Genomic DNA, 57,671 nt, shown 5'->3' on the forward strand with positions numbered 1-57,671 from the left:
ACTAGCTATAATGTACCATATTTAGAAATAAAAGGCTTACAAAAAGCGCCAAAATAATAATTAAATATATTTTGCACAATCTATTTGACAAGGCAGCTCTTAGGATGTAGAATATCCATATTGATAAATGTTAGCGTTTCCAAAAAAATAATCAAAAGAAAGAAAGTGAGTTATTTGGAAAAATATATTTTAGCTATCGACGAAGGAACAACAAGTACCAGAGCCATTATATTTGATCATAAGGGTCAAAAAGTATCAGATGCACAGCGCGAATTTCCACAATATTTTCCTCAACCTGGTTGGGTTGAACATAACGCGAACGAGATATGGAATGCAGTCTTATCTACAATCGCAAATACATTTATTGATTCCGGGATTAAACCTAAACAAATAGCAGGAGTTGGGATTACAAACCAACGTGAAACAACGGTTATTTGGGACAAAAAAACGGGATTACCTATTTATAACGCAATCGTTTGGCAATCACGACAAACGGCCGATATTGCGGAACAATTAAAGCAAGAGGGTTACGGCGATTTAATTCACGAAAAGACAGGATTGTTGATTGATGCTTATTTCTCAGCAACTAAGATTCGTTGGATTTTAGATCACGTTGATGGTGCTCAAGAAAGAGCCGAAAAAGGTGAATTACTTTTTGGGACTATCGATACATGGTTAACTTGGAAGTTATCAGGCGATGAAACACATGTAACTGATTATTCTAATGCTAGTCGTACGATGTTATTTAACATTCATGATTTAAAATGGGATGAAGAAATCTTAAAAATTATGAATATTCCAGCAATTATGTTGCCAGAAGTTAAATCAAACTCTGAAGTTTATGGACATACAAAAGATTATCATTTTTATGGTAGTGAAGTTCCTATTTCAGGAATGGCAGGCGATCAACAAGCTGCATTGTTTGGTCAAATGGCTTTTGAACCAGGGATGGTTAAAAATACCTACGGAACGGGTTCATTTATCGTCATGAATACAGGGACAGAACCAAAATTATCTAAGAATAACTTATTGACAACAATCGGTTATGGGATTAATGGCAAAGTTTATTACGCCTTAGAAGGAAGTATTTTCGTTGCCGGATCAGCAATTCAATGGTTAAGAGATGGGATGCGTTTGGTGGAACATGCACCAGATACAGAACAGGCAGCTAAGGACTCAACAAATGATAATGAAGTTTATGTTGTTCCGGCATTTACCGGATTAGGGGCACCTTATTGGGATCCCGATGCACGAGGTTCCGTCTTTGGAATCACTCGTGGAACAACGCGTGAAGATTTCATTAAAGCAACGTTGCAATCATTAGCTTACCAAACCAGGGATGTTGTGAGAACAATGGAATTAGATACAGGTATTAAAATTCCGTTGTTAAAGGTTGATGGTGGTGCGGCTAAAAATGATTATCTGATGAATTTCCAAGCAGATATTATTAATACGCCAATTGAACGTGCACATGATCTTGAAACAACTGCTTTGGGTGCAGCATTCTTAGCTGGACTAGCTGTTGGTTACTGGAAAGATCTAGATGAACTCAAAGCTGAGTACACTGAAGGTGACGTCTTTAAACCAACGATGCCAAAAGAAGAAAGCGAAGATTTATATGCTGGTTGGCAACAAGCGGTTGAAGCAACAAGAGTTTTCAAACACAAACCAATGAAGAAAAACAATAAATAAGGGGGATACGACTATGTCATTTTCAGCAACGTCAAGAAAACAAGATATTGAACGATTAAAGAATGAAGAATTAGATTTATTAACAATTGGTGGTGGTATCACCGGTGCCGGAGTTGCGATTCAAGCAAGCGCAATGGGATTGAAAAACGGTTTAATTGAAATGCAAGATTTTGCTGAAGGAACATCATCACGCTCAACAAAATTAGTTCATGGTGGTATTCGTTATTTGAAGACATTTGATGTTGGAGTTGTTGCAGATACTGTTCAAGAACGTGCAGTCGTTCAACATATCGCACCACATATTCCACGTCCACAATCAATGTTGCTACCTATTTATGATGAACCCGGTGCAACTTTTGATATGTTCTCAGTTAAAGTTGCCATGAATTTATACGATCAATTAGCAGGCGTTGTTGATCCTCAATGGGTTAACTACACGATTTCTAAAGCAGAAGTATTACAACGCGAACCCCAATTGAAATCAGATAAATTAATGGGTGGTGGTGTCTACCTTGATTTTAAAAACAATGACTCACGTTTAGTTATTGAAAATATCAAAAAAGCACATGAAGATGGCGGATTAATGGTTAGCCGCATTAAAGCTTTAGATTTATTACATGAGAACGGTAAAATTACTGGTGTTCACGTATTAGATTTATTAACTAACGAAGAATTTGATATCCATGCTAAATATGTTATCAATACAACAGGTCCATGGTCTGACTTTATCCGTAAAATGGATACAGATGAAGACTTTGTCCCACAAATGCGTCCTACAAAAGGGGTTCATTTAGTTGTTGATTCTAAGACATTGAATGTACCACAACCAACGTATTTTGATTCTGGTAAACAAGATGGTCGTATGATCTTCGTTGTGCCAAGAGAAGATAAAACATACTTTGGAACAACAGATACTGATTTCCATGGTGATTTTGAACATCCTCGTGTAGAACAAGAAGATGCTGATTACTTACTTGATATTATTAACGAACGCTACCCAAGTGCTAACGTTAAAATTAATGATATTGAATCAAGTTGGGCTGGATTACGTCCATTAATTTCATCAAATGGAAGTTCAGATTACAATGGTGGAAACTCAGGTAAAATTAGTGAAAAGAGTTTCAACGACGTGATTGACGTTATCAAACGTTACGAAAAAGAAGAAGTCACTAAAACTGATGTTGAAGATATCTTGAATGATTTGGAAAGTACACTTTCTGAAGATAAAGTGAGTGCTTCACAAGTTTCTCGTGGAAGTTCATTAACTGTTTCAAAAGATGGTTTATTAACATTAGCTGGTGGTAAAATTACGGATTACCGTAAGATGGCTGCTGGTGCAATGGCCGCAATTACGAAGCTATTGAAAGATAATTATAGCCAAGAATTCAATCCAATTGATTCAAAGAACTTACCTGTTTCAGGTGGGGATATTGATCCTAATAACGTTGAAGCAACGATTAGTTTCTTTGCAAAACAAGGAATGGATAATGGTTTAACTGAAGAAGAAGCAACATTGTTTGCTAACTTATTCGGATCAAATGCAGCTCGTGTATTCAGCCAAATGTCACATGTTAAGGCATCAGAAGGATTATCTTTAGGTGAAATGGCAAGTCTTCATTACTCAATGGAAGAAGAAATGACATTAACACCAACGGATTACTTGATGCGTCGTACAAACCACATTCTTTTCCATCGTGATACATTAGACGCTGTTAAAGTTGGCGTAATTAATGAAATGGCAAACTTCTACAGCTGGACTAAAGAAGAAAAAGCAAAACAATCTGCAGATTTAGACGCAACAATTGCAGAATCAGACATGAGTTACTTAAAATAATCATTTAAGGTAGGGGTGAGTATGATGACAACAGATCTTACAACGCAACTTTTGGGTGAGTTTTTAGGCACAATGATTTTAGTCTTATTAGGTAATGGGGTTGTTGCTGGCGTTTCGTTACGTAAGTCAAAAGCTGAAGGTGCCGGTTGGATTGCCATTACATTAGGTTGGGGTATTGCCGTAACCTTAGGTGTTTACGCGACGGCCTTCATGGGACCAGGACACTTGAATCCGGCTGTGACTTTAGCAATGGCAATGGTTGGTAAAATTGCTTGGGCTTCTGTGTTACCTTATATGGTTGCACAAGTTGCCGGTGGTATTGTCGGTGCCTTTCTTGTGTGGGTTCAATACATGCCACATTGGAAAGAAACACAAGATTCCGCTGCAATTCTTGGATCATTTTCAACGGGTCCAGCAATTAGAAGTTATTTCAATAATTTTATCAGTGAATTAATTGGAACATTCGTCTTAGTTTACAGTTTATTAGCATTTACTAAAGGTAACTTTACGGATGGGTTAACACCAGTCGTTGTCGGTATCTTAATTGTTGGTATTGGTCTTTCACTTGGAGGATCAACAGGATACGCAATTAATCCGGCTCGTGATTTAGGCCCCCGTATTGCACATGCTATTTTACCAATCGCGAACAAAGGTGGTTCTGATTGGGCTTATAGTTGGGTACCAATCTTTGGACCATTTGCCGGTGCAATGGTAGCCGCATGGTTATTCATGGCTGTGGCATAGATTGATTGAGCACTTATTACTGATTAAATTAAAATAATTAATACCTTTTAAAAGTTGAGATTTTAGCTAACTTTTAAAAGGTATTTTTTTGTTGATAAGAAAAGGATACTTTCCATTTGAAAATAAACTGAAAACCGATTGAATATTGATAAATTATGCGTTATAATAATTTTTCAATCGTAAATATACGAATAGATTAAGCATAATAAAGGATGTGTAACAGTGACTGTATCTTACTTAAGACTGGCAACGCCAGAAGACTTACCAGCAATTACAGGAATTATTGAGGAAGCAAAGGCTTACCTTAAGGAACAAGGGATTGACCAATGGCAAGGTGCCTACCCGGCGGCGAACCATTTGGAACAAGATATTAAAGATGAATTAACTTATGTTTTAATGGTTGGAGATGAAATTGCAGGAACTGCTGCACTTTGGTTGGGAATCGATCCTATGTATCTTCATATTGAAGGCGGGGAATGGATTAATGGCCCAGAAGCTCGTTATTCGGCCATTCATCGTGTTGCCGTATCTTCAAAATTTAGAGGCCAACGTTTATCAGAAAAAATGATTTCTGGGCTTCTAACAATTGCTAGATCATTGGGTTATAAAGATGTTCGCGTGGATACGCATCCCGAGAATAAAGGGATGCAACATGTTATCACGTCAAATGGGTTTGATTATAAAGGTATCATTCACATGGAAGATGGCGACAATTCAGAACGATATGCTTACCAAATTATTTTAAAATAAGATGTTCAAGACGATAAATAAATTTGTCGTCTTTTTCTTTGCAAAAAAATCGACAAATTTAATTTTGATAGGGTATACTAAGACCAATCAATATGAAGGAGGGATTTTTTGATTTCAACAGCAACGACTTTAGCAGGTTCTAATTTTGATAATTGTATGATGAACGCATCAGGCGTTTATTGTATGGATAGTGATGAATTACTTGCCGTCGAAAATTCTAAGGCAGCAACTTTTGTAACAAAGAGTGGCACGCTTCAACCGCGTAAGGGTAATCCAGAACCTCGTTATTTTGAGACTGAGTTTGGTAGTATTAACTCAATGGGTTTACCAAATAATGGCGTTGATTACTATTTAGATTTTGTCTCTCAAGATCAGATAAACCATCCTGGTAAAACGTACTTTTTATCAATTACGGGGTTTAATCTGGCAGAAGATCTCGAGTTACTTCAAAAAGTAACTGATTCAGATTTCGCAGGGGTTGTTGAATTAAATTTATCTTGTCCTAATGTTCCGGGGAAACCACAAACCGGATACGATTTTGAAACAGTTGACGCTATTTTAAAAGCGGTTTTTGACGTTTATCATAAACCACTGGGTGTTAAGTTACCGCCATATTTTGATATTATTCATTTTGATCAAATGGCAGAAATTTTAAATAAGTATCCTTTATCATATGTGAATAGTATCAACAGTATTGGTAATGGATTGTATATTAATGATGATACAGAAACAGTTGTTATCAAGCCTAAACAAGGTTTCGGTGGCATCGGTGGCGAATACGTGAAACCAACTGCCTTAGCTAATGTGCATGCGTTCTATCAACGGTTGAATAAAGATATTCAAATTATCGGAACTGGTGGTATTCAAACTGGTAAAGATATCTTTGAACACATTCTTTGTGGCGCAAGCATGGTTCAAGTTGGTACAGCCTTAATGGTTGAAGGCCCAGTTATTTTTGAACGACTGACTGCTGAGCTTGAAGCAATTATGGCGGAAAAAGGTTACAGTAGTATTGAGGATTTTAGAGGGAAATTAAATTATTTATAATGCAGGTTAGACTGTATATTAGTCGAATAAAGGAGATTAGAAATTAAAAGGTATGTAGAAATTAGACTAGAAATCTAAATTTTACATGTCTTTTTTTAACTCAATAAAATGGGGAATTAAAAATGGTAAAATATTTGAAATTTTGAGAGTGATTTAACGTATATTATGAGATATATTTTAGCAAACCGATGATAAAAAATTATTTAATTGTGATTATACTAAAAAAAGGTGTTAGTTATTTTATAAATACAGTCCGATTAGTGTAATTAGATAAGAGAGTGAATGAGGCAGATTGACATTCGTCAAAAATTAAAAATGAAAGCGTTGACAAAAAAAGAAACCGAATATATAATAAGGTAATGGTTAGTTTGATAAATTAACTAACTGGTTGCATTTTTAAATGGTAATAAATTAGGAAGATTTAGTACTGGCACAAAAGTTTGAATATGGGATGTGAATTAAAAGATTAATTTACGTCTTTACGTGATATTAATTTAATTAAGAAAGGAGTGCAGGTATGTTTTTTGAAGAGAAAGGTAAACTTGTAAGGCGGTACGATGAAGAAACTGTTTGGATTGCACCCTGGGGAGAAAATAGTTTGAGGATACTATCTTCACCTGAAGGCGAATATCCTGATGAAGAGGGGGCGCTCACAGAAGATATAAAAGATTTATCTTCTTCCGTAGTTATTAATATTCGTGAAGACGAGGCGGAAATTAAGAATGGAAACATATCAGCATATGTTGATAACAGAAACAAAATTATTTTTAAAAATCAAGAAGGTAAAATACTTCTCGAAGAATATATACGACAAAGAGCAGTTAAGCATGATACTGGAAGTGAAGATGCTAATTTCGAAATAATGAAAGCGTTTAATTCGACGCTTAAATTAAAATCAAGGGAGTTTGTATCACAAATTGGAGGCGATTATTCTTTAACAACGAGATTTGTTTCTGATCCAAATGAAAAAATATTTGGTATGGGACAATATCAACACGATTTTTTAAATCTAAAAAATACTGTACTTGAATTAGCACATCGTAATTCTCAACTAAGTGTTCCATTTTACATCTCGAGTTTAGGATATGGATTTCTTTGGAATAATCCGGGCATTGGCAAAGTTTCGTTTGCTAAAAATATTACAGAATGGTATTTACAATCCACTACGCACTTAGATTATTGGATTACAGCTGGGGAGACACCGGCCCAAATTGAGGAGAGCTACGCCAATGTCACGGGAAAAGTTCCCACAATGCCAGATAATTTATTGGGTTTGTGGCAAAGTAAACTAAGATATCAAACACAAGACGAATTGATGGGTGTTGCTAGAGAATATGATAGTAGGGGTATTCAACTATCTTCCATAGCGGTTGATTATTTTCATTGGCCTGAGCAGGGTGAATATAAATTCGATGATCGATATTGGCCTGATCCAAAGGCAATGGTCGATGAACTAAAAAAAATGGGTATTGAACTAAATGTTTCAATATGGCCAACTGTATCAACTGGGACAGAGAGATACCAGGAGTATTTGGAAAAAGGTTACCTGGTAAAGGTTAATCGTGGGGTTAGAACTACAATGCAAACGCAAGGAAATACCGTTTTTATGGACGCGACAAATGAAGAAGCACAAAAATATGTATGGGGTTTAATTAAAAAAAATTATGTTGATTATGGTATTAAAAATTTTTGGATAGATGTTGCGGAACCGGGATATGCAGTTTACGATTTTGATAATTATCGTTATAAAAAGGGAACCAATTTGCAAATAGGAAATCTATATCCGGTTGGGTACTTAAAAATGGTATACGATGGGTTAGCGGCGGAAGGACAAGGGTCCGTAGTAAGTTTAGTTAGGGGCGCTTGGGCGGGGGCACAAAAATACGGAGCGTTAGTGTGGTCTGGTGATATTGACTCCAGTTTTGAAGCATTTAGAAACCAAGTAAATACGGGATTAAATATGGGGATTGCTGGAATTCCATGGTGGACAACTGATATAGGGGGATTCCATGGTGGTAACCCTAGCGACATGGAATTTAGAGAATTAATGGTTAGATGGTTCCAATACGCAACATTTTCTCCCATTTTAAGGTTGCATGGAGATAGACAGCCACATACTAAGGCATTGGGAGTTGATGGTGGGGGTAAAATGATTAGTGGTGGACCAAATGAAATTTGGTCGTACGGACAAGAGAATGAAAAAATATTTATGAAATATTTTTTCATTCGAGAAAAATTAAAATCATACATTAGTAATTTGATGAAACAAGCGCATGAAAAAGGGACCCCACTGATGAAACCTTTATTTTATGACTTTTATAAGGATAGTCTTTCGTGGGATGTAGATAACACATATATGTTTGGAGATGACTTATTAGTGGCTCCAATAATGGAGTATAAACAAAGAGAACGATTAGTGTATCTTCCTGAAGGTAGTCAATGGATTAGCACATTAAACGGTGAAACGTACAATGGTGGAAAAAGTTATAATATTTCTGCAAAATTAGATGAAATACCCGTATTTGTTAAGCACAATAAAAATAAAGATTATCAAAATAATTTAATTAATATATTCAGGGAGGAAGGAAATGTATAAAATTGTTATAGTAAGCCACGGTACCCTGGCAGAAGCTTTTTTTGAAACATTAAAATTATTTTCGCCTGAAATTAGTGGCGTTTATACCGTAGAACTTGATAATAAAGGAATTAATATCTTTGAAAAAAGAATAGATATATTGATTGAAAAAATCAAAAATGATAACGTTTTAATTTTTACGGATTTATTCTATGGTACGCCATTCAATGTATTATCAAAAAAAATTAATAGTTTTAAAGGTGATAAAGAAATTGTAGCAGGCGTTAATTTGCCGGCTTTAATGGAGGCAATGTTGCAAAGGAACCAAATGACCATTTCGGAAATTATTCCGTTGATAAAACAGGCAAATAAAGCAATTTTATTAACTGAAAAATTAACTAATGAAGTAAATGATGATGATGAGTAATGATAAAAAGGGGGAAAAATAATGGAAGTGCAAATTTGGCAAATGGTATTAGTAATTCTATATGGATTTTTTATAAATTATGAAAAAAATAGTACTATGTTTAGTACTTATCAACCGGTTACGGCGGGGTTGGTGGTAGGATTGATAATGGGGGACATGACTACTGGTTTATTCATCGGAGGGACTTTACAATTGATGTCCCTTGGGATAAGTAATTTTGGAGGGGCATCTATTCCGGATTACCAGACTGCAAGTATCGTTGCAACATTTATTACAATTACAACTGGACAGGCTGCAAGTTTGGGAATTACGATTGGAATTCCGGTTGCATTATTAATGGTTCAATTTGATGTTCTCAGACAAGCGGCAGGTATTTATTTAGTGCATAGAGCCGAAAAATCGGCCGAAAATGGTGATTACAAGAAAATTTCTTCAATGCAAATGATTGGTGTTGTTTTAACTGTGGCTACAACAGGTATTCCAGTCTTATTGGCAGTTGTATTTGGGCCTAAGTTGGTTAATGCAATATTAGCATATACTCCTGAATGGCTTACAGGAGGACTAACGGTTGCGGGGGGGTTACTTCCGGCCGTCGGTATTGGGTTGTTATTACGTTACCTACCAGCAAAAGAATATATAAGTTATCTAATAGTTGGATTCGTATTGGTATCATACCTTAAGATTCCATTACTTGGCGTGGCATTATTAGGTGCCGCAGTTGCTCTAATTAACTTTAAAAATGGATCTAAAACGGTTTCGAACCAAGTAGAGGGAGGTATGGATGAAGATGAGTAAAAATGATAAAGTCGTAAGTAAAAAAATTAGATATAGCGTTTTATGGAGATGGATATTTACTAACAGTGTCTCATCGAATTATGAAAAAATGCAGGCTTTAGCATATTGTTATGCTATGCTTCCATTTTTAAAGGTTGTTTATAAAGATAATCCCGAGGCATTGAAGGCGTCTGTAAAAAATCATTTACAATTCTTCAATACAAATCCATGGATTGCGCCTTATATATTGGGGGTAAACGTGGCTATGGAGGAAAAGAGACAGGGCGCGGAAGCTAATGAGGCAATTGCTTCTATTAAAACTGGATTGATGGGGCCAGCGGCCGGCGTGGGTGATAGTTTATTTGTAGTAATTCCATGGACTATATTTGGAGCAATTGCCGCAAATATGGCCATTGATGGAAGTCCAGTTGGAGTTTTTCTCTGGATTGCAGTAAGTATAGGAGTGAAATTATTAAGTTTTCCATTATTTAAATCTGGTTACGTATCCGGGACAAAATTAATAGAAAATTTAGATAAAAGTTTAAAAACCTTAACGGAAAGTACCGCAATTTTAGGATTAACCGTAATAGGGGCTTTAATTCCTTCGGTGGTTAAAGCAAATGTTGCGTTTAAATTTAAACAGGGTAATTTCTCGATGACCGGACAAGAAGTACTTAATCAAATTATGCCGGGGTTGATTCCGGCGGCCGTAGTATTTGGTGTATACTTTGCCTTGAAAAAAAATGTTAAACCGGTTACCTTGATTCTTATCGTGATGGTATTGTCAATTATTTTATATGTTTTGAATATTTTAAAATAGGAGGTTATTGGAATGGAAGGTATTAAACATATCCGAATAGATGATCGATTAATTCATGGTCAAGTTGCCACGATGTGGACAAATAAATTAGGCGTCTCAAGAATTATGGTAATTAACGATGAGGTATCAAAAAATGATATACAAAAATCGGTACTAAGAATGGCTGCTCCTTCAAATGTCAGTACGTCTTTAATTTCGAAAGATACTGCATTTAAAAATATACAAAGTGGAAAATACAAAGGACAAAGTGTTCTGATTATTGTAAAATCTCCGTTAGATTTATTAGAACTTTCCAATAGAGGAATGGATATTGGGGCGATTAACGTAGGTAATATGTCTGCTAAAGATAATACGAGAGTTATTCGTCCAAGTATTAGTGTGACGCCGGAAGAAGAAGAAGCGCTAATAGAACTAATCAATAGGAAAATTGAAGTGACGGCTATTATGACACCTGATGACTCAAAGATATTGTTGAAAGATTATTTATAAATTTAAAAATGCGTACGCTGATAGCGTAGTTTTTAAAATTAATGTGGTTGTTCATACATCGGTGTTGTCTTAAATAGTATTTCTGAACGTATATCAAAAGGGTATTGTCATAAAGTGACAATACCCTTTTGATATACGTTACTCGCGTTTACGGGAGACTAAAACCAAGATGTCTTAGATATTCAATACTCAAACTAGTGTGGATTGATTCCGGTTATTACTATATTTTTCATTTTAATTTAAAATAAAAAAATTTTGTATTAATTTATCGTAATACGTTAAGATGGCGGAAACATAGCTAAAAGTACTTTGTAAAAACTTTAATAAGTGAATAAATAATTTTCTCTCAATTATTAAGGGAGAGAATTACTTTAGGGTCAGGTATCTTCCATGAATGAGAGTAGTTATTTAATATGCATTGTCTTGAGCTGGTGAATTACATTGACGTTGTGTTAAGGTAGTATTACCAAAAGCGGTATTCTTTTTAAGATAAATTAGATTATATTTGTACCTTATGTAAATATTAGTTGCGGAATTTGGTATGAGTAAACATTGATATGTTTTTGAGTCATCACTATACTAGTGAGATAAATATGATTGTTCAGGATATTAATAATACGTGAGGAAGTAATTAAAGTGGAAAAAGTGACATTGCGAGGGGATAATTCAAAATTAGTTTTACAGCAAATTTTTAATAATGAAAATATTTCTAGGGCGCAAATATCAAAAAACTTAAATTTAAATAAGGCAACCGTATCAAGTATTTTTAATGAATTGGAAGAACAAAAAATCGTTGAGAAACATGGCGAAGGTGACAGTACTAAAATAGGTGGCCGGAAACCAATAATGTTAAATATAAATCAGGATTATGGATACACGATTGCGCTTGATATGGGTTACGATTATCTGGATGTCATGTTAAATCATTTTAATGGAAAAATGATTTCTTATAATCGTTACCAATTAAAGGTTAACGATTTGACGAATGTTTTAAGTATTATTAATGAAAAAATTAACTTTTCTGATAAGAAAGAAACGTTGCATGGACTTTTGGGTATTGGAATCTCAGTTCATGGGGTTGTTGATAATAATTATGAAATTACTTATTTACCATTTTTGGATTTGCAAGGTATGTCAGTCATTGAAGAACTTAAAAAAATGGTAGATGTTCCAATTAGTATAGAAAACGAAGCCAATTTAGCGGCCATTTTTGAACGTGATTTTGGTGACAAGGTGATCAGTAATTTAATTACAATCAGTATTCATAAAGGAATTGGTGCGGGATTAATTATTGATAATGAGCTTTACCGAGGGTGGAGTGGTGAGGCGGGAGAAATCGGAAGAATGTTAATACATTCTGAAAATGAAATTGCGGGAAGTACATATCGGATTGAAGATGTGTGCTCGCAAGATGCAATTATCAATAAGCTGAAAATTGAGTTGAAAAAAGAAATTGAATTGGATGACGTACAGAAATTGTATTACCAAAATAACGTCATTGTGAAAAAGGAAATTGATTATTTTGTGCATTTAATAACAGAGGTCGTACACAACGTTAATGTTGAATTTAATCCGGAGATTATTTATTTGAATTCACCATTAATTGAAAAGATACCGATAATTATTGATCAAATTAATGCTGAATTAAAAGTAGTTTCGAGTAAAAAAGTAACAGTTAAATTATCAAGTAATGTTGAATTATCAACGTTACTTGGAGCCATGTCTGCTATTACACACCGAGTGCTAGATATGGGGAAAATAAAAATTAAGTTTTAATTGAATTAAGATAATTTTAAAAAGGTAGGGCCAACAGGGCACCTACCTTTTTTGACGAGAAAAATAAAGTTATCAAGAAAGCGCTTGCTAAATAAATAGGCACGTATTATAATAAGTTTGTAAACAAAACTAACTAACTAAAAGGGGAAATATATTATGTCATTATTCGAACAAGAAAAATTAACTTACGTAGGAAATACGAAAGACTTACAGGCAGGTAATGGATTTCATTACTATAATGCCGACGAAATTGTTAATGGTAAAAAAATGAGCGAATGGCTCAAATTCTCAGTTGCTTTCTGGCATACAATGGACCAACGCCTAACTGATCCATTTGGAGATGGGACTGCTCAACGTCCTTGGGATACAATTGAAGACCCAATGAAACAGGCTATTGCTAAAGTTGATTATCTATTTGAATTTCTTGATAAAATGGGTGTTGAATACTTCGCTTTCCATGATCGTGATTTAGCACCAGAAGGGGATACATTACGTGAAACAAATGCCAACCTTGATAAAGTAATTGACCATATCGTTAAAAAAATGGAAGAGACTGGAAAGAAAGTCCTATGGAATACATCAAGTCTTTTTACAAATTCACGTTTTGTTGCTGGTGGCGCAACTGCACCATTTGCTGATATTTTTGCTTACTCGGCAGCACAAATTAAACATTCATTGGAAATTGCTAAACGTGTTAATTCTCAATCGTATGTATTCTGGGGTGGCCGTGAAGGTTATGACTCATTATTGAATACTGATATGAAATTGGAACAAGATCATATTGCTAAATTCTTTAGATTAGCTAAGGACTACGCAAATGAAATTGGCTATACTGGCCAATTCTTACTTGAACCTAAACCAATGGAACCCTCAACACATCAATATGATACTGATGCTGCAACAACTATTGCATTCTTAAAAACATATGGTTTAGAGAATGACTTCAAACTTAACCTTGAAGGAAACCATGCTTACTTAGCCGGTCACACTTACGAACATGAAGTTCGTGTTGCTCGCGATGCTAACTTATTGGGTTCATTAGATGCTAACATGGGTGATAAATTAGTTGGTTGGGATATTGATGAATTTCCAAATGATATTTACGAAGCAACATTAGTGATGTATGAAATGTTGAAAAATGGTGGTTTACCAACAGGTGGATTGAACTTTGATGCTAAACCTCGTCGTCAATCATTTGAAATGCAAGATTTATTCTTATCACACATGGTTGGTATGGATACTTATGCTGCCGGTTTACGGGTTGCTACTAAATTAATTGAAGATCGTGTATTCGATAAAGTTTTAGATGATCGTTACAGTTCATTTAAATCAGGAATTGGTGCAGATTTTGAAGCAGGAAAAGTAAGTTTCAAAGAATTTGAAGATTACATTATCGATAAACCACAAGCAGAACTTATTGCTTCAACAAAATCAGGTCATTTGGAACAATTAAAATCAACATTAAATAATTACATTTATTCAGTTTTAGGTAAATAGCGAAAAAGATAAAAGAGCAGTGGAGTGAATTCCGATGCTCTTTTATTTTCTAAAATGGTTAAAATAAAATTTAGAAAGAAGCGAATGAAATGGGAGTTGTATTAGGAGTTGATTTAGGGACGAGTGCCGTTAAAGTATCAGTTGTAGACCGAAAAGGAACGATTATTGCCCAGGAAGGATACGATTATCCTTTATCACAGCTTAAACCGGGATATAGTGAACAAAATCCTGAAGATTGGGTTACGGCAACTACGGTCGCAATTGCGCGTTTGATTTTAAATGATCACATTAAACCCGAAGATATCGAAGGGATTAGTTACTCCGGTCAAATGCATGGACTTGTCTTATTGGACGAAAATAATCAAGTTCTGCGTCCCGCAATTCTATGGAACGATACGCGAACAACTGCGCAACGTAAGGAAATTCTTGATGTGATGGGACAAGAATTTATTGATATTACTCGGAATGTTCCATTAGAAGGATTCACATTGCCTAAACTATTGTGGGTTAAAGAAAATGAACCTAAAATTTATGCAAAAGTAAAGACATTCCTGCTACCAAAGGATTACCTGCGTTATCGGATGACTGGCAATTTGGCAATGGAGTATTCAGATGCGGCGGGTACGGTCATGTTAGATGAAGCCAATAAAACTTGGAGCAAGGAGGTTGCTGAAAAATTTGATCTGCCATTGTCTATTTTCCCCGGCTTAATTGAATCAATTGAACTAGCAGGTAATATTAGTGATTCTTATTCGGCATTTTCAGGATTGACCACTGATACTAAAGTTTTTGGTGGCGCAGCGGATAATGCGGCTGGCGCAATTGGCGCAGGAATTTTATACCCTAACATGGTTATGTCATCAATTGGGACCTCGGGGGTTGTGTTGAAATATGAAGATTCGGCCGATGTGAATTATAATGGTAAATTGCACTTTTTCAATCATGCCATCCCAAATAAATATTACACAATGGGCGTGACATTAGCAGCCGGATACAGCCTATCTTGGTTCAAGAAAACCTTTGCCGAAGACGCAGATTTTTCAACGTTTGTTTTAGATGCAGATAAATCGACGGTTGGGGCTAATGGATTGTTATTTACGCCTTATATCGTTGGAGAACGAACACCGCATCCAGATAGTGATATTCGTGGAAGCTTCATCGGAATTGATGGAACTCATACAAAAAATGATTTTACGAGAGCCGTTTTGGAAGGTATCGTTTTCTCGTTTGAAGATATTATGACAATTTTTGATGCACAGGGAAACGATTTTGATACCGTTGTTTCAATTGGTGGTGGGGCTAAAAGTCCCGTATGGCTACAGATTCAGGCAGATATTTTTAATAAAAAAGTGGTTTCATTGGTTAACGAGCAAGGGCCAGGTATGGGCGCCGCAATGATTGCTGCAACAGGTGCCGGTTGGTTTGACAGCTTACAGGATACGGCTAAAGAATTCGTGAGTTATGGTAAAGAATACTTACCCAATCCTGAGAATGTTAAAAAATATCAAGAATTATATCAACTTTATACAAAAGTTTACCAACAAACGGCTGAAATTAGCCATGGATTAATGAATTATAGACGAAATGATATTTAGGGTTAAATAAAATGAGACGATTTACTGGTGCGCTGGTAAATCGTCTCATTTTTATAAATCAACAGCACAATAATGATTATTATTTAAGTTCAAATAATAACTTGTGAAATGGATTACTGCCACAAAAATATGTTCATCATAAATATCCACATTTATGATTGTAAACGCTTGCTAGAAGCTAGATACAATGCTATGCTTTAGGTGCGTTAAATCGGGTACAATATAAAGGGGCGGTTAATATGGCAGAATACATTGCAAGTGATTTAGAAAAAGATATCACAATTATTAATACTTTTGATTTGGAAACAGATGCGGAAAAGGTTATCCCAAAGGGTGGATTTGGTTATATTTCTAGCGGAGCTGGAGATTTATATACTTTAGAAGAAAATATTAGATCATTTAATCATAAATTAATTAAACCACGAGTGTTACAAGAAATTGACAATCCGGATACAAAAACAAGTATTTTTGGTGATGAAATCACGTCACCTATTATTATGGCACCGGTTGCTGCCCATGGACTAGCTCACGTTAAAGGCGAAATTGATAGCGCAAAAGGTGTCTCAGATTATGGGTCAATATATACAGCAAGCTCATTTGCGACAAAATCATTTAAAGAAATGTCTGATCAAGCAAATGGACAACCACAATGGTTCCAATTCTATATGAGTAAAGATGACGGTATTAACCGTAATATTATGGATGAAGCAAAGGCTAATGGCGTAAAAGCAATTGTTTTAACTGCCGATGCAACTGTTGGTGGTAACCGTGAAACGGATAAACGTAATGGGTTTACTTTCCCATTAGGAATGCCAATTGTTCAGGCCTACCAGAGTGGTGTTGGTCAAACAATGGATGCCGTTTATAAATCAGCGAAACAACGTCTAAGTCCAAAAGATATTGAATTCTTAGCAGAATATTCAGGATTACCTGTCTTTGTTAAAGGTGTTCAAGATGGCGAAGATGCCAGTGTTGCAATTAATTCTGGTGCCGGCGGTATTTGGGTATCAAATCATGGTGGCCGTCAGATTGATGGTGGAATTGCTGCTTTTGATGCATTACAAGGTGTTGCAGAGACTGTTAATAAACGTGTCCCAGTAGTTTTTGATAGTGGCGTTCGACGTGGTGCCCACGTTTATAAAGCTTTAGCAAGCGGTGCAGATTTGGTTGCAATTGGTCGTCCAGTTGTTTACGGATTAGCACTTGGTGGACATCAAGGTGTTCAAAATGTCTTTAATTATTTCCAACATGAATTAGAATTAACAATGCAATTAACGGGTACACATAATATTGATGAAATTAAACGGACCAAATTAGTTGATAATCCTTACGGAAACTAATATATTATAAATTAATAAAATTATTTTTTAGAAAACGTAAAAATGAATTGAGGATAGTATTTTGAATAAAGCGAGAATCGAGGCGTTCACGGATGCCGTAATTGCTATTTTACTGACAATTATGGTGCTGGAATTTACCGTGCCTGAAACCCCTGAATTAAGCGAGTTAATTAAAATTATTCCATATTTCTTCTCATATGCGACTAGTTTCTTGTTTATGGGAGTTGGTTGGTTTAGTCATCATTTTATGTTCAGTTTAACAAAACGTGTAACGAAAAAAATCTATTGGCTGAATAATTTTTGGATTTTTTCAATGTCATTCATACCGGTTTCGACCGCTTGGACTGGACGATTTATGTTTGATAAAGTACCAGAATATGCCTACTTTGCAGTTTGTTGTTTTTGGAGCTTTACCTGGATTTTATTGGCACGCGAAATAAAAGCTGTTAATGAAGAAAAACATCCAGAAGTTAGCCACAAAATTGATCGTATGATTACTTATGTTATTTTGACTAGTTGGTATTATCCAGTATTGATTGGGTTCGTACTTGTAAGTATTTACTACTTCCCACCTACGGCGATGATCGCACAACTAATTATGTTAAGTGTCATGGCCATTAATACAAGAAAAGATGGCGATAAAGTTTTTAATGAAAAATAGAGCTGTTAACTGGTGAAGCAAACCGGTTAACAGTTTTTATTTTTGTAAAAACATTAAAACACGAACGTTTATTTTGTTAATATAAATAAAGTGCGCTTTTACTATTGATTTTTAATTTAAATCGCGTAATATAATGCGTATAATACAAAAAAGAAAACACGGGGAGATTATATCGCATGGATGACGCAGAGAAAAAGGTAGGATTTTTTGAACGATTTTTTCATATTAATGAATTAGGGTCAACCGTTAAGCGTGAATCGATGGCAGGATTAACAACATTTGTATCAATGGCCTATATTTTATTTGTTAATCCGCAGGTATTGGGAGCGGCAGGTATGGATAAAGGTGCAGTCTTTACGGCAACAGCGATATCTGCTGCATTTGGTTGTTTCTTGATGGCGTTCTTAGCAAATTATCCAATCGCAATCGCGCCTGGTTTGGGTGATAATGCGTTCTTTACTTATTCAGTTGTTATTGGAATGGGTATTCCATGGCAAACAGCAATGGCTGGTGTTGTAATTTCATCAATTATTTTTATGATTATTACTCTGTTTAAAATTCGTGAAATTGTGATAGATGCAATCCCACATGACTTGAAATTAGCGATGGCCGCAGGTATTGGCTTATTCATCGCCTTTGTTGGATTGCAAGAGGGTGGATTAATTGTTGGAGACAAATCAACCTTAGTTGCGATTGGTTCATTGACTGTCCCAACAACTTGGTTGACTGTTTTCGGACTTGTTGTGATTGTTGTTTTGATGGCAAAAAAAGTTCCCGGTTCAATTTTCATCGGAATGATTGCGACAACTGTCCTAGGTCTTGTTATGGGCCTCATTAAATTACCAACACAGATTGTATCTTCTGTTCCAAGTATGGCACCAACATTTGGGGTGGGAGTTGAAAATTTACATAAAATAGATTCACTTCAACTCTGGTCAGTTGTTCTAATTTTCTTAATGGTTGCCTTTTTTGATACAGCAGGAACATTAATTGGATTAGCAACTCAAGCCGGATTTATGAAAGACAACAAGATGCCAAGAGTTGGTCAGGCATTATTGGCGGATTCAGCTTCAATGATGGCCGGATCTGTCTTAGGAACCACACCAACTGCTGCTTATGTTGAATCATCTGCCGGAATCGCCGTTGGTGGGCGAACTGGATTAACGTCATTAGTTGTTGGTGCAATGTTCGTACTGAGCTTATTCTTCTCGCCCCTTTTAACGGTTGTGACCTCACAAGTTACAGCGCCCGTTTTAATTGTCGTGGGTATCTTAATGGCACAATCATTAAAAGGAATCGATTGGAGTCGTTTTGAAGTAGCTGTACCAGCATTCTTAATGGTTGTGGGGATGCCTTTAACTTATAATATTTCGTACGGTATTGCCTTTGGGTTCATCTTATATCCTGTCACAATGATTGCAGCGGGTCGTAGAAAAGAAGTTGGGCCAGTAATGTATGTACTACTCTTTGTTTTCTTATTCTTGCTTTATGTCTTAAATATTCTTCAATAATAAAAATGATAGGTGGAAAACTAAATGACACAAACGTTAGCACAATTAAAAGATTATATAAATGCCGGAGCCGCAAAGATTCCAGCAGATTTAGTCATTGAGAATGGAACGTTAATTAATGTTATGACAACCGAGTTCTATCAGGCAGATATTGCCATTTATAAAGAAAAGATTGTTGCTGTTGGAAATATTGAAGCTTATATCGGTGATGAAACAAAACACATAGATGCAACCGGGAAATATATAGCACCAGGATTAATTGATGGGCATATTCACGTTGAGTGCAGCAAAATGAGTATGACTAGTTTTGCTAATGCGGTTGTCCCGTTTGGAACGACTAGTGTAATTTCAGGATTAGATGAAACAGTCGCGGTCGCTGGGCTAGAAGGTGTACAAGAAGTATTTAAAGAAATAGAAGGATTGCCGCTCAATCTATTTTGGGGTGCACCTTATAAAACACCGTATACGATTCCGCAATCAACGATTGCTTTCAACATCGATGCGGATGTTCAAGAAACGATTCAAAAGTGGACAGAATGCTACGGTGTTTGGGAAACAGTCAGAGAAGCGATTGAAACGCAAGACGAGGATACCTTAAAAACGTTGATTCACGCGCAAAATAATCACTTACCAATCTTTGGTTGTGCACCAATGGCAACCGGCATTAAATTGAATGAATATCTGGCAAGTGGTATTCGATTGGATCATGAGAGTTACGGGCATGAAGAACTTGTTGAAAAAGCTAGAAATGGGATGAACGTTTTAATCAGAGAGTCATCTGTCACGCATTTCTTAGCAGAAAATATTCGCGCCGTTACTGAGGTTAATCCGGCAATAGCACGTCACGTTAGTTTTTGTACAGATGACGTGACAGCAACAGATATTTTGGAAAAAGGTCATCTTGATTATCTCGTTAAATTAGCGATTCAAGCTGGTGTTGAACCAATTACAGCGATTCAAATGGCAACAATTAATAGTGCCGAAGCTTATCGAATTGATGATCAAGTGGGTTCCGTATCACCGGGAAGGTTAGCCGATATATTAATTATTGATCAACCAGGTTCATTTAATGTTGAATTAGTAATTAGTCGCGGTCAGGTTGTTGCTGAGAATAAAGAAATATTGAAACCACTAGTTGCGCCAGTTAGAAGTGATTTATTCAAAGGGAAGTTAAAGCACGAACTAACGTCTGCGGATGATTTTGAATATAAGGTGACTGAAAAGGCAGGAATGGCAACTATTCAAACAATTAATAGTCAGGGAGCCTTCGTTCGAAAAAGAAAAGACGTTGATTTAACTATCAAAGCAGGAGTTGTACAACCTAGTCCGGAAAAAGATGTTGCCTTAGTTTCCGTATTGGAGCGATTTGGTAAGAATGGTAACCAGTCACTTGGATTCACATCTGGGTGGGGACTTAAAAAAGGTGCGATGGCGTCATCTTCTGCACCTGATGATAATAATATTGTTGTTATGGGCGTTAATGCGAATGATATGTCGATTGCCACAAATAAGTTAATTGAAGCGGGCGGCGGACAAATCGTCGTGATCGATGGCGAAGTCATTTCATTTTTGGCTTTACCAGTTGGTGGAATTATGAGTGATTTGGCACCAAGAGAAATTGAAGCGGGTGAAATTGCTTTAAGAAAAGGAACTGATTTAATGGGTAGTGAGTTACCTGACCCAATGTTTTATATGTCCTTTTTACCAATTACAGCGATTCCGGATTTAGCCATTACTGATTTAGGAATGGTAGATTGTGTTGCACTGAAAATTGTTGACCCAATTATTCAGATTATGCCTCTTAAAAGATAGGAGATACAATGAAAAAGGAACGCTTAAAGAAGTTAATTGATGTCGCCGCAGGAAGACTTCCCGCTGATTTAATCCTAACAAATGGTAAGATTATTGATGTTTATAATGCGCGTTTAATGGATGGGGATGTAGCCATTGTTGATGGCGTCATTGCGGGTATTGGCGGCCACTACAATGGTAAAACAGTTGTTGATATTCGTGGAGAATTTATTTCCCCAGGATTTATTGATCCACATATTCACGTAGAATCAGCTTATGTTTCTCCTGAAGAGTTTGGGCGATTGATGGTGCCTCATGGGACAACAACGGTAATGGCAGATCCACATGAAATTGTTAATGTCGCTGGATTAACGGGATTAGATTATATGATTAATGCAGCTAAAGAAACCGCGTTAGACATTCAATATATGTTGCCTTCATGCGTTCCGGCAACGAAAATGGAAAATTCTGGAGCCGTTATCTCGGCCGGAGATATGATTGAGCCACTGACAAGTGGAGAAACAAAAGGATTAGCTGAATTTATGGACTTTCCTGGCGTAATCAATGCGGAAAGTGACATTCTCGATAAATTACTCGTTGCTACAAATTTAAATAAACGCATTGATGGTCACAGCCCACAAGTTTATGGGAAAGATTTAAATGCATATATTGCCGCGGGCATTCAAAATGACCATGAATGTTCAACACTTGAAGAAATGCAAGATCGTTTAAGCCGAGGGATGTATGTATTTTTACGCGAAGGTTCAGTGACACATAATTTAAGAACCTTATTAAAAGGTGTGACGTCTAATAATTCTAGAAGAACGGTTTTATGTGGGGATGATGTTCAAGCGAAGACAATTATTGAAAAGGGTCATCTGGATAATAGTTTGAAGATTTGTGTTGAAGAAGGTGTAGACCCCTTAGTTGCAATTCAAATGGCAACACTTAATACTGCCGAGTGCTGTGAACTTAAAGATAGAGGTGCAATAGCACCCGGACTTAGGGCTGATTTAGCTATTATTAGTGATTTAACTGAGATGACAGTTTCGAGCGTCTACATTGCCGGTGAAAAAGTTGCTGAAGACGGTTCTTATTTATTGGAAACCAAGAGTTATCCTATCAACAGTGTTCAGTCCTCAGTTCACTTGGCTAATTTCAATCAAGATAAATTAGTTCTACCATTAACAAGCAATCGAGTACATGCAATTGAAGTTATTCCTAATGAAGCAATAACATTAGATAGAGAAATCGATGTTAGCCGTGACGCCACGGGCAACTTTGTTTACGATTCAAGTATTCCCGTTGCCAAGATTTCGGTAATTGAACGTCACCATGAAACAGGGAATATTTTTACCGGCGTGCTGAAAGATTATGGAATTAAAGAAGGCGCCATTGCAATTTCGATTGCTCATGATTCACATAATTTAATTACGGCTGGAACTAATGATCAAGATATGGCTTTAGCTGTTACTGCATTAAAAGATATTCAAGGTGGGATGGTCTTAACGAAAAATAATCAGGTCTTAATATCAATTCCATTACCAATTGGCGGGCTAATGAGTGATCAATCCGGAGAATGGGTAACGGCACAACTTGAAAAATTTAACGAAGTAGCCTATAAAGAACTGGGAATTAATCGTAATGTTGATCCCGTAATGACTTTAAGCTTTATGTCATTGGCCGTAATTCCGGAACTTAAAATTACCGATATGGGATTAGTTAATGTCAGTCGATTTGAATTTGAAGATGTTAGCGTGTAAGACCGTTAAATCAGTCATAATCGTTCACATCCGGTCAAAAATAAGTGTTAATTATTTTTATTTAAAAAATGAAAGTTTTATCTGATGATTAAATGTGCTAAACTATATCTGTATTAAAAAATGCAATGCAAACGTATTGTAATTTATCTAGGAGGACTTCAAATGTCATTAGTAAATGGTAAAAGTATGTTAGACGCTGCACGTGCAGGTAACTATGCTGTTGGTGCTTTTAACACAAATAACTTGGAATGGACTCGCGGTATTCTTGCTGCTGCCCAAGAAAAAGGTGTTCCGGTTTTAATCCAAACATCAATGGGTGCTGCAAAATATATGGGTGGATACGAATTATGTTTACACCTTGTTCAAGATACTGTTAAATCAATGGGTATCACTGTTCCCGTTGTTATGCATTTAGATCATGGTAACTATGAAGCAGCTAAAGAATGTATCGAAGTTGGATACAACTCAGTTATGTTTGATGGCCATGACTTACCATTTGCAGAAAACTTAGAAAAAACAAAAGAAATCGTTGCTTTAGCTCATGCTAAAGGTATCTCAGTTGAAGCAGAAGTTGGTTCAATTGGTGGAGAAGAAGATGGTATCGTCGGAGCTGGTGAATTAGCTGATGTTGAAGAAGCTAAAACACTTGCTGCTACTGGTATTGATTACTTGGCTTGTGGAATTGGTAACATTCATGGCCAATACCCAGCTAACTGGACTGGTTTGAACCTTGACCGTTTATCAGAATTAGCTGCTGTAATCGAAACACCACTTGTATTACATGGTGGTTCAGGTATTCCTAAAGACCAAATCCAAAAAGCTGTTAAAATGGGTATCTCAAAAGTTAACGTTAACACTGAATGTCAATTAGTATTTGCTGCTGCAACTCGTAAATATATTGAAGAAGGAAAAGACCAAGAAGGTAAAGGTTTTGACCCTCGTAAATTATTCGCACCAGGTACAAAAGCAATTACTGAACTTGTTGAAGATCGTATTGAATGGTTCGGTACAGAAGCAGCTAAATAATTTATTTAGTTCTGCTAAAAAAGAGTTTTCAAAATCATTTTGATTTTGAGAGCTCTTTTTTTGTGCAATTAATTATATTAGCAAGATAATAAGAAAAAGACGATTTAATTGGCCGTTTGTAACCGTTTGCAATATAATGAAAGAGTACATAATACGGATAAAGAAAGGGATATTATGAAAAAAATAATTAATGATCCTAAAAATGTTGTAAACGAAATGGTTAGCGGATTGGTTAGAGCTTACCCACAATATTTACAAAAAATTGAAGGCACGGAAGCAATGGTTAGAAGTAATGAAGCTTCTATGGTTGATAAAGTGGGGATAATTAGTGGTGGCGGAAGTGGACACGAACCTGCTCATGCTGGTTTTGTTGGTCCCGGTATGTTGTCGGGCGCCGTTGCCGGACAGGTATTTACTTCGCCTACGCCGGACCAGATTTATGAAGCAATCAAAGCAGCTAATCATGGAAAAGGTGTCTTTTGTGTTGTGAAAAACTATTCTGGGGATATTATGAACTTTGATATGGCTAAGGAATTGGCCGAGATAGATGATATCGAAGTAAAGATGGTTGTTGTTGACGATGATATTGCGGTGGAAGATAGTCTATATACGCAAGGTAAACGTGGTGTTGCAGGAACGATTTTCATGCATAAAATAGTTGGTGCCGCAGCAGACCAAGGTGCAACATTAGCAGAAATCGATGCGCTTGCTCAAAAAGTAATGCCTAATATTAAGACAATTGCAGTTGCGTTGAGTGGTGCAACTGTTCCAGAAGTTGGCAAACCAGGTTTTGAACTTGCTGATGATGAAATCGAGTATGGTGTAGGAATTCATGGTGAACCTGGTTATCGTCGTGAAAAATTAAAACCATCTAAAGAACTGGTACAAGAACTATTGAGCAAGTTAAAAGATGCATTTGGTATGAAACCTAATGACAAGTATGCTGTTTTGGTAAATGGTATGGGAGCAACACCATTAATGGAACAGTACGTTTTTATGAATGATACACTCGATCAATTAACTGATGAAAAGGTTGAAGTTGCATTTACTAAGGTAGGTAACTATATGACATCACTAGAAATGGCCGGGATATCCTTAACACTATTCAAAATTGAAGATGACGAATGGTTATCATATTTAAATTACACAGTAGACACAATCGCATGGTAAGAAAGAGGTCATAAAATGTTAACAATTGAAAATACAACAAAATGGTTCCAACTATTTTCAGATGAAATTATCGCAAACAAAGATTATTTGAGTGAACTAGATACGCCAATCGGCGATGGTGACCACGGGAATAACATGGCACGAGGTGCCGAAGCAATTCAAGAATTGTTAAAAAACCAACAGTTTGATACATTATCAGATTTATTTAAAAATGTGGCGATGGCATTTATTAAATCTGTTGGTGGTGCTTCTGGTCCACTTTACGGAACGGCTTTTATTGAAATGGCTAAAGCAAGTAAGGAGACGAGCAATCCGGCTGAATTGATTGCAACTGGGTTAGACGGCATCAAACGGCGTGGTGCTTCAGATGTTGGTGCTAAAACAATGATTGATGTTTGGACGCCAGCCCTTGAAGTGATTAAATTAAACCAATTAACCGTTGAGAAGATTAACGCGGATGTTGAAGCAACCAAGGCACTTGTTGCAACAAAAGGTCGTGCTTCATATCTTGGAGAACGGTCTATTGGGCATATTGATCCAGGCTCAATGTCGAGTGGCTATCTATTTGAGACATTATTGGAAACGGGGGCACTCGAATGACATACGGTATTGTAATTGTATCGCATGTTCCTGAAATTGCTGCCGGCGTTAAGCGATTGTTAGATCAAGTGGCTGCTGATGTGTCAATTACGGTTGCCGGTGGAACAGATGATAACGAAGTTGGGACATCGTTTAATAAAATCCAAACCGCCTTTGATAACAATGAAGCCGATGAACTGTTGGCTTTTTATGATTTAGGCAGTGCAAAAATGAATTTAAATATGGTAATGGAATTTTCAGATAAAATAGTCCATTTATATGACACAGCGCTAGTTGAAAGTGCCTACACTGCGGCGTCTTTGGTAGCAGCGGATGTTAAGTTAGCATCTATTGAAAAGCAATTAGACGAGTTGAAAATTAAATAAGAGATAAAAAATAACGTCAATCAATTAAGATTGACGTTATTTGAGTTGGTCTTATAGAGCTAAAGCGATGGCAATGAATGCTAACAATGCGGGTAGTCCTTGAACTAAAATGATTTTTTTAGCAGCAGTTAAACTACCAAAAACGGCGGCAATAAAAACAAATCCGGTGAAAAGTAATAACATTGATTTGAGTGCGGCACCAGATAGTATTAGGAGCACAACCATTAAACCAACACCAATAAAGCCATTATATAATCCCTGATTAGCCATTAATGATTTGGCCTCTTTTTGGTTTAGAAACTCTGGTTTTAGTTCAAAAGCATTTTGAGCAGTTGAGGTAGTTGAGAAAAACATCTCAAGAATCATAATAAATAGATGCTCAAATGCGACAATCCAAGATAAAATAAGTGCAATTAACATAATAATCTCCCCTTAATAAGTTGTGAACATAGTATAACGTAACAACAATCAGAGTACAATTAATCGATATAATCGCTTACAATGAGAATATTTTAATATTCAAAAAAAAGACTTATGACGGCGAGTGATTTTGTGTAATATGATCTCTATTAATACTATTAAGGAGAGTTAATTATGCCAACGAATGCAAAAGAGGGAATTATTTTTACAACATTAATGTGCTCAATGATGGTTTTTGTGATGAGCGCATACAATTTATTATTAGTCGGAAAATTAGGAGTGGCAACATTATTATTAGGTTTTATTCCAGGATTCATTGTCGCTTTCATTTTAGATGTGTTAGTTGTCGGTAAAATTGCGATGGCAATTGCCGATAAGTTACCCCTAAATCATGACAAAATGTGGCAAATGATTCTTGCTATTTCGGGGATGATGATTTGCGGAATGGTCGGCTTTATGTCACTTTATGGATTACTCATTGAAGGTGGGATGCCAGCTCATTTCTGGTCTGCATATTTTGCTACTATCGGACGTAATATTATTGTTGCGGTCCCTCTACAATTGATTATTGTAGGACCAATTTCGAGAAAAATATTGAGCATGATTCATGCTAGAGATGAAGCAAAAAAGTTAGCTTAAATGGAAATATTTGGGGAATTCACCAGTAAAAGGGTAAATTCTTTTTTTATTAAAGGGTTGTATTGGAATGAAATTGTTAGAAAGCGTTATAATGTAACTGTTCATTGAAAAGAACCTTGACTGTAACTTCAAAATACAAAGGAGATTATAATTATGAAAGATTTTCAATTTAAAAATACAACTGATATCCGTTTTGGTTCAAACCGTATTGAAACGGAATTACATGACGCAGTTGCGCAATTTGGCCCTAATGTGCTATTAACATATGGTGGTGGGTCAATTAAACGTTCAGGTTTATATGATTCTGTAAAGAAAATTTTAAGTGATTTAAATATCGTTGAATTGGCTGGCATCGAACCTAATCCTAAAATTAGTTCAGTTCGTGAAGGTCAAAAATTAGTTAAAGAAAATAAGATTGATGTTGTTTTAGCCGTTGGTGGTGGATCAGTTGTCGATGCCTCTAAAGTAATTGCTTCATCGGCATTTTACGAGGGCGATCCTTGGGACTTAGTACTCGATTCAACAAAACGATTTAAAATGAAGCAACTACCACTTGTCGATATCTTAACATTATCAGCTACTGGGACAGAAATGAATGCCGGATCGGTTATTTCAAATCCGGAAACAAATGACAAACTAGGTACTTATGGTCCTAATACGCCTGCTGTTTCATTCTTAGACCCAGCTCTAACAATGAGCGTTTCGAAATGGCAAACTGCTGCCGGATCAATTGATATATTCTCTCATTTAACAGAACAATATTTTGATAAAGAAAAAAATAATGATGTCTCAGATGGTATGATTGAAGGCATTATGCGTACCGTTATTAAGTGGGCACCAATTGCCGTTGCGGAACCTGATAACTATGACGCACGCGCTAACTTAATGTGGTCATCAACGATGGCATTAAATGGTGTTGTACGATTAGGCTATCAAGATGGCTGGACGTCACATCCAATTGAACATGAATTGTCAGCCTATTATGATATTACACATGGTGTTGGATTGGGAATAATAACACCTCGATGGATGAAATTTGTTTTATCCGCTGAAACAGTCGCTAAATTTGCAAAATTTGGTCGAAATGTTTGGCATATTCAAAACGATAACGACCAAGTAGTTGCTGATATTGCTATTCAAGCAGTTTATGATTGGGTTAAATCGTTAGGCGTACCAACAACATTACCAGGTGTTGATATTAATGATGATACTAACTTTAAGGTAATGGCTGAATCAGCTGTTAAAGTTGGCCAATTAGATAGTGCCGTTTACGTTGATATGTCGGTTAACGATGTAGTTGATTTATACAAGGCAACAATGACAACAGACGGATTCGAATAAAAGATTCATATTCCACTTTAGCATCCAAAATCTTGGATGCTTTTTTGTTTGGTAAGGTTTAAATTTGTTTTCCGGAATAAACTTCAGTATGCTAAATAGTAAGGGTATACAAATCGATAATGAGAAGAGGTATTTATGATAAATAAGATAAAACCGCATTTAATACAATTTTTATTCATGTTGATGGGGCTAGAAATTATTGCAATAAGCATTAATTTCTTCTTTGCACCACAAAAAGTTGCAGTTGGTGGCGCAACGGGTATTGCCATTCTTTTAGAAACGGCTTTTAACTGGAATGTTTCTATTGTGTTATTGAGTATTAATATTGCGTTACTGATTTTAGCTTATTTTATGTTGGATCGTTCAACGACTAAAAAAATAATGATGGGAAGTTTTATTTTACCGTTGTTTTTAGCCATCACACCTCAAATAAATGTGGTTGAGGATAGATTGTTGGCCGTAATTGTTGGTGGTGCAGTTTTTGCGGTAGGGATTTCAATTCTCTACCGAATTGATGCATCTAGTGGCGGGACAACCGTTCCCCCAATGATATTAAAAAAATATTTTAACATCAAGCCGGCGTCCAGTTTATTGGTAATTGACGCAATTGTGTGTATTTTCAATATATTTGTTTCGGGTACAGAAGCTTTTATTTTAGCTATTTTTTCTTTAGTTATTACTTACTTTATTATGAACTATATTGAAACGGGACTAGACCGAAAAAAAGTCTTATATGTGATGAGTACCGAAGTAGGATTGAATAAATTGAAAGAAGACATTAATGCCAACGTAGATAGAGGATTCACAATTTTTGATGCTAAAGGTGGGTACTCGGGTGAAGATAAGGAAATGTTGATGATTATCGTTGAAAATCAAAACTATCAACAAATGCTGAATAAAGTGCATGAGATTGACCCGAATGCATTTATCATTGTATATAATATTGCAGAAGTTCATGGTGCTAACTTATCCGGAATTGAATAGGAGTTTTTAATATGTATTTAATGAATTGGGTTAATGGTACAGAACGATATTGGCTGGGAATGACTAGCCAGGGGTTAAGTTTTGTCGGGTCGCCAAATGGCATAAAGAGTGAGATTAATGAATTCTATCCAGAAATCGAGTTTGAAGAAAATGATCGTTATTTTCAATCTGTAATTGACGAATTACGGGCTTATTTTGCCGGCGATTTACAAGTATTCACGGGACCTATCGATTTTAATTCGAGTGGAACTAAACTACAGAACGAAGTCTGGAAACAGCTCCAATTGATTCCATATGGGGAAACAAAAACATATGCTGAATTAGCAGTAGCAGTCGGGAAACCAAAAGCTATTCGGGCGGTGGCAACAGCGATTGGACGCAATCCAGTTTTAATAGTCGTCCCCTGTCATCGCGTTTTGAGAAAAGATGGTAGTTTGGGCGGATATCGTGGTGGTATTCAGATAAAAGAACGATTGTTGAAGATAGAACATAAATAAAAACCACCATTATCAAGAACGATAATGGTGGAAAAAAGTAGGGATAATTAACTTCGGGGGAGAAGTTGGTTATCTTATTTAATTTGTTCGGGGAAACAAATTAAAAGTTATCAATTAAGGTATGAATAGATAATAACAAGTAGTTGTGAAGAAAATATGACGTTAAAAAGAAAAAATACCACTACTTATTAAGTAGTGGTATGAAAATACTAATCTATTCGAGACTCTGGGGGGAGTAGGTTAGATCTAAATGAAACATTTAAACTAAAATGACCGTATTTTATAGTAGAATTAAGTTAAACATAAATTAGCTTTATGCCTATATTTACAGTATACATGTTTATGTTTGAAAATATACTGATGTGACAACTTTGTTAGTTTATAATTTATTTTGCAAGATGAGACAGATGAAAAGGCAGTTTGGAGGGGTTAAAATTGAATTTTTTAGAAAAAGTAAAAACGAATAAAGTGACTTTAGTTGAATGGAATACGCCTAACACACTTGAGACAACTAAATTTTTTGAAGGAGCAAAGACGCTCAGTGACTTGAAAATCGATAAGCTCTCGATTGCGGATAATCCGTTAGGGATGGCACGAATATCCAATTTACTTCTTGGTTATCAACTCAGTGAGCGAGGAATTCCAGCGATTATTCATTTGACGACAAGAGATTACAACTTAGTTGGATTAGAGTCGCAATTAATGGGATTAAGTTCCGTGGGTTTAAATGATTTGATGGTTGTTAGGGGGGATCCGGCACGTACCGAGGGTGCTTCAAATGTTTACGACAAGACTGCTAAACAATTAATTTCTGCCATTAAAAAAATGAATTCAGGCACGTCTCTTTCCGGAAGACAGCTGAATACTAAGACACGTTTTAAAGTGGGTGGGGCATTTAATATCAACGCGGAGAATTTAGAATTAGAGTTTGAAGATATTAAAAGAAAAATAGCTGCTGGGGCGGACTTTATCATTACGCAATCAGTTTTTGAAATAGAAAAAGCAACGCAATTAAAAACGTGGCTAGATACTAATGATATTAGCATACCAATATTTGTTAGCATCATGCCTGTACTCTCCTTTGAACGGGCACAATTTATTCAAGAGAACGTTCAAGGAATTGAGTTAACTGATCTTTTTATGGATACAATGAGGCAAGCCGCCTTAACTGGTGAAGAGCGTGAAATTGGAATCATGAATTCTCGCAAACTAATGAAAGAAGTTTCTAAAGTTTTTAATGGTATTCACCTTGTGACGCCGGGGTCAGACTATCAAGCAATCATTGAAATTATAGAAGGTAAATAAAAAACCGCTATTACCAGATAAGGTAATAGCGGAAAGGAGTAGGGGTAATTAAAATCCGGGGAGAAATTAATTACTTGTTAGTTAGTTTAATTTGGGGAACAAATTAAAAGTTATTTAATTAAGGTATAAAGAGATAATAACAGGTAATTATGAAGAAAGTGTGACTAAAATTAGCTGAAATTAATTTTATATATTAAGTAATCATTATTTTTAGGCACAAAAAAAACGACACTATAACGTAAGTTACAGTGTCGAAAAGGGTAAAACAGTCAAAATCAATTGGGGGATTGATTTTGATATTCAGACCTTGGGGGAGGTACTGAATGAGTTTTATTGATTAGGTTACTCATTCAATATAACAATTGTTTATCTAAAATGCAAGGATTAAATTAAATAAAAAATTATTCATACCAATTTAGTTCATTTCGCGGTAACATATAAGTAGCATTAAAATTAAAAATTGACCTTTTTTAACGGTTTGGGTAAATGGTCAAATGAGGCTGGGGATTTTTTTATGTATATGGAAGACTTTTTAGATAAGCAGGAAAGAATTTCTAATCAAATATTAGAGTTACTACAAACACATGGTGGATATTTAAGCAAAAAGAAGTTAACAGAACTATTAGAAATATCTGGTAATTCACTACGTATATATTTGAAAAATATTGAAGTGAGACTTGAAAAATTTGTTGAATCTGGACATGTTTTTTTTGAAGTGGAAGCCAATAATGTCAAATTTAGCGTAGATGGAACGACCAATTTATCTAATATCAGTAACGATTTTTTTAGGGATTCCTACAAGTACAAGATAATCATGTATTTGTACATGAATGAAACACTAAATCTTATTGATCTTGAAAATGAATTACATATTAGTGGCTCGTCAATAACAAGACGAATTAAAGAACTAAATGAGATATTAGTAGAATTTGATTTGAAAATTAAAAACCGCCGATTGGTGGGAACAAAAATTCAATTAAATTATTTTTATTATCTATTTTTTATTAGAGTAATGCCCTTCACGGATCGTGCGGAGCTCTTATCAAGAAGTAAGACAATTAACGCGTACACCGAGGTATTAAATAAGCAGTACGACTTAGGCTGGGGCGACGACGAAAAACTAAGTGTTTTTTTGTGGCTTAAAATCCTCATTCGATTGAATTCATATAAAGAACAACGTGAAGAGGCATTAACACCAGTTTCTCGGGAATTAATTAAAAATAATCCAGCGTATAGTAAAGTTAAAATAAGTTTCTTTAGATTCCTAAAAAAATATGCTCTTTCGTTTGTCGAAGAAGATGCAATTGGGTTATATTATTTTTTAATTGGATTTGATTTAATTAAAAATGATTCAGAATTGTATGAAGAAATTAGAGACGTTGATATTGATAAAGAAACACCACTCAATGTCGCGATTAATTTCTTTTGGAGAGATATTGAGAAATACACGTATTTTAAAAATGATACCAAAATAAACTATACGTTATTTAATTTGTATAGTAAGTTAGCTATATTTAAGGGTGAGAGTTTCATTTATAATCGAACAATCACGGAATTTAATCGTAAATCATTGGAGCGAGAAGACTTTGGGTTAATCATTCAAAAATTATTGGCCGCTTACCAATCTGTGGCCCAGTTTAATGGGCTAACCGCGCCGGAGAGTCTCTATTATCTGCAAATCCAATATTTATATATTTTAAATATTTTAAATTTTGAATTTGATGATGTCTTAAAAATAGGTTTATTTATCAATCGTGATCCAATTATGGAAAAATTAACGATGATTATTATGGAACGCCTTTTACACGGTATTTTAAACGTTCAGGTAGAAGCATGCCAAGAAGGTAAAGACTATGATTTAATTGTAACGAACAGAATGGGCGTTAGTCAGCAACAATTTGAATCACCATTATATATCATGTCTGAAATTGGCGTTAGTTCCGATGAAGCTATTGCCGACGTAATAAATGAAGTTTTAGAAATTGATAAGGTTAAGAAAATAAACATGCAAAGTTTGGAGAGGGATTCACGATGAAATATGTCATTATTGGCGGAACGCATGCAGGTATATCCGCTGCCAGAACCATCTTAAAGTCAGACCCGAATGCAGAAGTTACTATTATTGAAATGAAAAAAAATGTTAGTTATATTTCTTCGGGGATTAATTTATATTTTGATGGTACGATTGATGATTTGGCAGATGCTAGTTACGCAACGCCTGATTTATTGAGAGCTGAGGGTATAAATCTGATACTTGGAACAGAAGTTTTGAATGTAAATACTGAAGAAAAACAATTATACGTTGTTGATACAGAAGAACAATATAGCTACATTAATTATGATAAATTAATTTTGGCCAATGGATCAAAAGTTGTTAAACCAAAAATCAAAGGCATTGATAACGCGGACGTTATTCTTTATAAAAATTTGGAAGAATCAAAAAATGCGCTAGAACGATTGAATACAACGGGTAAACATATTTTAATTGTAGGGGCCGGACTCGCCGGACTCGCACTTGCCAGCTCAATTTATGAAGGACGTCAAGGTGAGCAAGTTGAGATAACACTGGTTGAGGCAATGGAAGGCGTCTTGATGCATTATGCAGATCAAGAAGTTAGTGATCGATTAATTGAAGACCTAAAGGGAAAGAACATCAAATTTATTTTAAAAAATGATGTTCATTCTATTAATGTTGATCAAAATGACAAAATAATGAGTGTTTCAACGACTGATCAAGAAATTGATTGCGATATGGTTGTCTTTTCTGTTGGATTAATGCCAAACAATGATTTTTTACGAGGTGCGGTTGAACTTAACCAGAACAACACTATAAAAATTGATGATTATATGCAAACGAGCGACGAAAATATTTATGCTGCGGGAGATAACGTTGAAGTTAGGCAAACGGTTAGCCAACGTCGAAGTTATCAACCACTTGTTAATAATGCCGTAAAAGGTGCAATAGTGGCTGCGTATAACTGTGTCGGGTTAATTAAACCTATTAAGATTGAAACAACCCAAGGGACGACTGGAACGAAGTTATTTGGCCATTATGTTGCGACTACTGGTATTACTGAAGAAAATGCACCATATATTGGATTAAATGTTATATCAAGCACAATTGAGGAAAAAATCCAATATAACTATGTTAAAAATGGTTCAAACGTGATGATTAAAGTTATCTACGAAAAAGATACCGAAATAATCGTTGGTGCACAAATTTATTCGGAAAATAATATGTTAGATATGATTAATGTGATGTCAATAGCCGTTAATATGCGCATGACAATGTCGAAATTAGCCACAATGGACTTTTATTTTAATCCAGCATACAATAAAGCATTAAATTCTTTAAACGAAGTTGCATTAGCAAGGACCATGAAACCTTGTCGTAGCAGTAAATAATGAAAAAAGAGTCAATAATTGTGAGTTAACACTCAAATATTGACTCTTTTTATTTTATTTTATATGGCATAATAAATCTTGTAAATAAATGATTTCTGGAGTTTATTGATTAGGACACAGAATATTGATAAGAAGATTTAGTGTGGGGACGCTTATTTTCTGAAACTAGTTACTTAATGAAAATTAAGTAGCTTTTTTTTGCTTTAAATTAAAATTGGTATAGATGTTTATTGGCCGATACTTCTATTGAAAACGCTGTATTTTGGCTATTTAATCATATTTCATATTTTATTTGAATTTTTTTGGTCTAACAGGTATGATGAATTTTATAAGACAAAAAGGGGATAAATTATGAAAAGTTATTTACAGAGAATGGGACGTTCATTGATGCTGCCTATCGCGGTTTTACCAGCGGCGGCATTGTTAGTTGGGATTGGTAATTGGTTGCCGCAAGATTGGTTTACGGCAACATTTATGCAGGCCGGCGGGAATGCTATATTAAGTAATTTAGCGTTATTATTTGCTGCCGGACTTGCTTTAGGAATGTCTGTTAATAAAGATGGCGCAGCAGCCTTGGCGGGTGTTGTAGCGTTTGAAATTCCAGTTAAAATGTTAGAACCAACTTCGGTTGCGACATTACTAGGAATAAAAGTTTCCGCCGTTGATCCAGCGTTTAGTTCGATTGGTGGCAATGTTTTTATTGGTATTATTGCAGGATTAATCGCAGCTGCAATGTACAATCGCTTCCACAACGTTAAACTACCGATGGCAATTTCTTTTTTCAGTGGAAAACGATTAGTACCAATTATGTCAGCCTTAGTGATGATTTTTGTCACACTAGCATTACTAGTAGTCTGGCCATTAGTCTACGCATGGCTAGTTGCATTCGGAAAATTCATGGTCGGCCTTGGTTGGGCAGGTGCCGGACTTTACGGGTTCTTCAACCGTTTATTAATTCCAACAGGACTACATCAGGCTTTAAATTCAGTATTTTGGTTTGATGTTGCAAAAATTAATGATATTGGAAATTTTTGGAGTAATACGGGAATCAAAGGAACTACCGGGATGTACATGGCGGGCTTCTTCCCAATTATGATGTTTGGCTTACCAGCCGGGGCATATGCAATCTATCGTAATGCCTTACCCGAACGTAAAAAAGAAGTTGGCTCATTGATGTTGGCAGGCGCGTTTGCGTCATTCTTCACAGGTGTGAGTGAACCATTAGAATTTTCATTTATGTTTGTTGCTTGGCCATTATACGTGATTCATGCAGCATTAACGGGCTTGTCTTTAGCATTTGCCGCATTTATGCATTGGACCGCCGGATTTACATTTAGTGCCGGTTTGGTTGATTACGTCCTGAGTGTCCGTGTGCCTATGGCTAATTTACCATTGATGTTATTAGTGCAGGGTATTGTTATGGCTATTATTTATTACACATTATTTAATTTTGCAATCAAGAAATTTAATTTAATGACACCTGGACGTGAACCAGTTTCTGATGATGTTCAACTATCGTCAGAACTAGGCGATGATAAATATACAAGACAGGCTCAAATTGTTTATGCCGCCTTGGGTGGAAAAGATAACTTAACGGTTGTTGATAACTGTACAACACGTCTCCGATTACAAGTTAAGGATACTAGTCTTGTGAATGAGGCTGCACTTAAATCATCAGGCGCTGCCGGATTTAAAGTTATTGATAAAACCAATATACAAGTTATCATTGGGACTGAGGTTCAATTTGTTGCGGATGAACTTGGTAAATTATATGAAGGAAAAGCCGAATCAATTTCACTTAGTAATGATGATTTACAAAAAAATATCGATAAATTGAACGGTACAGCTGTTTTATCTGATTCTGAGTCAATTGGTCATGAAGTATTTTACGCAGTTGCAAATGGACAATTAATGAGCATATCAGACGTCAAGGATGCTACTTTTGCAGAAAAAATGCTTGGCGATGGTTATGCGGTAGAACCCACTGATGGTGAGATTTATGCACCGGTTGCGGGTAAAGTGATGAGTGTCTTTCCTACAAAACATGCGGTAAGTATCTTAACTGAAACGGGATTAGAAGTACTTCTGCATATGGGAATTGATACTGTCCAACTTGAGGGAAAACCCTTTGAAGTTGTTGTTTCAGAAGGCGAAAGTGTTGGAAAAGGTAGCTTAATTGCGCGCGTTGATTTGGATGCAATTAAAGATGCTGGTAAAGAAACAACGATGATGGTTGTTTTAACCAATATGGATAAAGTCGATGAGATAACATTTGAGCATTTGAATGAAGTGGTCAATGCTAATGATATTTCAGCGACCGTTCGAACTAAATAAAGAGAATTAAAAGCAGATTGATATTTTCAGTCTGCTTTTTTGGTATAGCTAATTGTCTGGTCCAAGTGGCATATCAAATAATAGATTTAGTTTTAAAATTAATAATTGGTATTGGTTAAATAGCGTGGTATAGTGTTTGTAAGCGCATTACAAAACTAAGGGAGGACGTTCGAATGAATTCCTACTATTCGACATTATTGGAGAAAAGATACCCAACAAAACAAAGTATCGTTACTGAAATTATTAATCTAGAAGCTATTCTTAATTTACCAAAGGGAACTGAACATTTTGTCAGTGATGTTCATGGTGAGTATAATGCTTTTCAGCATGTTTTAAGAAATGGTTCTGGAAATGTAAAACAAAAGATTCAAGAAACATTTAATGGTCGGTTAACTGAAGCCAACATACAGGATTTTGCAATTTTAATATATTATCCAGAAGAAAAACTGGTGGCCAAAAAGCAACAAATGACTTCAAAATCTGAATTAGAGCAATGGTATTTAGATACAATTGGTAGAATGCTTGAGCTATTACAAAAAACGGCCACAAAATATTCTAGATCAAAGGTCAGAAAAGCAATATCACCCGATTTTTTGTATATAACGGAGGAATTATTATATAGTAATTCAAATGAATTAGACCAAAGAGATTACTATAATCGAATTATTGAAAATTTAATTGATTTAAATCAAGCTGAAGCTTTTCTAACTGTGACTGCGTATACTATTCAACGCTTAGTTGTTGATCATTTACATGTGATTGGTGACATCTTTGATCGTGGCCCTAACCCGGATAAAATCATGAAAACGTTGATGGATTATCATTCGGTCGATATTCAGTGGGGGAATCATGATATTTTGTGGTTAGGCGGAGTGGCTGGATCACCTTTGTGTATTGCTAATCTTTTAAGGATTTGTGCAAGGTATAATAATCTAGCTATTGTTGAAGATGCTTACGGCATAAATTTACGGCATTTAGCCTCATTTGCGGATAAAATGTATCAAGATAACCCGGCATTTTCGCCAAAGGTTAACTCGGCCCAAGAAGAAATTACAGAAGATGAACGACTTTTGATGACTAAAATGCATCAAGCAATGGCGATTATTCAATTTAAATTAGAAGGACAAATCATTCAAAGACGGCCCGATTTTGATATGGATAATCGGGCCATACTAGATAAAATTATAAATAACGGAACAGAAATTGATATTGATGGTAATCGTTATTCGTTGCAAGATACTTGTTTCCAAACGATTGATTGGACCAATCCATATGAGCTCACGGCTGATGAAGCAGAGATAATGGATAAATTAGTCCAGTCATTTATCCACGCAACTAAATTACGGGAACATTTAGATTTTATGATGAAGCGTGGTAGTATGTTCAAACGATATAATGGTAATTTACTAGTTCATGGCTGTATCCCAGTGATGCCAAACGGTGATCTTGAGAGTTTTGATTTAAGAGGTAAGTCATATGCTGGACCGGAGTTGTTACTATTTTTTGAAGATAATTTACGGAAAAGTTATGCGGAGCCGAAACAATCAACTGACCTTGAAACGGATTTGCTTTGGTATCTTTGGCAGGGACCAAAATCACCGTTGTTTGGCAAACATGCGATGAAAACTTTTGAACGTTACTTCATTGATAATAAAGAGGTTCAGGTAGAAATACCAAATGCCTATTATGAATTACGCCATAATGAAGATTTCTGTCGTCACTTATTGGAAGAATTTGAACTTAATCCGGATAATGGGAAAATAATTAACGGGCATACCCCCGTTAAACGTGGACATGAACCAGTTATGGCTAACAAAAAGATGATTGTTATCGACGGAGGATTTTCTAAAGCATATCAAGCAACTACTGGAATTGGGGGATACACACTACTCTCAAATTCATACGGGCTACAGTTAGTCGCACATCAGCCGTTTACATCTATGTGGGATTCCATTGAGAATGGAACAGATATCATCTCAGTGAAACGAATTATTGATAGTGAGGTTAGCAGGCAAACCATTGCTGAGACGGATACGGGAAAAGAATTGGCCAGTCGGGTTGTAGAATTAAAAAAATATTTACAGAGCAAATAAAAAAATCTTACTTACCAGTAAGATTTTTTTTGTTTAATGCAAGTTTTTCGGCAAGATCTTCACTAGCGCTCATTCGAATATAAGCAATGAAATGATAGATAATACCGGCTACAAGAAGAAATCCGGATAACCAAATATTAACAAATGATAGGGCAATCGATGTCCCATAAATGGCCATTGAACCAAGCGGATCAAAGCGAATCGATTGGTAATATGATTCTGGCTTTGCTTTTGATTTTAAATAAGAATGTTGGTTAACATAAAAATAAATCAGTAAAAATGTTCCTGAGATAAATAGTGCAACTAAGTCATAAAAGATGAATGCTGTACGGATATCCGGCGTATTACCAGATGCCAAAACGGCTGATATTAACGTCATCGGATAATTAATTAAAGTAATTGAAAAGAGCATCAGTAAATTTAAAATATTTAACCCTCTATCGGTAATCTTCAATCCAGCAATATAATCATGATGGAATAACCACAAGGTTCCGACGTACAAGTATGAAATGAGATACGTACCAAATATCGGCCATTGGTTGAGGACCTCATTAAATAAATGTCCGGGTTTAAAATCATCTATGTGGAATTCAAGTACCATAATTGTAATCAAAATTGAAAAAACGCCATCACTAAAGGCCTGGACGCGGTCGAGTTTCATAGTAAAGCCCCCTAAAGAATCGGTTCGGAATAAGTAACTTCATGATAGCGTTACAGTAATGGTTTTGCAACTAAATAGACGTCTCTGCAGACAATTTGAGATTAGTGTGTAAATAAAGTGAGGTTGCGTTATAAGCAAGGTAAGCGTTTTCTTGTTTTTCGTTAATTAAGTAGGGAGTTGTGGATGATTTGGGAGATCGAAAAAATGATATTGCTAATCTTTTAAAAAATAAAGGAACGGTAATGAATGCGACACAAATTGCGGATGAGCTTGAGTGTAACCGCGCAAATGTCAGTCGTTATTTGAATGATTTGTACAAAAATGGTGATGTTACTAAGAGTGAGGGGCGGCCAGTCTTATATCAATGGTCATCGGTTGAAGAAAAAGAGATACGGCAGAAAAAGATTAATGATAAAAGTGTAAAAGAAATGAGCTTCAAAAAGTTAATTGGTTCTGATGATTCGTTAAAGGTCATGATTCAACAGGCAGAAGCGGCCATTTTGTATCCACCAAGAGGGTTACACACTATTATTTTTGGTGAAACTGGAACTGGGAAATCCTTGTTTGCTGAATGTATGTATCAATTTGCGTTAGAATCAGAAATGGTTAAAGGGGATGCACCATTTATTCGATTTAATTGTGCGGATTATGCAAATAATCCACAGTTACTTTTTGCGCATATATTTGGTGTGAAAAAGGGTGCTTACACGGGTGCCGATCAAGATAAGCAGGGACTGATGGAAAAAGCTGACGGTGGTATTTTATTTTTAGATGAAATACACCGATTGCCTCCTGAGGGACAAGAGATGCTCTTTACCTTTATTGATAAGGGATTTTATCGACCTTTAGGTGAATCTTCAATTACTAAAGAGGCCAGCGTCCAGATTATTGGCGCAACAACTGAAACGTCTGAAAACTTTTTGAGTACATTTAATCGTCGAATTCCGATGGCAATTACGTTACCCCCAATCTCAAAACGGACGATTGATGAACGTTACGGAATGGTTATGAACTTCTTTGAACAAGAAGTTGGACGGTTGAATCAGGATATTATTGTTGAACGTGATGCAATGCTTGCTTTGATGTTGTATGAACCAGAGGCAAATATCGGCCAAATTCAACGGGATATTAAAGTTGTTTGTGCGAAGGCTTTTTTGTATTTCAGAACACATGATGCAACGTCATTGTACATTCGATTAAAAGATTTACCTTTGAATGTTCAAAAGGGTCGCCTAGAAGGTAAATCAAAATATAAGAAGATTGATGTTTTAATGGACCGTTTAGCAAAAAGAACGAATGAAAAAAATACACAGGTTGTTACATTTAAAAATAATGAAACGGTTGAAAAAAACGACCAAAAACCAACTGTCTATGAAACAATTGATAAGAAGGTCAGTGAAACTGATCAACAAAATTTAAAATCGTTGAATCTTAAAATGTTAATTGATTCAGATAATAAGGGTTATTTCAAAGATTATATTGAACAATTATCTGGCGAGGGTGTTCGTAAAGAGTTATTGCCAGATGATGTCTGGTCTATTACCAATGAGGTTTATGATTTAGCCCAAAATAGATTAGGTCAAAAATATAACGAAAGCGCGCGTTTTGCTTTTGGATTACATCTGGTTAGCGCAATCGAACGCATTAGAAAAAATGTCGCAATCGTACATCCCGACCTAAATAACTTACGTCAAAAAAATCCCAAGGCATTTCGTGTGGCTTTGGAGATGGCTGATAGAATTGAACATGAATTTGATATTGAAATTCCATTAGATGAGATTGGGTTTATCACAATGTTTCTAAGTTCCGACTTAAGCGAAAAGAAACAACAAAATGAAATTAAGGTCGGTATCATTGTATTAATGCATGGGGCATCAACTGCCTCTTCAATGTTACAAACGGCTCAGGAATTACTGGGAACAACAAAAGGAAAGGCAATTAATATGCCACTGGATGTGAATGTCTCAGAAATTTATGATCAAGTTCGAGATTACGTATTAGACAGTCAAGAACGGTTAAAAAAAGGCCTACTTCTTTTAACGGATATGGGCTCATTAACCAGTTTCGCTTCGATGTTGGGCGAAGAAACAGGAATTAATATTCGAGCGGTTTCAATGACCAGTACGCTAGTTGTCCTTGAATCATTAAGGATTGCGATTGCTGGACGTGAGTTAGAAGATATCTATGCGAATGCGCAACATATTTTTGAATCATCCGTTAAAGAACAATTTTTCCATATGCGTCCTAGAAAAAAGGCAGTTATTGTTGCTTGTTTCACTGGCGAAGGGGTCGCTGCTAGACTATACGATCGAATTGTGCCAATTGTAAATGAAGATGAAGTAAAAGTTATTCGAATGCAGTATTTAGAAAAAGATGCTTTTAAAAAACATATAAACACATTAATGCGGGATTACGATGTGAAGGCGATTGTTGGAACCGTTGAAGTTTCTTACCAAAGAGTGCCATTTTTCTCAGCTCTAGATATCTTCAACGATGAAACATTACAAGTCTTACAACGAATGCTATCTGATAGTGATTTAACACAGGAGACGATTACAGCGTTAGAAGGCAGCATTAACTCTGTTAATTCGGTACCTGATTTAATTCATACTATTCAAACAATGATTATTAAAATTCAATCCGATTTACAGATTGTTCTCGATCCCGAGATTATTGTGGGCATTATGATGCATTTAGCTTTCCTAGTAGATTCAAGACTAAAAGATCAACCGATTAAACCGTTTGATAACATTCAAGAATTTTCAGCTGAAAAACATTTACAGATGGAAATTGTTAAAACGGCACTGATTATTGTCGAAAAAATGTATAATATTACGATTTCAGATGATGAAGTCGCTTATATTGTCCAAATATTTATGGGTAATACATTGAATAAAATCAGTGTGTAGTGGCAAATCACAGTGTGTAAGTGAAATAAAAGGCCTTAGAAAACGCTTTCGGTAAGCGTTTTCTAAGGCCTTTTATTTTTGGCACGTAACTTGCGTATATAAGAGTATAAATAGAAAAAGGAGTGGTAGATTATGAAAACGATTATGTTAGTTTGTTCAGCAGGGATGAGTACAAGTTTACTGGTGTCAAAAATGCAAAAAGCAGCAGCAGCGGAAAATTATGATTCAGAAATTTTTGCGGTTGGTGCTTCAGAAGCAGATTCAATGCTTGAATCAAAACCAGTTGACGTATTAATGTTAGGCCCACAAGTTCGTTTTATGAAAGACGAATTTGAGAAAAAAGTTGCCGATAAAGATATTCCGGTAGAAGTCATCAACATGCAAGATTATGGCATGATGAACGGCGAAAAAGTACTCGCAACAGCTAAAACATTACTTAAATAAAAAAGGGTGGTCACAATTATGAATGAAAATGATGCACAAATGCAAACAATCATGGGGTTGATTGTGAATGGCGGAAACGCTAAGAGTGATTCTATGGAAGCAATCCATGCTGCAAAAAAAGGTGATTTTGAGACAGCGGCTGCTAAATTAGCCGATGCCGATAAATCATTAATTGAAGCGCATCATTCTCAAACAGCAATGTTAACGCAAGAAGCCTCAGGGGATCCGGTACCAGTTAGTTTATTAATGGTTCATGGACAAGACCATTTAATGAATGCAATTACATTCAGAGACTTAGCCGGTGAGGTAGTAGACATGTACAAAAAGATCGGGTAAGTATCAGAATTTAAGGAGGAACTACTCATGGATAAATTTATAAAATGGATGGATATTCACTTCATCCCAGTAGCTTCAAAAATAGGCGCACAGAGACATTTAATAGCAATTCGAGATGCTTTCGTTGTTATCATGCCTCTTATGATTTTGGGTGCCTTAGGAACATTGGTTAATAACCTTCCTATCCCCGGATTTACAAATTTCATGGATGGACTATTTCCTAAAATAGTTAATGAAGCGCCAATTTGGAAAAGTTTAGGTGGCGGCGTTTGGAATGCAAGTTTTGGTATTATGTCATTATTCATTGCATTCTTAGTCGCTCATAACGTTGCAAAATCATACGGTAAAGATGGTATGGCCGCTGGTACAGTATCAGTTGCTTCATTCTTTGCACTTGGCGGTTTACAATTAGCCGGTATGACTTCAACAGGATTATTCGTGGCACTTCTTGTTGCGTTAATTTCAGGAGAATTATTCCAACGTTTAAGTGGTAACAAACACTTAATTATCAACATGCCTGATGGTGTTCCACCTGCTGTAGCAAAAGCATTCGCATCATTATTTCCAGCAATGATTGTTGTCACAATCTTTGCCTTTATCAATACATTATTCCAAGGATTCGGCGTAACTGATATTATTGCATCATTCTACAAACTTGTTCAAGAACCATTCATGGGCTTGGCAAACTCATATCCATCAGCATTATTATTAGCATTCATCGCACCATTCCTATGGTTCTTTGGATTACATGGTGCTAATATGATTGATCCACTAATGCAAACAATTAACGCACCTGCTATTGCAGCTAACGTTAAAGCACTTAGTGAAGGTAAAGCAATTCCATTTATTGTTAACAAACCATTCTTTGATTCATTCGTTAACTTAGGTGGAACTGGTGCAACAATTGGTTTAATTATTGCCATCTTCATCGTTGGTCGTAAAAACAAACCTTACAAAATGATTAGTTCATTGTCAGCAGCTCCTGGAATCTTTAACATTAACGAACCAATGATGTTTGGATTACCAATTGTGTTGAACCCAATCATGTTTGTACCATTTATCCTAACACCAATGGTACTTGTGACCGTTGCCTATGTGGCAACTGCTACCGGAATTGTGCCGGCAGCCACGGTAATGCCTCCTTGGGTTACACCACCAATTATTGGCGGAATCTTGGCAACTAAGAGTATGGCGGGTGGTGTTTTAGCCGCAGTCAATGTGGTTATCTCAGCATTAATCTATGCACCATTTGTTATCTTAGCAACAAAAGAAGTCGAAAAAGCTGAAGAAGAAGCTTTGGACAACAAATAAAATAAAAAGCAAATCTCTTTACGTAATTTATGTAGAGGGATTTTGTGCTAAATAAAGGAGTTTACTATGGCTAAATATGAATTTCCAAAAGATTTCTGGTGGGGATCCGCTGCGAGTGGCCCACAATCTGAAGGACGCGTTGCGGGCGATGGCAAAGCTGATAATATCTGGGATGCTTGGTATCAAACGGCTCCCGAAAAGTTTTTTAATCAAGTCGGTCCGGAAAAAACATCGATGGTTTATCAAAAGTACCAAGAAGATATCTCTCTGATGAAACAAACTGGCCATAATTCATATCGAACTTCAATTCAGTGGTCACGATTAATTCCGAATCCATTTACGGGGGAAGTCAATCCAGAAGCCGTTACCTTTTATAATCATTTAATTGATGATTTAATTGCCGCCGGAATTGAACCGTTTATTAATTTGTATCATTTCGATATGCCGATGGTACTTCAAGAAAATGGTGGCTGGTTAAATCGTGAAGTAGTTGATCTATATACCGATTATGCAGAAACGTGTTTTAAATTATTTGGTGATCGGGTTAAGAAATGGTTTACTCAAAATGAACCAATTGTTCCCGTTGAGGGTGGCTATTTATATGGGTGGCACTTGCCCGATGAACGGAATTTAAAGCATGGCGTCCAAGTGGCTTATCATGAAGCTTTAGCGAGTGCTAAAGCGGTCGAGAAGTATCATGCACTTAATTTAGGTGGAACGATTGGGATTATTTTAAACTTAATGCCCACGTATCCCAAGGATGATACAAATCCGGCAGATGTTAAGGCAGCTAAATTCGTAGATGGTTTCTTTAACCGTTCATTTTTAGATCCCGCAATTAAAGGGACATTTCCAAGTGATATCGTTGATTGGTTAGGTGAGTATGACTTAATGCCAATCTATCACCAAAGTGATTTAGTTATCATTAAAGAAAATACGATTGATTTATTAGGTGTAAACTATTATCAACCAAGACGAGCGGCAGCAAAAGAAATTCAAGTTGAACCAGAAGGTGAGAACGGTTGGATGCCCGAAGACTTCTATACGGTATATGATATGCCAGGGAAAAAAGTGAACCCGTATCGTGGTTGGGAAATATATGAAAAAGGCATTTATGATGCGCTGATTAATATTAAAGATAATTACGGTAATATTGATTGTTTTATCTCTGAAAATGGGATGGGCGTTGAAGATGAAGCAAGGTTTATCAATGCTAATGGTCAAATTAACGATGATTATCGAATTGAATTTATTCAAGACCATCTGAAATGGGTGCATAAGGCGCTTGAAGAAGGCAGTCATGTTCATGGGTACCATATGTGGACATGTATGGATAATTGGTCATGGTTGAACGCCTATAAGAATCGTTATGGATTTATTAGTGTTGATTTGGATAACGAGGCTAAGCGGACAATTAAAAAGAGTGGATACTGGTTTAAAGAAATGACAGAACAAAATGGATTTAACGACTAAAATGTGGAGGCACTGACTTATGGAAATGGAAATGAAATTAAAAATGCCGGCGACTTATTTGTTTGATCAGATTATGGAATCCGTATTATATGATATTCATACACAAACGGGTCGTAAGTTGAAGAGGAACCAATTAGAGGGTTTTGAATTCACAAAAAACTTTTCAAAAACGCAAACGGCTGCGCTAAAAGTAACTAAAATTGTTGAGAATGAAAGTTATCATTTTCAAACTGAAAACAACCGTAACAAGTTTGAAGTGGGATATGAAATTATCGCGGTTGACGCCGATCATTGCTTGTTAAGTTATAAAGAATCAATGACCTCTAAGGGTAAGATGCAGCAAATGAATGACGTCTTTATGAGTATGATGATGAGTTTCTTCAAAAAGAGAAATTTCAAAAAAATGATGAAACAAATTGAAGGTAAGTACGCAACTAGTTAGACAAAAATAAGAAGTGAGTCGATAATTATGGGTCTACAATATCTGTTGTTGGTAATAGAGAATTAATTCTATTACTAATGACAGATTTTTTTGTATAATGACAAAAAAAGACCCAAAAGCCATAAGACTTTTGGGTACGGGTTCATCCAAATTCGCTATTCATTCCACCTTCAAAAGAAAAATCAATAAGAAAGAAGGAATCTCCGCATGTCTAATCATACTAAATTTTGGCTTGAAATAGAAGACAGTAATCTAACGATTATTGATTATTACACCTCAAGCGATCACGTCGCCCGGTTTAACGGTATTCTTGATTATCAACCGAAAGCTTGTCCCAACTGCGGAATTAAGAACGAAGGTCAGATAATCAAATACGGCTGGCGTCAAACGACTATTCGATACCCTAAGGTATCGGGAAAAGACGTTATTCTCTCACTCAAACGAAGATATTTTAATTGCCACGAGTGCCAATCCTACTTTTTGGCTCAAACAAGTGCGGTCCCTAAGAACTGTACAATATCTAATCTATCTAGAAAACTTTGTTTGACTAAGCTGGCAGAACCCGTTTCTTTAACCCATATTGCCGATGAGCTTTCAACTTCTGATTCCTTTGTAGGCCGCATTTTAATGACGTCCGAACGAGATTTTAAACCAAATTACACGTTCTTACCCAAGGTCCTCCTACTTGACGAAGTCAAGAGTACTAAATCCGCTACAGATGCCATGAGTTTTGAATTTATGGATGCTAGTAATCATGAATTAATTGATCTTTTATCTTTTCGACGGCTCTATCAAATACAACGTTATTTTTACCGTTATTCAGCCGCGGCTAGAAAAAATGTGAAAATTATCGTAACTGATATGAATTATGCGTATCCTAAACTGGCTAAAGAAGTCTTTCCCAATGCAATTGTTATCATTGATAGCTTTCATATAATCAATTCGGTGAATCGTGGATTTACCAAAACAAGAATCAGACTCATGAAAGAACTGCCAACATCGTCAAAAGATTATAGAGCACTGAAAAGATACTGGAAACTTCTGTTAAAACCTTCTGAAAATCTTGATTACAAGAATTTTAAAAAATGGACTTATTTTCCGTACTTAATGACGGAGATTGATGTCCTTGACCATTTACTCGCACTGAATCCAGAACTGAAAAGAACATATGAATTAATGAATCAAATCAGGTCAACCCTTCACTTAAGGGACTGGGCAGCTTATAATCTAGCCGTTATGAACACCGAAGGGTGTTCTGAAGAGATAACCAAAAGTATTGAAACGTTACGACTTCATCATTCTGAAATTAAAAGCACTTTCGCACTTCATTATTCTAACGGTCCTTTAGAAGGTACAAATAATAAAATAAAGGTCGTTAAACGCGTTAGTTTTGGCTTCAGAAACTTTCATAGATTTCGAACAAGACTATTTTACACGCTAAAAATACATACTAAAAAAGTCCTAATCACAAAGTGATCAGAACTTTATCAATTTAGTCACCAACAACAGTTGACGAAGAGCCATAATTATCGACTCACTTCTTATTTTTTAATCTAAAACTTCAATGCCGATACCAATAACGCCGGGTCCAGCATGAACGCCAAGAGCTGGGGAAACGTCCCCAAAGTAGATGTGTTCAGCGTTTGGATAGTTTTCTTTTAATTCTTTTAGCATGCTTTCAGCCAAAGGTTTGTTATTGCCGTAGGCCACAGCTAAATCAAAATGCTGTGTATCGCCAATTTTATCATCAACCAGTGATAAAAATTTCTTTAGAGCGGCTTTTTCGCCACGAGCTTTTGCAACGGGGTAGTAGATACCATTTTCATCACATGAAATAATAGGTTTAATATTTAAAAGATTACCCATGATACCAGAAACACGTCCGATACGACCACCAACTTGAAGATAATGCAACGTTGGCAAGTAGAAGAAAACACTACTTTCATCGACAGCTAATTGAACTTTGGTAACAATTTCGCCGAAGTCATTACCTTCTTTAATTAAGTTTGCCGCAAAAATCCCAGCTAAACCGCCACCAATACCAACACTCTTTGTATCAATAACTTCAACTTTTAGCGGTGATGTTTTTGCGAATGTTTTAATCGCGTTATAGGTACCAGAAAGCCCACTTGAAATGGTTGTTGAAATAACATGCGTGTAACCATCGGCTTTAATTTGTTCAAAAATATCTTGAATCGAACCACCTGAAGGCGTTGCTGTTGTTGGAATTTCAGTTTCCATTCGTTCGTAAACTTCTTCCGGTGAAATAGAAATCCGATCTAAATAGGTTGTATCACTAAATGTAATTAAGATGGGAACCATGTAGATATGTTCCTGTTCCATAAATTCCTTAGGAATATCAGCACCTGAATCGACTAATATTGCAATTTTTTCTTCTTTCATGATTTAGTTGCCTCCTTCATAAGCATAACTAATTTTTCACTAATAATATGATTTATAACTGCACTAGCAGCCGTTCGTTGTTCTAATTCGATAATCGTTGTCTCAATTGTAACCGGTTTTAAGTTAGTGTCAAAGGTTAAGGACTTAATTTGCTCATTAAAAATTAAAGCAAAGTTCATATAAGCATCTTCAGCTGAATTATCAACTAAAAGTTGGTCAATACCATTCTTAATGACGGTTAACGGAAAAGCGGATTTTAAAATTGTAATGACAACAATTGCTGCTAGGTGTTCTTTACGGTATCTTTTTTTGATTGGTTTAAACATAACTTCTTTTTTTACATAATTATTAACCATCGTAGCGGTTACGGGTGCTAAATTCAGTGGTTCCAGATATTGGTTCACGAGTTTTATAGATTGATCCATGTACAAATCCAATTCTGGAAAATCTTGCCAAGTTGGTAATGTGATTTTCTTTAAACTATTCAACCAATTTAAAAAAGATTCTGGTACTTTTTGACCCAATAGATAACCCCCTTAACGTAATGACTTTATAATATCATTTACATCTAGTATTGTAAACTAGATTTAATTGTTTTTAGAAGTATATGAAAAAGATGATGTCTATATAAGAATAAAAGTTGTACACTGTAATGGTATTTAATAATGAGAAGGAGTGAATTATTTATGATGGAACAAGCATGTACAACAATTCTAGTTGGAAAAATGGCCACAATTGATGGCTCAACAATGATTGCCAGAAACGATGATACGTTTTTGCCTATTACACCACAACGATTTTTGATGTACCCCGCAGTAGCAGGACGTCATGAAACATTAACTTCGAATAAAAATGGGTTTACCGCACCATTACCAGAAAAAGGGTACCGTTGGACGGCAACGCCTAACGTTGAAGTAGCTAGTAAAGGTGTCTTTGATGAGAGTAGTATTAATGAAAAAAATGTTGCAATGAGCGCTACAGAAAGTGTTTATGCAAATGAACGTGTCTTAGCTTATGATCCTTTAATTAAAAATGGGTTGGCAGAAGATTCATTACAAACAATGGTTGCGCCTTATATTGAATCTGCGAAACATGGTGTTCAGTACTTGGGTGATCTGATTACAAAATACGGTTCACCAGAAGGCAACGGCGTTTTATTTAGTGATAAAAATGACGTTTGGTACATGGAAATCGTTACTGGGCATCACTGGATTGCGCAACGTATTCCAGATGATGCGTACGCAGTTGCAGCTAATCAAGTTGCGATTCAAGAAATTGATTTTAATGATGCTGATAATTTTATGTGGTCGGACGGTATTCGCGAATACGTTGAGGAACATCATTTAAACCCAGATAAAACGGGTTGGAATTTCCGTCATATCTTTGGGACAGACACAGAAAAAGACCGTCACTACAACACACCTCGTGTTTGGTACGGTCAACGTTGTTTAACACCTGAGATTGCGCAAGAACCAACTTCAAGTGAGTTACCATTTATTTGTTACGCAAGTAAAAAAATTAGTGTTGAGGATGTAACTGCCGTTTTGGGCTCACATTATAATGAAACGCAGTATGATCCATTTGGTCATGGTGCTGATGAAGATCGGTTACGTTTCCGACCTATTTCAATGAACAGAACGCAAAATGCACATGTTCTTCAATTAAGAAATGACGTTGACGATGCGCATTCTGCCTTAATGTGGATTTGTTTAGGCGTTCCAGCATTTGCACCATTTGTGCCGTTCTACACAAATGCTACGGATACGGATCCAAGTTATAGTGAAACACCATTAACATTGGATATGACGAGTGCTTACTGGATGTATCGAACGGTTTCGATGTTGACAGAGTCACATTATGCACAGTTTGTTCAAGAAGATGTGGATTACTTAAAGGCTTGCCGTCAACAATTGAAGACGATGGTTTCAGAAATTGATGCCGCTTCTGAAAAGATGAGTGGGGACGACCTAACGGCCTATTTAACGAAACAGAATTATGCGATTGTGGCAGAAATGCGCGAAAGAACGATGGCAATGATTGGTCAATTTATTACTGAAGGATTAACGTTATCTAAATTAACCTTTAATATGGATGCTAATTTATAAAAATAAATCACAAAAAAAGTAGCGCATTAAATTGCGCTACTTTTTTTCGATTATTTACTTGTTTATTTCCTCAACATTGCCTTTAGCATCTTTTTCAACTTGCATATCTGAAATTGAAATGTAACCTAACTTTTTAATTAAGCTATTTTGAATTTTATCTGATTGGATATAACTAATAAATTTAGCCGTTGCATATTTTGGTGATCCCTTAGTGTACATATGTTCATAAGACCAAATTTTCCAATTGTTGTTTTCAACATTCTTTGATGTTGGCTGTACTTTATCAATAGATAGCACCTGAACGTTGTCATTTAAGTATGAGAAAGCTAAATAACTGATGGCGCCTGGTGTTGAAGCAACCATTTTTTGAACCGTCCCGTTTGAGTCTTGTTCTTGCGTTTGTTTAGCGGTTTGTTTTGGAAGAATAATACTATCAAATACTGTACGGGTACCTGAACCAGATGCACGGTTAATCACAACGATTTCTTGATCGGCACCGCCTAATGCTTTCCAGTTTGTAACCTTACCTAAGAAAATATCAGCCAGTTGTGATTTCGAGAGATTAGTGACTTTTGTTTCCTTATTAACAACTGGTGCAATACCTACGACGGCAACTTTGTGATCAACAATCTTTTTGGCATCGACGCCGTCCTTTTGTTCCGCGAAAATATCTGAGTTACCAACTGTAACGGCACCTGTTGACACTTGACTTAAGCCAGTTCCTGAACCACCACCCTGTACGCCAATTGTTAAACCTGAATGGTCATCTTGATAGGTTTCAGCCGCTTTTTCGACTAAAGGTTGTAAGGCAGTTGATCCAACGATTGTAATTTTACCCGTGATTTTTGATGTATCACTTGATGATGAGGATTTACCACACCCTGCTAATAATAGAAGACCCATTGCGACTACTGAAATAAGTGCTGTTTTTTTTCTCATGACTAATTTCTCCTTTTATTTTATGCCCGTATTTAAGAACACCTTTATAGTATCAAGTAATTGTTATCGTTCTGTATGAATCGTGTAATGATTTGTACCAGTAATTGTAAAGAATAGGTAAAGGAAAAGTTAAATGTTTTGCTTTTAATCATGGGGTTATCTATAATAAAAATCATCCTATTATGACAAGTTGTCATAAATGAAAAGTAGAAACAAGGGGGGAATCAAATTGATTCTAGAAATTAAGCACGTTTCAAAAACGTATAATATGGCTGGTGGTACAACTTTTAAAGCCTTGAAAGATATTAATGCATCATTTGATAAAGGAGAACTAGTTTCAATTGTCGGCGAATCTGGAAGTGGTAAATCAACATTAATGAATTTAATTGGTGGATTAGATTCGAGTTTTGACGGTGAAATTACGTATAATGGCGAAAATATTGGTGAATTTTCTGAAAAAGAGTTAGTTAACTTTCACAAAAAAAGTATCGGCTTCATTTTCCAGAACTTTAATTTAATTCCTCATTTAAGTTTGATTGATAACGTTGCTATGGCAATGACACTATCGAATGTTGATAAAACAGTACGTGTGGAGCGCGCTAAAAAACTGTTAACAGATGTTGGTTTACAAGATCATATGACGAAAAAACCTGATCAAATATCTGGTGGACAAAAACAACGTGTTGCAATTGCGCGTGCCTTAATGAACGATCCAGATGTGATTATTGCGGATGAGCCCACGGGTGCCTTGGATTCGGAAACAACGGATGCCGTCTTAGAAATTATTAAAGACATCGCAAAACGCGGTAAGTTAGTTTTGATGGTTACTCACTCTGACCGTGTTGCGGCCTACTCAAGTCGAGTTGTGCGAATTGATAATGGTGCGATTATTTCTGATGACGAACAAGAACAACTTGAATTGCATGCAAATGAAGATGAATTCAAAGGCGAAAAACCTAAAAATTTAAGTCTTTGGTCTGCTATTCGATTAGCAGCGCTTAACATGAAGGCTAAGTTCTCCCGTAATTTACTCGTTGCTATTGGTTCAAGTATTGGAATTATGTCGGTTGTTTTGATGTTATCACTTGGTAAAGGGGTAACAAGTTATATTAAAAGTACAATGTCTAGTTATGTGAATCCAAATGTAACAGAGGTGCATATGAAGGCTAAACCTACCGCTGCCAGTAGCAGTGGGAGCAATACACCGACAACAGCAGCTTCGAGTGCACAGGTAGCGCAAGCTAAGGAACAACAAACGCAAATGGCCGCAATAACCGGTCAAACGGGTTCATTTGCCGAAAAAGATATTAAAAAATTAACCAACGTGAAACATGTTGATTCACTTCAAAAAGGGTATACAGCCATTTCGTTGGGAACAAATACAGTTTCATATAAGGGTAAAAAAGCCAGCTTAATGCAGTTGGGAACGATGAATTCAAGCATCACAAAATCAAATATTACGCAGGGTTCAAAGCCGGGTAAAGATGGTGTCTTGCTGGATAAAACGACTGCCGATACATTGGGTAAAGATATAGTTGGTAAAAAAGTTGAGATTGCGATTGTTTACAATGAAAAAACAATCAAGAAAACAGTTAAGGTTGCTGGTATTTATGAAGCTTCCGGTAGTAGTAGTTCAAGTAGTTTAGTTTACTTAAACTACGCGGATTTACAACAGTTAGTTAAAGATAATAATGAAAAAATTGAACCGAATGTTGTTTATTTGCATACGAATGATAAAGCTAATACGGCCGGAATTAAGGCTAAAGTAAAATCATTGGGATACACAGGTTCAATTCAAGAAAAAATGTCTGAAATGTTTACACAAATGTTGGATATCTTAACGGATGTGTTAACGGCCGTAGCTGCAATATCATTGCTTGTTTCTGCAATCATGATATTAGTTGTGCTGAATATCTCCGTTGTTGAAAGAACAAAAGAGATTGGGGTTATGAAGGCTTTAGGTGCACGTCGAAAAGATATTCGTCGTATTTTCGTTTCGGAAGCATTCTTAATTGGGTTGGCATCTGGCTTAATTGGTGTCGGAGTAACTTACGTCTTAGCCTTTGGGTTAAATGCATTCTCGATTGCAACATTTGATGTTACGATTGTTAAAGTCGCAGCAAGCTATGCCTTCTCTGGAATTTTAATTAGTGTCTTGATTAGTATGTTTGCAAGTTTCTTACCAGCAAACAGAGCATCAAAACTAGATCCAGTTGAATCGTTAAGAAAAGAATAGGCAAAAAGGTTGCATTTTTAAATAAAGACTAGTAATATGACAAGTTGTCACATGACGACTTGTCATTTTTTTGTGTAAAGGAGAAAATATGCCTAAAAAAACGTATTTTAATTTGGATGAAGATAAAAAATTACGAATATTGAATGCCGCAAAGGAAGAATTTTCAAGGGTTCCCTTGTTAGAAGCTTCAATTAGTAATGTCATAAAACTTGCGGGAATTCCACGAGGGAGTTTCTACCAGTATTTTGAAAATAAAGAAGACCTATATTTTTATTATTTTGACACGATTAGACAAAACCAGAGCAAGAGATTTGTTGAGGTATTAAAACAAAATCATGGCGATATTGTTTTAACCATGAAAACTTTCTTTTCTGAAACGATTGCTGATACCGTGTCGGGAGAGAATGCGGCCTTTTTTAAAAATGCCTTTGTGAGAATGGATTTTAAAATGAGCAATCGGATGCAACCACATCATCGACCTCATAGTGGGTCGCATCCACATTTTGGTGGTCCATTTCAACAGAATCAAAAACCAGATTTTGATGTGATGGGTGAAATTGATCGTTCTCTATTAACCATTTCATCAGATGAAGAGATTAGTTTACTCATGTTTTCGTTGATGAGCCCATTTATGAAGACGATTAATGATTATTTTGCGAAACAAAGAGAAGGTACTGAGATTTCGGTTGAAGAGTTGCAAAAAGAATATGAAACAATGGCGAACTGGGTAGCCATTGGGGTTACAAAAAGAAAGGGGGAAAACTAAATGATAAAAATAATGAAAAATCGCGTTAATGGTTGGGCGATTATAGGCGCATTTGTCTTTATGATCGTTCAGGTTATCTGTGATTTATATTTACCAACGTTAACATCTGACATGATTAATAAAGGTGTAGCGCAAGGAAATGTTTCTTATATCTGGCAGGTTGGGTACATCATGTTAGGTGTTGCAGCAGTTGGTATTGTTGCGGCAGTTGGGAATGTTTTTATTGCATCACGCTTGGCGCAAAAGTTAGGTCATAGTTTGAGAAGTAATATTTATGAAAAAGTACTTCATTTCTCAAGTTACGAGTTTGATCAAATTGGTAATTCCAGTTTAATCACAAGAACATCGACTGATGTGCTACAAATTCAAAATGTAACAGTGATGATGTTAAGAATGATGATTCAAGCACCAATTATGTTAATTGGTGCAAGCATCCTAGCATATAATAAACAAAAAGAATTAACGGTTATCTTTTTGGTGGCTGTTCCAATTTTGATTATTGTGATCGCGGCGGTTATGACCTTCGCGGTACCATTATTTAAAACGTTACAAAAAAGAATTGATCATATTAACCTTGTCTTCCGTGAAGGATTAACGGGTGTCAGGGTAATTCGAGCCTTTAATCAGGATGGTTATGAACAAAACCGGTTTGATGGCGTGAATAAAGAATATACGGATAATGCCCGTAAAGTATTTTCAATTACGGCTTTAATGTCACCCATGATGACTTTGGTTTTGAGTGCAACTAATATCGCTATTATCTGGTATGGGGGACATTTGATTGGTGATATGTCGATGCAAGTGGGTAACTTGGTGGCGTTTATGACTTATGCCATGCAAATTTTATCAAGTTTTATGATGTTATCGATGGTCTTTGTTATGTTGCCACGTGCACAGGCAGCTGCAGCGCGTATTAATGAAGTTTTGGATAAAAATGATTCAATTGAAGACAGACCAGGTGCAGTTACAATTGATCGTAGTCAATTAGGTGAGAGCCAATTGTCATTTAATCAAGTTAACTTCCGATATGTAGGTGCTGAAAAAGCAGCGTTAACGGATATTAATTTTGAGGCAAAAGCTGGTCAAACGATTGCTATTATTGGTGGAACAGGTTCTGGGAAGTCAACATTAATTAATTTAATTCCACGTCTCTTCGATGTTGAATCAGGGGATATCAAAATTGATGGTAAATCAATTTACGAATTAACGCAGGCAAGTTTGCATGATCAAATCTCACTTGTCCAACAAAAAACGGTTCTCTTTAAAGGAACCATCCGTAGTAATTTACAATTTGGTAACGAAAATGCGACGGATGAAGAAATGTGGCATGCGCTTGAAATTGCGCAAGCTAAATCATTTGTTGAGGAATCGACGGATGGATTGGACGGAATAGTTGAACAAGATGGGGATAACTTCTCAGGAGGTCAGAAACAACGACTTGCTATTGCGCGATCATTAGTGAAAAAAGCTTCAGTTTACTTGTTTGATGATTCGTTCTCAGCGCTTGATTTTAAAACGGATGCTAAGTTACGTGGCTCGCTTAAAACGGATGAAAATGTTAAAGACAGCGTCGTTTTGGTTGTTGCGCAACGAATTTCTAGCGTGACCGGTGCCGATTTAATTTTGGTTATTGACGGCGGTAAAATTGTGGGTAAAGGAACGCATGAGGAATTGAAGGCTACGAATAAGACCTATCAAGAAATTATGCAATCACAAATTAGAGAGGGGGATGCAGAATAATGGCAGATAATAATGGAGCAGGACGCTCAGCTACATCACCAATGCGCGGTGGCCGTGGCGGTGGACCCGGCGGTAATATTGGACGGCCTGTTGAAAAGCCTAAGAATTTTTGGAAAACAATCGGACGCTTGGCGAAGTACATGTCACCTTGGTTACTTTTAATAGGGATTGTATTAGTTTTAGCCATTATTTCTGTTATCTTCCAAGCCGTTTCGCCTAAAATATTAGGGCAGGCGACGACAGAAATTTTCTCTGGTGTGACTAAAGGATTTGCTCAAATTAAGCAGGGTCAAAAAGTAACCTCTTTACCAATTGATTTTAATGCGATTAAAAACATCTTATTCACAGTTGGTGCAATGTACGTTGCATCCGCCTTATTTAGTTTTATTCAACAACTGATTATGACGAATATTTCTCAAAAGACAGTTTATGCACTACGTAAAGATATTAAAGCTAAAATGGAACGTGTCCCAATTTCTTACTATGATACGCATCCTAACGGCGATATTATGTCACGTGCTGTAAATGATGTGGATAATATTTCTGGTACGTTGCAACAAAGTTTTACCCAGTTAGTGACGAGTGTCGTAACATTTGTCAGTGTACTCTATATGATGTTCTCAATTAGCTGGGAATTAACT

48 protein-coding genes (1 of these 48 only partly in view) are annotated in these 57,671 nt (G+C 36.0%); 43 read left to right on the plus strand and 5 right to left on the minus strand.

Features of this window, described 5'->3' with window-relative positions:
* The first annotated feature begins 174 nt into the window (after nt 1-174).
* The 22 genes from glpK to dhaM all read left to right on the plus strand — a co-directional run bounded on the left by glpK (nt 175) and on the right by dhaM (nt 26,247).
* Nucleotides 175-1,692 (plus strand): glycerol kinase GlpK, encoded by a 1,518-nt coding sequence (gene glpK / locus N0K80_RS04065; protein WP_057974051.1) that lies wholly within the window; start codon nt 175-177, stop codon nt 1,690-1,692.
* Between the two features lie 13 nt (nt 1,693-1,705).
* Nucleotides 1,706-3,526, plus strand: a complete 1,821-nt coding sequence (glpO, locus tag N0K80_RS04070; RefSeq protein WP_269008029.1) for a type 1 glycerol-3-phosphate oxidase — start codon at nt 1,706-1,708, stop codon at nt 3,524-3,526.
* Between the two features lie 24 nt (nt 3,527-3,550).
* Nucleotides 3,551-4,270 carry an MIP/aquaporin family protein gene (locus N0K80_RS04075; RefSeq protein ID WP_269008056.1) on the plus strand — a complete coding sequence of 240 codons (720 nt, stop codon included), beginning with the start codon at nt 3,551-3,553 and terminating at the stop codon, nt 4,268-4,270.
* Nucleotides 4,271-4,492: 222 nt separating this feature from the next.
* Nucleotides 4,493-5,020 (plus strand): GNAT family N-acetyltransferase, encoded by a 528-nt coding sequence (locus N0K80_RS04080; RefSeq protein WP_057974048.1) that lies wholly within the window; start codon nt 4,493-4,495, stop codon nt 5,018-5,020.
* 108 nt (nt 5,021-5,128) lie between these two features.
* On the plus strand, nt 5,129-6,067 hold the full coding sequence (locus tag N0K80_RS04085) for a dihydroorotate oxidase (protein ID WP_269023860.1): 939 nt from the start codon (nt 5,129-5,131) through the stop codon (nt 6,065-6,067).
* A gap of 517 nt (nt 6,068-6,584) precedes the next feature.
* Complete coding sequence (locus tag N0K80_RS04090; protein WP_269023861.1) at nt 6,585-8,663, plus strand: glycoside hydrolase family 31 protein; 2,079 nt, start codon at nt 6,585-6,587, stop codon at nt 8,661-8,663.
* The gene (locus N0K80_RS04095; protein WP_269023862.1) at nt 8,656-9,069 is read left to right on the plus strand and encodes a PTS sugar transporter subunit IIA; all 414 of its coding nucleotides are present in this window, start codon (nt 8,656-8,658) and stop codon (nt 9,067-9,069) included. The genes N0K80_RS04090 and N0K80_RS04095 overlap by 8 nt, the downstream gene beginning before the upstream one ends.
* A 21-nt stretch (nt 9,070-9,090) precedes the next feature.
* Nucleotides 9,091-9,864, plus strand: a complete 774-nt coding sequence (locus tag N0K80_RS04100; protein WP_269023863.1) for a PTS mannose/fructose/sorbose/N-acetylgalactosamine transporter subunit IIC — start codon at nt 9,091-9,093, stop codon at nt 9,862-9,864.
* Nucleotides 9,851-10,663 carry a PTS system mannose/fructose/sorbose family transporter subunit IID gene (locus N0K80_RS04105; RefSeq protein ID WP_407932683.1) on the plus strand — a complete coding sequence of 271 codons (813 nt, stop codon included), beginning with the start codon at nt 9,851-9,853 and terminating at the stop codon, nt 10,661-10,663. The genes N0K80_RS04100 and N0K80_RS04105 overlap by 14 nt, the downstream gene beginning before the upstream one ends.
* 12 nt (nt 10,664-10,675) lie before the next feature.
* Nucleotides 10,676-11,152 (plus strand): PTS system mannose/fructose/N-acetylgalactosamine-transporter subunit IIB, encoded by a 477-nt coding sequence (locus N0K80_RS04110; protein WP_112250858.1) that lies wholly within the window; start codon nt 10,676-10,678, stop codon nt 11,150-11,152.
* Nucleotides 11,153-11,788: 636 nt separating this feature from the next.
* Entirely contained in the window at nt 11,789-12,928 is a 1,140-nt protein-coding gene (locus tag N0K80_RS04115) for an ROK family transcriptional regulator (RefSeq protein ID WP_269023864.1), read from the plus strand.
* Nucleotides 12,929-13,084: 156 nt separating this feature from the next.
* Nucleotides 13,085-14,425: a xylose isomerase gene (gene xylA, locus N0K80_RS04120; protein ID WP_407932684.1), complete on the plus strand. Its 1,341-nt coding sequence runs from the start codon at nt 13,085-13,087 to the stop codon at nt 14,423-14,425.
* An 89-nt stretch (nt 14,426-14,514) separates the two neighbouring features.
* Nucleotides 14,515-16,020, plus strand: coding sequence for a xylulokinase (gene xylB, locus N0K80_RS04125; protein WP_269023865.1), 1,506 nt, complete (start codon nt 14,515-14,517; stop codon nt 16,018-16,020).
* 239 nt (nt 16,021-16,259) lie between these two features.
* Nucleotides 16,260-17,360 carry an alpha-hydroxy-acid oxidizing protein gene (locus N0K80_RS04130; RefSeq protein WP_057974045.1) on the plus strand — a complete coding sequence of 367 codons (1,101 nt, stop codon included), beginning with the start codon at nt 16,260-16,262 and terminating at the stop codon, nt 17,358-17,360.
* Between the two features lie 61 nt (nt 17,361-17,421).
* Nucleotides 17,422-18,021, plus strand: a complete 600-nt coding sequence (locus N0K80_RS04135) for a TMEM175 family protein (RefSeq protein ID WP_186674460.1) — start codon at nt 17,422-17,424, stop codon at nt 18,019-18,021.
* Nucleotides 18,022-18,197: 176 nt separating this feature from the next.
* Nucleotides 18,198-19,532, plus strand: coding sequence for an NCS2 family permease (locus tag N0K80_RS04140; RefSeq protein ID WP_269023866.1), 1,335 nt, complete (start codon nt 18,198-18,200; stop codon nt 19,530-19,532).
* A 24-nt stretch (nt 19,533-19,556) separates the two neighbouring features.
* Nucleotides 19,557-21,344 (plus strand): adenine deaminase C-terminal domain-containing protein, encoded by a 1,788-nt coding sequence (locus tag N0K80_RS04145; protein ID WP_269023867.1) that lies wholly within the window; start codon nt 19,557-19,559, stop codon nt 21,342-21,344.
* Nucleotides 21,345-21,352: 8 nt separating this feature from the next.
* Nucleotides 21,353-23,086 (plus strand): adenine deaminase, encoded by a 1,734-nt coding sequence (ade, locus tag N0K80_RS04150; RefSeq protein ID WP_269023868.1) that lies wholly within the window; start codon nt 21,353-21,355, stop codon nt 23,084-23,086.
* Between the two features lie 162 nt (nt 23,087-23,248).
* Nucleotides 23,249-24,112, plus strand: a complete 864-nt coding sequence (locus N0K80_RS04155; protein WP_269008040.1) for a class II fructose-bisphosphate aldolase — start codon at nt 23,249-23,251, stop codon at nt 24,110-24,112.
* 174 nt (nt 24,113-24,286) lie between these two features.
* Nucleotides 24,287-25,282, plus strand: a complete 996-nt coding sequence (gene dhaK, locus N0K80_RS04160) for a dihydroxyacetone kinase subunit DhaK (protein ID WP_269023869.1) — start codon at nt 24,287-24,289, stop codon at nt 25,280-25,282.
* A gap of 15 nt (nt 25,283-25,297) precedes the next feature.
* Entirely contained in the window at nt 25,298-25,882 is a 585-nt protein-coding gene (gene dhaL / locus N0K80_RS04165; RefSeq protein WP_269023870.1) for a dihydroxyacetone kinase subunit DhaL, read from the plus strand.
* A complete protein-coding gene (gene dhaM, locus N0K80_RS04170) occupies nt 25,879-26,247 on the plus strand; it encodes a dihydroxyacetone kinase phosphoryl donor subunit DhaM (RefSeq protein ID WP_269023871.1) in 369 nt (122 codons plus the stop codon). Before dhaL ends, dhaM begins: the two co-directional genes overlap by 4 nt.
* Before the next feature lie 51 nt (nt 26,248-26,298).
* Here the strand turns inward: dhaM and N0K80_RS04175 are convergent, their stop codons facing one another.
* Entirely contained in the window at nt 26,299-26,667 is a 369-nt protein-coding gene (locus N0K80_RS04175) for a DUF1304 domain-containing protein (RefSeq protein ID WP_330166148.1), read from the minus strand.
* Nucleotides 26,668-26,841: 174 nt separating this feature from the next.
* Between N0K80_RS04175 and N0K80_RS04180 the strand changes: the two genes are divergently transcribed.
* The 9 genes from N0K80_RS04180 to N0K80_RS04220 all read left to right on the plus strand — a co-directional run bounded on the left by N0K80_RS04180 (nt 26,842) and on the right by N0K80_RS04220 (nt 39,265).
* Entirely contained in the window at nt 26,842-27,306 is a 465-nt protein-coding gene (locus N0K80_RS04180; protein WP_269023872.1) for a DUF2798 domain-containing protein, read from the plus strand.
* A gap of 153 nt (nt 27,307-27,459) precedes the next feature.
* Nucleotides 27,460-28,647, plus strand: coding sequence for an iron-containing alcohol dehydrogenase (locus N0K80_RS04185; protein WP_269023873.1), 1,188 nt, complete (start codon nt 27,460-27,462; stop codon nt 28,645-28,647).
* A 135-nt stretch (nt 28,648-28,782) separates the two neighbouring features.
* Entirely contained in the window at nt 28,783-29,631 is an 849-nt protein-coding gene (locus tag N0K80_RS04190; RefSeq protein WP_269023874.1) for a YitT family protein, read from the plus strand.
* An 11-nt stretch (nt 29,632-29,642) separates the two neighbouring features.
* Complete coding sequence (locus N0K80_RS04195; protein WP_269023875.1) at nt 29,643-30,128, plus strand: methylated-DNA--[protein]-cysteine S-methyltransferase; 486 nt, start codon at nt 29,643-29,645, stop codon at nt 30,126-30,128.
* Nucleotides 30,129-30,563: 435 nt separating this feature from the next.
* Nucleotides 30,564-31,433: a methylenetetrahydrofolate reductase gene (locus N0K80_RS04200; protein WP_269023876.1), complete on the plus strand. Its 870-nt coding sequence runs from the start codon at nt 30,564-30,566 to the stop codon at nt 31,431-31,433.
* A 514-nt stretch (nt 31,434-31,947) separates the two neighbouring features.
* Nucleotides 31,948-33,468: a helix-turn-helix domain-containing protein gene (locus tag N0K80_RS04205; RefSeq protein WP_269023877.1), complete on the plus strand. Its 1,521-nt coding sequence runs from the start codon at nt 31,948-31,950 to the stop codon at nt 33,466-33,468.
* A complete protein-coding gene (locus N0K80_RS04210; RefSeq protein WP_269023878.1) occupies nt 33,465-34,838 on the plus strand; it encodes an FAD-dependent oxidoreductase in 1,374 nt (457 codons plus the stop codon). The genes N0K80_RS04205 and N0K80_RS04210 overlap by 4 nt, the downstream gene beginning before the upstream one ends.
* A 351-nt stretch (nt 34,839-35,189) precedes the next feature.
* Nucleotides 35,190-37,172, plus strand: coding sequence for an N-acetylglucosamine-specific PTS transporter subunit IIBC (gene nagE / locus N0K80_RS04215; protein ID WP_269023879.1), 1,983 nt, complete (start codon nt 35,190-35,192; stop codon nt 37,170-37,172).
* Nucleotides 37,173-37,345: 173 nt separating this feature from the next.
* Nucleotides 37,346-39,265, plus strand: a complete 1,920-nt coding sequence (locus N0K80_RS04220) for a fructose-1,6-bisphosphatase (RefSeq protein ID WP_269023880.1) — start codon at nt 37,346-37,348, stop codon at nt 39,263-39,265.
* A 7-nt stretch (nt 39,266-39,272) separates the two neighbouring features.
* Here N0K80_RS04220 and N0K80_RS04225 read toward each other — a convergent pair whose 3' ends face one another.
* Nucleotides 39,273-39,926 (minus strand): TMEM175 family protein, encoded by a 654-nt coding sequence (locus N0K80_RS04225; RefSeq protein WP_269023881.1) that lies wholly within the window; start codon nt 39,924-39,926, stop codon nt 39,273-39,275.
* Nucleotides 39,927-40,114: 188 nt separating this feature from the next.
* On the opposite strand from N0K80_RS04225, the gene N0K80_RS04230 reads away from it, so the two are divergent.
* From N0K80_RS04230 to N0K80_RS04260, 7 genes are all read left to right on the plus strand, one after another.
* Nucleotides 40,115-42,835, plus strand: a complete 2,721-nt coding sequence (locus N0K80_RS04230) for a sigma 54-interacting transcriptional regulator (RefSeq protein ID WP_269023882.1) — start codon at nt 40,115-40,117, stop codon at nt 42,833-42,835.
* Nucleotides 42,836-42,967: 132 nt separating this feature from the next.
* Nucleotides 42,968-43,279, plus strand: a complete 312-nt coding sequence (locus N0K80_RS04235) for a PTS sugar transporter subunit IIB (protein WP_057974026.1) — start codon at nt 42,968-42,970, stop codon at nt 43,277-43,279.
* Nucleotides 43,280-43,297: 18 nt separating this feature from the next.
* Nucleotides 43,298-43,615 carry a PTS lactose/cellobiose transporter subunit IIA gene (locus tag N0K80_RS04240; RefSeq protein WP_057974025.1) on the plus strand — a complete coding sequence of 106 codons (318 nt, stop codon included), beginning with the start codon at nt 43,298-43,300 and terminating at the stop codon, nt 43,613-43,615.
* 27 nt (nt 43,616-43,642) lie between these two features.
* Nucleotides 43,643-44,926: a PTS sugar transporter subunit IIC gene (locus N0K80_RS04245; protein WP_057974024.1), complete on the plus strand. Its 1,284-nt coding sequence runs from the start codon at nt 43,643-43,645 to the stop codon at nt 44,924-44,926.
* 66 nt (nt 44,927-44,992) lie between these two features.
* The gene (locus N0K80_RS04250) at nt 44,993-46,399 is read left to right on the plus strand and encodes a glycoside hydrolase family 1 protein (protein ID WP_269023883.1); all 1,407 of its coding nucleotides are present in this window, start codon (nt 44,993-44,995) and stop codon (nt 46,397-46,399) included.
* Nucleotides 46,400-46,418: 19 nt separating this feature from the next.
* On the plus strand, nt 46,419-46,841 hold the full coding sequence (locus N0K80_RS04255) for a DUF3284 domain-containing protein (RefSeq protein WP_269023884.1): 423 nt from the start codon (nt 46,419-46,421) through the stop codon (nt 46,839-46,841).
* Nucleotides 46,842-47,048: 207 nt separating this feature from the next.
* On the plus strand, nt 47,049-48,317 hold the full coding sequence (locus N0K80_RS04260) for an ISL3 family transposase (protein WP_269023885.1): 1,269 nt from the start codon (nt 47,049-47,051) through the stop codon (nt 48,315-48,317).
* Nucleotides 48,318-48,389: 72 nt separating this feature from the next.
* Here the strand turns inward: N0K80_RS04260 and N0K80_RS04265 are convergent, their stop codons facing one another.
* Together N0K80_RS04265 and N0K80_RS04270 are read right to left on the minus strand one after the other, a co-directional pair.
* A complete protein-coding gene (locus tag N0K80_RS04265; RefSeq protein ID WP_269023886.1) occupies nt 48,390-49,244 on the minus strand; it encodes a DegV family protein in 855 nt (284 codons plus the stop codon).
* Nucleotides 49,241-49,768 (minus strand): DUF1836 domain-containing protein, encoded by a 528-nt coding sequence (locus N0K80_RS04270; RefSeq protein WP_269023887.1) that lies wholly within the window; start codon nt 49,766-49,768, stop codon nt 49,241-49,243. The genes N0K80_RS04265 and N0K80_RS04270 overlap by 4 nt, the downstream gene beginning before the upstream one ends.
* A gap of 162 nt (nt 49,769-49,930) precedes the next feature.
* Between N0K80_RS04270 and N0K80_RS04275 the strand changes: the two genes are divergently transcribed.
* Nucleotides 49,931-51,349 (plus strand): C69 family dipeptidase, encoded by a 1,419-nt coding sequence (locus N0K80_RS04275; RefSeq protein WP_269023888.1) that lies wholly within the window; start codon nt 49,931-49,933, stop codon nt 51,347-51,349.
* Nucleotides 51,350-51,403: 54 nt separating this feature from the next.
* Here N0K80_RS04275 and N0K80_RS04280 read toward each other — a convergent pair whose 3' ends face one another.
* Nucleotides 51,404-52,288: a phosphate ABC transporter substrate-binding protein PstS family protein gene (locus tag N0K80_RS04280; RefSeq protein WP_269023889.1), complete on the minus strand. Its 885-nt coding sequence runs from the start codon at nt 52,286-52,288 to the stop codon at nt 51,404-51,406.
* A gap of 199 nt (nt 52,289-52,487) precedes the next feature.
* Here N0K80_RS04280 and N0K80_RS04285 point away from each other — a divergent pair, with 199 nt between their 5' ends.
* The 4 genes from N0K80_RS04285 to N0K80_RS04300 all read left to right on the plus strand — a co-directional run.
* Complete coding sequence (locus N0K80_RS04285; RefSeq protein WP_407932685.1) at nt 52,488-54,524, plus strand: ABC transporter ATP-binding protein/permease; 2,037 nt, start codon at nt 52,488-52,490, stop codon at nt 54,522-54,524.
* Nucleotides 54,525-54,612: 88 nt separating this feature from the next.
* Nucleotides 54,613-55,290 (plus strand): TetR/AcrR family transcriptional regulator, encoded by a 678-nt coding sequence (locus N0K80_RS04290; RefSeq protein WP_269023890.1) that lies wholly within the window; start codon nt 54,613-54,615, stop codon nt 55,288-55,290.
* Nucleotides 55,291-57,030, plus strand: a complete 1,740-nt coding sequence (locus N0K80_RS04295) for an ABC transporter ATP-binding protein (RefSeq protein ID WP_269008240.1) — start codon at nt 55,291-55,293, stop codon at nt 57,028-57,030.
* On the plus strand, nt 57,030-57,671 hold the beginning of the coding sequence (locus tag N0K80_RS04300) for an ABC transporter ATP-binding protein (RefSeq protein ID WP_407932686.1). 1,254 nt of this gene lie beyond the right edge of the window; 642 of the gene's 1,896 nt are visible here — the first part of the coding sequence; its start codon is at nt 57,030-57,032; the stop codon falls past the right edge of the window. Before N0K80_RS04295 ends, N0K80_RS04300 begins: the two co-directional genes overlap by 1 nt.

Source organism: Dellaglioa carnosa (assembly GCF_026948345.1).
Taxonomy (GTDB): Bacteria; Bacillota; Bacilli; order Lactobacillales; family Lactobacillaceae; genus Dellaglioa; species Dellaglioa algida.

Bases quoted from the DNA above. Each gene is read 5' to 3' on its own strand.
- glpO (WP_269008029.1), top strand. From the start codon at position 1,706: ATGTCATTTTCAGCAACGTCAAGAAAACAAGATATTGAACGATTAAAG.
- N0K80_RS04075 (WP_269008056.1), top strand. From the start codon at position 3,551: ATGACAACAGATCTTACAACGCAACTTTTGGGTGAGTTTTTAGGCACA.
- N0K80_RS04090 (WP_269023861.1), top strand. From the start codon at position 6,585: ATGTTTTTTGAAGAGAAAGGTAAACTTGTAAGGCGGTACGATGAAGAA.
- N0K80_RS04095 (WP_269023862.1), top strand. From the start codon at position 8,656: ATGTATAAAATTGTTATAGTAAGCCACGGTACCCTGGCAGAAGCTTTT.
- N0K80_RS04100 (WP_269023863.1), top strand. From the start codon at position 9,091: ATGGAAGTGCAAATTTGGCAAATGGTATTAGTAATTCTATATGGATTT.
- N0K80_RS04105 (WP_407932683.1), top strand. From the start codon at position 9,851: ATGAAGATGAGTAAAAATGATAAAGTCGTAAGTAAAAAAATTAGATAT.
- N0K80_RS04110 (WP_112250858.1), top strand. From the start codon at position 10,676: ATGGAAGGTATTAAACATATCCGAATAGATGATCGATTAATTCATGGT.
- xylA (WP_407932684.1), top strand. From the start codon at position 13,085: ATGTCATTATTCGAACAAGAAAAATTAACTTACGTAGGAAATACGAAA.
- xylB (WP_269023865.1), top strand. From the start codon at position 14,515: ATGGGAGTTGTATTAGGAGTTGATTTAGGGACGAGTGCCGTTAAAGTA.
- N0K80_RS04130 (WP_057974045.1), top strand. From the start codon at position 16,260: ATGGCAGAATACATTGCAAGTGATTTAGAAAAAGATATCACAATTATT.
- N0K80_RS04140 (WP_269023866.1), top strand. From the start codon at position 18,198: ATGGATGACGCAGAGAAAAAGGTAGGATTTTTTGAACGATTTTTTCAT.
- N0K80_RS04145 (WP_269023867.1), top strand. From the start codon at position 19,557: ATGACACAAACGTTAGCACAATTAAAAGATTATATAAATGCCGGAGCC.
- ade (WP_269023868.1), top strand. From the start codon at position 21,353: ATGAAAAAGGAACGCTTAAAGAAGTTAATTGATGTCGCCGCAGGAAGA.
- N0K80_RS04155 (WP_269008040.1), top strand. From the start codon at position 23,249: ATGTCATTAGTAAATGGTAAAAGTATGTTAGACGCTGCACGTGCAGGT.
- dhaK (WP_269023869.1), top strand. From the start codon at position 24,287: ATGAAAAAAATAATTAATGATCCTAAAAATGTTGTAAACGAAATGGTT.
- dhaL (WP_269023870.1), top strand. From the start codon at position 25,298: ATGTTAACAATTGAAAATACAACAAAATGGTTCCAACTATTTTCAGAT.
- dhaM (WP_269023871.1), top strand. From the start codon at position 25,879: ATGACATACGGTATTGTAATTGTATCGCATGTTCCTGAAATTGCTGCC.
- N0K80_RS04175 (WP_330166148.1), bottom strand. From the start codon at position 26,667: ATGTTAATTGCACTTATTTTATCTTGGATTGTCGCATTTGAGCATCTA.
- N0K80_RS04180 (WP_269023872.1), top strand. From the start codon at position 26,842: ATGCCAACGAATGCAAAAGAGGGAATTATTTTTACAACATTAATGTGC.
- N0K80_RS04185 (WP_269023873.1), top strand. From the start codon at position 27,460: ATGAAAGATTTTCAATTTAAAAATACAACTGATATCCGTTTTGGTTCA.
- N0K80_RS04190 (WP_269023874.1), top strand. From the start codon at position 28,783: ATGATAAATAAGATAAAACCGCATTTAATACAATTTTTATTCATGTTG.
- N0K80_RS04195 (WP_269023875.1), top strand. From the start codon at position 29,643: ATGTATTTAATGAATTGGGTTAATGGTACAGAACGATATTGGCTGGGA.
- N0K80_RS04205 (WP_269023877.1), top strand. From the start codon at position 31,948: ATGTATATGGAAGACTTTTTAGATAAGCAGGAAAGAATTTCTAATCAA.
- N0K80_RS04210 (WP_269023878.1), top strand. From the start codon at position 33,465: ATGAAATATGTCATTATTGGCGGAACGCATGCAGGTATATCCGCTGCC.
- nagE (WP_269023879.1), top strand. From the start codon at position 35,190: ATGAAAAGTTATTTACAGAGAATGGGACGTTCATTGATGCTGCCTATC.
- N0K80_RS04220 (WP_269023880.1), top strand. From the start codon at position 37,346: ATGAATTCCTACTATTCGACATTATTGGAGAAAAGATACCCAACAAAA.
- N0K80_RS04225 (WP_269023881.1), bottom strand. From the start codon at position 39,926: ATGAAACTCGACCGCGTCCAGGCCTTTAGTGATGGCGTTTTTTCAATT.
- N0K80_RS04235 (WP_057974026.1), top strand. From the start codon at position 42,968: ATGAAAACGATTATGTTAGTTTGTTCAGCAGGGATGAGTACAAGTTTA.
- N0K80_RS04240 (WP_057974025.1), top strand. From the start codon at position 43,298: ATGAATGAAAATGATGCACAAATGCAAACAATCATGGGGTTGATTGTG.
- N0K80_RS04245 (WP_057974024.1), top strand. From the start codon at position 43,643: ATGGATAAATTTATAAAATGGATGGATATTCACTTCATCCCAGTAGCT.
- N0K80_RS04250 (WP_269023883.1), top strand. From the start codon at position 44,993: ATGGCTAAATATGAATTTCCAAAAGATTTCTGGTGGGGATCCGCTGCG.
- N0K80_RS04255 (WP_269023884.1), top strand. From the start codon at position 46,419: ATGGAAATGGAAATGAAATTAAAAATGCCGGCGACTTATTTGTTTGAT.
- N0K80_RS04260 (WP_269023885.1), top strand. From the start codon at position 47,049: ATGTCTAATCATACTAAATTTTGGCTTGAAATAGAAGACAGTAATCTA.
- N0K80_RS04265 (WP_269023886.1), bottom strand. From the start codon at position 49,244: ATGAAAGAAGAAAAAATTGCAATATTAGTCGATTCAGGTGCTGATATT.
- N0K80_RS04275 (WP_269023888.1), top strand. From the start codon at position 49,931: ATGATGGAACAAGCATGTACAACAATTCTAGTTGGAAAAATGGCCACA.
- N0K80_RS04280 (WP_269023889.1), bottom strand. From the start codon at position 52,288: ATGAGAAAAAAAACAGCACTTATTTCAGTAGTCGCAATGGGTCTTCTA.
- N0K80_RS04285 (WP_407932685.1), top strand. From the start codon at position 52,488: ATGAAAAGTAGAAACAAGGGGGGAATCAAATTGATTCTAGAAATTAAG.
- N0K80_RS04290 (WP_269023890.1), top strand. From the start codon at position 54,613: ATGCCTAAAAAAACGTATTTTAATTTGGATGAAGATAAAAAATTACGA.
- N0K80_RS04295 (WP_269008240.1), top strand. From the start codon at position 55,291: ATGATAAAAATAATGAAAAATCGCGTTAATGGTTGGGCGATTATAGGC.